Here is a 56,019-nt window from a genome sequence, read left to right as displayed (position 1 = left end):
CACAGGGGTGTATTGCCGTTGCGTGTGCCCCGTGCGCCTACCCTATCGCTGCAACGTCGAATTCCTGCCAAGTGCAACGGCGGCTGAACTGGCGGGCTATAGGCCCTGTTTGCGCTGTCGGCCGGAAACAGCGCCATTTTGTCCTGCCTGGAAAGGAAGTGCGACGATTGTGGAAAGAGCCGCCAGACTTATAAGAGAGGAAGGAGCCCTTGATGCACGAGAAGCAACAGTAGAAATGCTTGCCGAGCACGTCGGAGTTGGCGCACGACATCTTACCCGCCTGTTCCAGAAACATCTTGGAGCAAGCCCTATTCAGGTGGCTAAAACAGCCCGCGTGCAACGCGCAAAACGCCTCATCACCGAAACGGACCTGCCGATCACTGACATCGCTCTACAATCCGGCTTCACAAGCCTCAGACGCTTTAATGCAGTTTTTCAGGAGGTCTATAAGCGCCCGCCAACAGCCATCAAACGAGCATCTCGGATGCAAAATTCATAGAAGTTTTGCGATCATTTAAACTTTCTTGGGGCGTTCATCACTATATCCTCATCGCATTCGATATTACAAAATGCACGTCATCCGGCACCCTTCCACCCCTCCTCAAACACCAAATCCTCCAACGCTAGCCGCTTACGCCACCCCTTCACCTGCAATTCCGGCTCATCATACAGCTCCGCAACGTGGCCAAGGCACAGCCACCCCACAATCTCAATCCGGTCTGGAATATTGAGAATGGCGCGCAAATCAGCATCGTGAAAAATGCTGACCCAGCCGACGCCAATGCCTTCTGCGCGGGCGGCGAGCCAGAGGTTCTGGATGGCGCAGACGGTGGAATAGCTGTCCATGCGGGGGTTATGGGTTCGCCCTAGCACCACGGGGCCTGCGCGGTCTGGATCGCAGGTGACGCAGATGCCGAGTGGGGCTTTGAGAATCCCTTCCAGCTTCAGATTGCGGTAAAGCGTGGCTTTTTCGCCTTCAAACAGCGCAGCCGCCTCGTCATTGGCCTTGGAAAAAGCCTGCCAGACGGCTTGGCGGCGGTCAGCGTCGCGCACCAGGATGAAATTCCATGGTTGCATGAAGCCGACAGAGGGGGCGTGGTGGGCGGCGGTGAGGATGCGCCAGAGCGTGTCATCGTCGATTGGGTCGGCTAAAAATTCATCGCGCACGTCGCGGCGGGTCATGATGGCCCGGTAGACGGCGGCGCGTTCTTCGTCAGAAAAGGCTCCGGCGGACACCAGAGCATCGTTCACTAAGTCCTGCATCGTTTGGTCCCCAACAATGCGCCCCACGCGATCCCTTGCGAATCGCGATCAAGCAAAACGCACCTGCCGTCCGCGCAGATGCGTCTATCATGTCAGGCCGGTCTTCTGACTGGGTTTCATCTGGCTAACGCACCCTTCCCGGTCTCACCAGTGGGTCGGGAATTTCTTCCCTTTGCGTCAGCCATCCACCTCACAGCGTTGGGCACGTTGCGGAATTTCACCGCATTCCCGATTCTCCCGCAAACATGCAGGCACCTGACAAAGGGCTGGTACTGTCAGACTGCGGCAATGCTTAGGCGATCGCCGGAAAATACCGCACATAGGCGAATTCCTGGCCGTCCGGCGACCAGCTAGGCACATTGATCGTCCCCTGCCCACCAAACAGCTCAAACAGGGTTTCGACATTGCCGCCGTCCATGTCCATCAGACGCATGCGGACATGGAGATCGCGCGGGTGATCGAAGACATCGGCGTCATAGGAAATGAACACCACCTTGCGGTTATCAGGACAGGGATGGGGAAACCAGTCGCCCTGCCCGTCATACGTCAGACGCTGTACGTCCGTACCATCCGGGCGAATGCGCCAGATCTGCATCGTGCCGCTGCGGCTGGAGTTGAAATAGATCCACGCGCCATCCGCCGACCAGTCCGGCCCATCATTGCGGCCTTCGCCATGGGTCAGGCGGCGCTCGTCGCTGCCGTCAACCGAAATCGTATAGATGTCGAAGACCTGGTCGCGGATACCGCAATAACACACCCTTCCGCCATCCGGCGACCAGCCATGCCAGTAGGAGGGCAGGTTTTCGGTGATCTGGATCGGCTTGCCACCTTCGGCTGGCAGGATGTAGAGGCAGGTTTTGCCGTGCTGCACCTTGTCGCAGATCGCCAGCCATTGACCATCCGGCGAAAGGCCGTGGTCATTGTTGCAGCGGGTGGCAAAGCCGGTGTCGATCTTTTCCGGCACCGGCTGCCCGACCAGAGGCAGGCGATACATCAACCCGTCATCATTCAGGATCAGGGAGGCGCCATCCCGCGACCAGTTCGGCGCTTCCACCAAACGTTCCGTCTGCCAGACAATGCGGCTCTGGCGGGTCTCAATATTGTAAATCTCGACAGAGCTGCGCATTGCCGCTAGCGATCCCGGAACCGATTGGTAATCGGATAACGGCGATCCCGGCCAAAGTTTTTCTTGGTGATCTTCACGCCCGGAGCCGACTGGCGGCGCTTGTATTCGGCCAGATAAAGCAGGTGTTCGATGCGATGCACGGTGGCGATGTCATGGCCGCGCGCCAAAATCTCGTCCACCGACATTTCCTTTTCCACCAGGCATTCCAAGATGTCATCCAGCACCGGATAGGGCGGCAGGCTGTCCTGGTCCTTCTGGTCGGGGCGCAGTTCGGCAGATGGGGCCTTGGAGATGATGTTGGCCGGAATGACCTCACCCGCCGGGCCAAGCGCACCCACTGGCACATGGCCATTGCGCCAAGCCGACAGCGCATAGACCTGCATCTTGTAGAGGTCCTTGATCGGATTGAAGCCGCCGTTCATGTCGCCGTAGAGCGTCGCATAGCCCACCGACATTTCCGATTTATTGCCCGTGGTTACCACCATCGAGCCGAACTTGTTGGACACCGCCATCAGGATAGTGCCACGGGTGCGGCTTTGCAGGTTTTCCTCGGTAATGCCGCTTTCCGTTCCCTCGAACATATCGGCAAGGCTGGAGAGAAAGCCCTCTACCGGCTCTGAAATCGGCACGATGTCATAATGGCAGCCAAGCGCCTTGGCGCAATCGGCGGCATCCTTGAAGCTTTCCTCGGATGTGTAGCGATAGGGCAGCATGATGGTGCGCACCCGCTCATGCCCCAGCGCATCGACGGCCATTGCCGCACAAATCGCCGAATCAATGCCACCGGACAGGCCGAGCACCACACTCTTGAAGCCGTTCTTGTTCACATAATCGCGGAAACCCAACATGCAGGCGCGGTAATCCGCCTCCTCACCCTCGGGGATATCAGAGACTTTGCCTGCCGCGCAACTCCAGCCATCGGCGTCCCGCGTCCAGGTGGTCAGCACAATGCTTTCCTCGAACTGCGGCATCTGAAAAGCCAGCGTCTTATCCGCATTGAAGCAGAAGCTGGCACCATCGAACACCAGTTCGTCTTGCCCGCCCACCTGATTGGCGAAAACCAGCGGCAAGCCGCTTTCGATCACCTGGCGCAGCACGACCTGATAGCGCACCTGAAGCTTGCCATGGTAATAGGGCGATCCATTGGGAACCAGCAGAATTTCCGCACCGCTTTCGGCCAGTGTCTCGCAAACGCCGAGATCGTTCCAGATTTCCTCGCAGATCGGCACGCCCAGCCGCACGCCACGGAAGCTCACCGGTCCCGGCATGTCGCCTTCGACAAACACCCGCTTCTCATCGAATTCGCCGTAATTGGGCAGATCGATCTTGTCGCGCAGACCGAGGATTTTGCCGCCATCGATGATCGCCACCGAATTGTGCCGGCCTTTATCGCCCTGACGCGGAAAGCCGATGATAACTCCCGGTCCGCCATCGGCGGTATCGGCGGCCAGTTCATCCACCGCTGCCTTACAGGCTTGAAGGAAGGCGGGTTTCAGCACCAGATCTTCCGGCGGATAGCCGGAAATGAACAGCTCGGATAGCAACAGAAGATCGGCCCCCAGCGCGGCGGCCTTGGCGCGGGCGGCCCGGGCAAGGCTGAGATTGCCCACCACATCGCCCACGGTCGGGTTGAACTGAGCCACGGCAATGCGCAGCGTTTCGGGTCTTTGGACTGTGTCGCTCATGGCTCAAGGTTTACCCCGGCCATCGGTGGACTGCAACGGCCCAAAACGACCTGCTGAGATGAAAAATAGTGCGTTCCGGTTTCCTCAAAAGAGCATGGAGGGCGCGGCTCTATTGCAGGCAACAAACCGAGAAGATGGATTTTGGCCCACGTCCTACCTGATATAATTGACGGCGAGCGTCATCTTGCTCCCGTGAATGCCAGTCAAATATGCTTGAAACTATTTTGAAATATTCAAGTTCTCGAGGGGCCGCACCGTCCCTGATATCAGCAGGAGAATACCAAAGACAGTTTGTTAAACAGGAATTTTTATTCCCATATATTTTATGGGACAAAGCACGTATGTTTTGAGCATGATCGTTGCATCGGCATCGCAATGAAAATACAAGGTAGCACGATGATCTTGGATGAAGATTAACCGGAAGTTGCCTGGCTTACCGCTATTCTTGTTGCCATAGAGCGTTCACTAAGACAGCCGTCAAAAAACACCTATTGCTCTTTCGTCATTGTCGGGTTCAACACAGATGTTGTCATCTCCGCGTTCACAAATCTCATCTCCATCCCTTCTGAGCCGTGAGGCGATAGCAGCGCATCCGCTGTTTCCGGAAATCGAGCGGGAAATTGCCCGGCACCTGATTGGGATACATCTTAAAACACCGCGCCTCTCACGCCTCAAGGCCTGTCACCGCAAATGGTTGATGTCGCATTCCATGTATGCGCTTGCCTTGCAGCGAACCCCGGAAGATCCGCTTTCGGGTCTGACGGCCTCCCGCTTCATGGATGCGGCCATGCAATTGGGCGCGGCAAGCCGCAATACCGCAGCGTCATTTTTGGCCGAACTTTCCGCCTATAAATTTATAGAGGAAATAGAAAACCCGGCCGACCGGCGAATGCGTATCCTGGTGCCGACGGCAGCAACCGAGACGGCGATGGTCTCCTGGTTTTTGGGGCATCTGGATTGCCTTGACCGGCTGGATGACGGAGGCCGCCGTGCGCTGGCCGATGCCAATCCGCTTATTTTCAGGATTGCCCAGCCGATGATCGCCCAGGCTCTGGTGGTGGACCCTGATTGGCGCATACCGCGTGAGACGATTGCTCCGTTTCTCAATTCGGACATGGGTGGCATGGTGTTGCACGGCATGATCAGCCAGATCCCGGATTTGCCCGATGCTGATAGGCTCTATCGGCTTGGACCAATCAGCCTTGCCGCGCTTGGAGAGACCTATCTGATCTCGATCACCAATCTGAAGCGGATGTTCAAGAAGGCACAGGAAGAGGAGCTGCTTGGCTGGGAACTGCCCCGCCGCCGTGGCAATGTCTGGCTGTCACAGCGTTTTGTCGATGATTATTTCCATTGGCAATCGACAAAGTTCGAAGCCATCAACACTGCCTTCTGGAAAGCGGTTGCCCAGGTCAACGCTTTGACGCCGCATCAGACTGAACAAACGAGAGCTGAGTTGTCCCAAGCTGAGAAAACCAGAGCGGACTTCAAAGTGTTTTCTTGATGTTCCAGCGGTCGTGATACCAAAGCCACTGCTCGGGATATTCGCGCACCCAGCTCTCGACCTTGTCATTCAGCATTTGCGCGGTCGCCTGGACATCGACCCGGCCTTGACCATCCTTCGGGATGTCGACCTTCGGTTCGATTTCCAGCCGGTAGCGATTACCGGGCAGACGGATACAGCGGGCCGGATAGATATCGCAGCCGAACTGTCGCACCAGCTTGGCCAGTAGCGGATTGGTGCGCACTTCGCTCCCAAAGAACGTCGTGGGCTGGCCCTTCTTGAACTTCTGGTCGACCAGCACGCCGACCCCCTTGCCTGCTTCCAGCTGGCGGGCCAGATGAAAGGACGAACCCGCATGGGAGGGCACGAGATTGCCCATCCGCGCCCGGCGGAAATCGAACACCATGTCGGCGATATAGGGATTATTGGGCGGGCGAAACAGCACCGTCACATAAAGGCCGAAGGCAGCGCCCGCCACCGGCAACATTTCAAAATTGCCGGTATGGCCGGTAAAAACGATGAACGGGCGCGGATTTTCCAACAGGTCCATAAAGATCGGAATGCCGGAAACCTCAACGCGACCCTCTCCCAGCTTTTCCGGGTCGAAATCGAACAACTCATCCAGAAACACATATTCGGCGATCTGTCGGCCCATATGGCCCCAGGCGGCCAGCGCGATGATCTCGATTTCCGCCTCGGATTTTTCCGGAAAGGCATTGCGCAGATTGGTCAGCATCAACCGGTGGCGCTTCAGCTTCGGCCCGATAAACCGTACCAGCCGATCCGCACCGTTCAAGGCTGTATCGGCAGGAAACAATTTCAGCAGCGTCAGCAAGACCAGGATGAACTTGGCCACCAGCCATTGCGGAAATCTCCGCAGGCCCAGCACGACCTTTGTCAGAACCCGACGGAGCATGATCAATCCATTTTCAGGATGATTTTGCCAAAGATCTGGCGGCTTTCCATCCGGGTCAGCGCCACATCAATATCCTCGAACGTCACCTGCGTATCTATAACAGGATGAACGAGGCCACGGGCCATTTTCTGCATGGCATTGGCCATGTTTTCCATCCGGCAGCCAAACGAGCCAAGCAGTTTCAATTGCTGTTGGAACAGCATCATCAAGTTCAGATCGGTCGAAACGCCTGAGGTCGAACCACAGGTCACAAGGCGCCCGCCGCGCTTCATGCACAGCATGGAGCCTGCCCAGGTATCCTTGCCGACATGTTCGAACACAACGTCGACGCCCTTTTTCTTGGTCAGCTTGCGCACCACGCCTTCAAACCGGTCGGTGCGGTAGTTGATGACGTGATCGGCACCCAGCGCCCGCGCCCGCTCGATCTTGTCGTCCGAGCCGACGGTGGTGATCACTGTGCAACCGATCTTCTTGGCCAGCTGTATAGCCGCCGTACCGATGCCGGAGCCGCCAGCATGGACGAGAATGGTTTCGCCCGGCTCCAGCTTGGCATTGTCGAACAGCATATGCTCGACCGTGCCGAAAGTGACTGGCGCAAGCGCTGCGGCAATTGCATCGACGCCTGGAGGGGCCGGAACCAGCAGGCGGGCCGGAATATTGATCTTTTCCTGGGCAAAGCCGTCCAGATGGAAGCCATGCACACCGCCGACATGTTCGCAGAGATTGTCACGGCCATCACGGCAGGGCTTACACAGGCCGCAGGTGCGCGCGCCATAGACCGCCGCCAGCTGGCCGGGCAGAATATTGCCGACGCCGGGGCCGATAGCCTCGACCACGCCGGAGGCTTCCGCGCCGATCACCAGCGGCATCTTGCGCTTGGCAAAGGCCATGCCGCGCCAACCCCAGACATCGATATGGTTCAGCGCCACCGCCTTGACCCGCAGCGTCACTTCACCGGGACCGGGCGCATCCGGCTCCGGCAGGTCGGTGATTTCAAGCTTACGGTCTTCGATCAATTGCAATGCGCGCATGGCTATCTTCCTTCGCCCGAGGGCTTATTTTATTGTCTTTCCTGTCCCGGTCGTGGCCGGGCCGGGTGAAGCCTTATCAGGCAGGTTCAAGGGTCATGACAAGGCTGGCATTCTGCCCGCCGAAACCGAAACTGTTGGATAGCACAGCCGAAACCTGTGCGTCGCGCTTGACGTTCGGCACCACGTCCAGCTCCACGGTCGGATCGGGATTGGTATAGTTGATGGTCGGCGGCAGCGTTCCGGTCAGCATGGTCTGGATCGAAAACACCGCTTCGACCGCACCGGCCGCCGTCAGCGTGTGACCGATCATCGACTTGTTGGACGAGACCGGGATCTGGTCCTTCAACCGCTCACCAAACACCGACAGCATGGCACCATATTCCATCTTGTCGTTTTCTGGCGTCGAGGTGCCATGCGCATTGATATAGCCGATGCCGTCATCGGAAAGACCGGCATCTTCAAGGGCTGCGCGGATGGTGGCAATGGCCGGGCCGCCGTCCGGTGAGGAACGGGTGCGGTGGAAATGATCGGCCTTTTCGCCACAGCCCTTCATGATGCCCAGCACCTTGGCGCCACGGGCAATGGCCGCTTCGAGCGATTCCAGCACCAGTGTTGCTGCACCTTCGGCGATCACAAAACCGTCGCGATCCTTGCTGAAGGGTTTCGATGCCTTTTCCGGCGGATCGTTCTGGGTAGACAGCGCCGAAAGCAGTGCAAAGCGGATCAGCGCCTCGGCACCGACGGAACCATCGGTTGCCACCGTCAGCGCCCGGTCCGTGCGGCCCTGACGAATGGCCTCGACGCCAAGCTGGATGGCTGTCGCGCCCGAAGCACAGGCCGTGGACAAGGTCACTGGCAGGCCGCGTGTGCCGAACCGGTCGGCGAGACGCTCGGAAATCGAGCCGAACTGTACGGCTTCCAGAAACACCGGATCGGCCTCGGCGCGCATGGCAGCCAGCAGCCGCTGATAGGCGTGGCCCTCGGCGCTTTCGGCAGGCGCACGTTCGGCAAGCGCAAAACGATCGTCCCATTCCGGCTCGACCGGCGGGGCGGCGAGAAACAGCGGACCTTCGAAATCGCCGGACAGGCCAGCCTGGGCGAGCGCCTCGATGGTGGTTTCCCGCGCCATGGCATAGGAACGTTCAACGGCATTGATGGCCGGAATATCGATGAAGTCCACAGTGCCGCTGATGCGGGTATTCAGCCCTTCGGTCGGAAACCGGGTGATCTTGTGGATGCCGGACACGCCACCGGTCAGCTTTGCCCAATTGTCGGCAAGCCCCTGACCGAGCGAGGTGATGACGCCCATGCCGGTGACGGCGATGATCGGGCGACCGAGATGATCCTTGAAACGGGATTCGAAACCGGATTGTGTCATATCTCTCTCCTCACGCCTCAGCCGACAGATGGGCCATGCCTTCGCCGCGCACGTAACCGACCGTGGTGACAACGGCCTGGCGGGCCGGTTTGGTCATCGCCGCTTCGCCGGTGGGATCGAAAGCCGGGACAATGGTTTCTCCATCGAGCGCCAGCGCCGCCAGCGCCAGGCCCAGAGGAAACTGCGCTTCGAGCCCGTGGCCGGTTATGCCACCGAAGCCGCGAATGGCCGCACCCGGAAAGGCTTTTTCCAGCGCTATTTTTTCCCGGGCGGAAATCTCATGCATGCCGCTCGCACCCGACAGGACCAGCGCATCTGCGCCAATATCCTTGCCGACCGAACCTGCCATGCGGTTCAAACGCTTTTCCAACCCGCCATTGGCACGCTGGCCACGGTCGCCCTCGATGGCGTCGAGCACTGCATAGATATGGGCACCTCGCGCCTCGGCATAAGCGCGCTGTTCCAGAACCAGAAACGCGCCGACGGTGCCGAGAATCATGCCGCCGCCCTCGCCTGACTGGCGCTGCCAAAGCGGCATCCAGGGGCCGGTCGTATGGGCCTGAATGCCCTCCACCAGCAGAAAGATATCATCGCGGTCAGCCACGAACGCGCCACCCACCAGCGAATGGGTGGATTGACCGGCACGAATGCGCGCGAATGCCGTCTCGATTGCGGAAATCCCCGCGGCCTCTTCGCCCATAAAGGTGCGCGATGACCCGGTGACTTTATGGACGATGGAAATATTCCCGGCCATCAGATTGGAAAGCTGAGCCAGAAACAGGGTCGGGCGCAGCTCGGTCGTCAGCTTTTCATTGACCAGTTGAGCGCGATCGTTGCGCTTCAAGCCTTCATTGACGATCAGCGTATCAACATTGATGTCACGCTCGCCGCCACCGGCTGCCACGATCATGTCCATCGTGGCGCAGGCCTGCACGTCGTCCTTCAGCCCGGCATCGTCGAGCGCCAGACCGGCGGCATAGACGCCAAGCCTCTGCCAGTTTTCCATCTGCCGCTGGTCGCCACGCTTGGCGATCTGGGTCGACCAATCGATCTGCGGCATCGGATGAATGGGGTAAGGCGCAAATTTTTCCACCTCGACCGGCGGCACGGCTGCCGTTCCCGCGGACAGAAGCGCAAGATGCGGCTCCTTGCCGGTTCCGTGGCAGCTTACAATGCCAATGCCGGTGATCACCACATCGTTGGGCGTCTTATGCATGTCTATAACCTCTTCAGCAATGCCGGGCGATCCGCGCCAGCACTGCGACATACCGTCCATTCCCAGGCCCGAGCCGGAAAGCTCCAAGGCCTGCAAGGGCCGCCATGCCCTACTCCGACAGACGACTTTACGCAATAAGGCCGCACACAAAAGCGGCGGCCTTATTGACGAAACTTTAAAGATCTCACTTAGAATCCGCCAGGTTCATATTGAAACGGACAGATTCTCACTCTCTTTGTTTAAGTTTGTCTTTTCAGGAAAACCGGTTTCCAAGTTTCCCTGATAAACTCTATTGCGCAGCAGCAATCGCCGCCATCAGGCCGATCTGCTCGGCGCGGCTGCGGACGATATCGCCCAGCGGCACTTCGTCAAAAGACATAGTGCGCAGCTTCAGCTGGCAATCCGCCACTTTCTTGCCCGCCGAGGTGATCTTCGCCTTGGTCACCGCAAAGCCGGACCCTTCGTGCTCCAGATGCGCCTCGATATCCAGAACCGCGTTCGGCTCGACAAAGCTGCGCATCTTGGCACCATCCACCGACATCAGGAACGGCATAGAGGCAAACTTCGTCACAGCCAGAACCAGCAGACCGGACGCCTGCGCCATGGTTTCGATCAACAGAACGCCAGGTACCAGCGGCATCCCCGGAAAATGCCCCTCGAACACGGGGCTGTTTTCCGGCACCACCGATTGGGCCTTCAAGGTCAGGGCAGACAGATCCACCGTCTCGACCTTGTCGATCATCTGGAAATATTCCAGCAGCATTCAAAGATCCCCCGGCAATGGCGGTGACAATCCTAAGCAGATCAAGCCTTGGCGGCCCTGAGTTCGTCGATCTTGGAGCAGAGGTTCTTCAGCACGAAATATTCTTCCGTGGAAACCTTGCCTTCGTTGACATCCTGGGTCCACTGTTCGAGCGGAATCTTGATGCCGAATTCCTTGTCGATCGCAAAAACGATGTCGAGGAAATCGAGGCTGTCGATTCCCAGATCATCGATCGTGTGGCTCTCAGGAGTGATGGTTTCCCGATCGATCTCGCTGGTCTCAGCAATAATGTCGGCAACTTTGTCAAATGTAGCGGTCACGCCAATTATCCTTCAGAATTTCAAATTCAGCGTCCCACATAGGCAAAACTCGGACAAAAGCCAATGGCCTGTTTTGTGCGCTCGCAGCAAAAATGCAGACCTATTCGTCAAACCGCAATGGAATGACGGGCCTTACCGCTGGAAAAGTAGCAATCGAACGTGGCCGCAACACTGCGGGCAAAGAGCCGTCCGGTTGGCGTCAGAGTAAAATATTCCCGGTCGATCCGGCAGAGATCGTCACCGTTGGAGGCCGTGAATATCTTGGCTTCTGCGATCACACCCTCGGCGACATCTGGGAAAGCCTGCCGGATCTCTGCAAAGGAAAAGCCGAACTCGCACATGATCTTTTCGATGACGGCGGCACGCACCCGATCATCGCTGCTCAGGGCAATACCTCTTGTCGCGGCAAGCCCGTTTTCGCTGACAAGACGCTGATATTCTCCAGTCGCGGGCATGTTCTGTACATAGCCTTGCGGCAGTTGGCTGATCGAAGACGCGCCAAGTCCGATCAAGGCATCGGCGCCGTCAGTCGTATAACCCTGGAAATTACGCCGCAGCCGTTTTTGCCGTGCCGCGACAGCCAGGCTATCCTCTGGCAATGCGAAATGGTCGATGCCAATCGCATCATAACCAGCCGCAACCAGCATGGCAGAGGCCCGCACCATCTGTTCATAACGCATGACAATATCGGGCAAGGCATTCTCGGGAATCAGCGTCTGATGCTTTTTCATCCAGGGCACATGGGCATAGCCGAATAACGCGATCCGATCCGGCTTCAACGACACGATGTCGAGGACAGTTTTCTCCAGACTTTTAAGGGTCTGATAGGGAAGACCATAGAGAATATCGCAATTGACTGAGGTGGCACCGCGCTTACGCACTTGTTCAACCACTGATTTAGTCTGTTCGAAGGTCTGGAGACGGTTGATCGCCTTCTGAACCACGGGATCGAAATCCTGAACACCGAGACTTGCCCGCGTCAAACCAATGGACGCAAGCGCGTCGTAGCGGGCCTCGTCGAGATCGTTCGGGTCCATTTCAACGCTGATTTCCGCATGATCGGCAAAGGTAAAATTTGCCCGGAGCCGGCTCATCAGCGCCACCATATCCTGTGGACGCAGCATGGTGGGAGAGCCGCCGCCAAGATGCACAGCCGTCACCACTGCTTCGCGGCCAACGAGCCTGCCGGTATTTTCGATCTCACTGAAAAGCGCGGTGAGATAAGCGCTTATCGGCTCATACTTTAATGTATGCTTGGTGTGGCATGCACAAAACCAGCAGAGCCTGTCGCAGTAGGGGATATGAATATAAAGTGAGATCGTCTGCCCCTGCCCCAGCAGCGATAGCCACTGCGCATAATTGCCGCAGTCAACACCGGTATGAAAATGCGGCGCCGTCGGATAACTCGTGTAGCGCGGAACGGCGGCGGCATATTTCGGAAGAAGCGCTTTGGCGGGCATGAACTGAGGCCTTGTCGAGTGGCGGTTGAACTGAACAAATAATCGGTTTCAATGGAACGGACTTTGACTTCGATCAATTTCTTGATAGTCTCGTTCAGGTAGAAACTCCTCATGGGAGCGCGGCGGAAAATTCGGCGGCTTTAGATGCGTGTCTGCTGCATCACCGTTTCTGCGTGGCCTGTGTCGTTTTTGAACTTTTGTCGACGCCCTACGGCGCGCAATTGCACAATGACGAACTGTTCGACCGAACCTGGGCGTCACAAGCACGCGCGACGCTACGTGTACGCGCGACTTCACATGTATGGGGCAGACAATGGACATGCATAGTCTTAAAAGCAGCACCAGCGGCGCGGAGACGCCTGCTGTTTGCAGTGAATGCGAAGCCAGGCATGGCGGAGTATGCGCCTCCCTTTCGATTCTTCAATTGATCGAGCTCAACCGTATCTCGACAAAGCGCCATATCGACGCGGGCGGCGAAGTGATCGGCCAGGGAGAGCAGATCTCCAGCTATAGCAATATCGTCAAGGGCGTGGTCAAGCTGTCGAAAATGATGGCGGATGGCCGCCAACAGATCGTTGGTCTGCAATTTGCCCCGGATTTCATGGGGCGCCCTTTCCTGAAGGAAAGCAGTTTGACGGCTGAGGCTGCAACCGATGCGGAAATCTGCGCCTTTCCCCGTGCCGTCATCGACCGGCTGGTGGCCGATGCTCCTGATTTCGAGCGAAAGCTGCACGAACAGTCCCTGAAGGAGCTGGATGAAGCGCGCGAATGGATGCTGACGTTGGGCCGCAAAACGGCGCAGGAAAAAGTGGCAAGCTTTCTTCACCTGATCGCCACCCATATCGACCCGATGCAGCCGTTCAGCAAGAGCTTCGACCTGCCGCTGTCGCGCGCCGACATTGCCGATTTCCTTGGCCTGACTATTGAAACCGTCAGCCGGCAGATGACCAAACTGCGCAAGGAGGGCATCATCATCATCGAGAACAACCGCCATGTTATCGTGCCCGACCGTCGCAAGCTGCGCGAGGCGGCTGGCTCCGATTGAGCCGCCTATCGTTCTGTCATGACCCTGAAAATCCTGCGCTACCCTCATCCGCTTCTGGCGAAACCTTGCCAGACCGTGACGGCGTTTGACGACAGGCTGACCAGTTTTGCCGATGCATTATACGATGCAATGCGCGCCGCACCCGGCGTCGGCATTACCGCTGCGCATGTGGGCGAGCTGATGCGTCTGGTCATCCTCGATCTGCCCGAATTGGGTGGACGGCGTGATTACGTCAATCCTGAAATCCTTTCCTTGTCTCAAAACACTCTGGAACATGATGAAGGGAGTGTCTGCATGCCGGGCATGACCGAGACCGTGACACGGCCGCGCCAGATCACTCTTCGTTACCAGTCGCTGGATGGCACGGTTCACGAGGAGGAGCTTCAGGACTTTGCCGCCATCTGCATGCAGCATGAAATAGACCAGCTCGACGGCCTGTTCTGGATCCAGCGGCTCTCCCGCCTGAAACGCGATCGGTTGCTGAAGAAATGGCAGAAGGCAATATCGTCGCAAACATGATCGTCACATGCGGTGTCTGACACCCGGATGGCCTGGAATCCCCAGCCAACCGGGCATATGAACCAAATCAATCCTGAAACGTTTATCCAAAAGAAAAAACCAGGAGAACGTGTGATGATTTATGCCAAGCATGGAAACGCTGCATCCACCGAAGACGAATTGCGGGACCTGGAAGAGCGCGATATCAACGACGGATGGCCTTATTCCGACACACCGGCAGCGGCCTCGGACGCGCCTGAAAATCGTGCTTACGGAGAGACCGCCGGTAATTTCGACCGTGATACCAATGGCGGCTACCGTATTGAGGAAGTCGATGCTTCTGGAAAAGAAGAGGCGTTAAAGGATAGTTTGAGCCCCGCCACCATCGGTCGTGAAGACAGCGATGACATTGAGAGCCGCATTGCCGAACGGTTCGAGTCAGTCGACGACATGGAGCTCGATAACATCGAAATCAGCGTCGATGGCCATACGGCGACCTTAAGTGGCATGGTCGACACCAATGAAGAAATGCGGATGGCGGCGCGTTTGGCGCTCAGTGTTCCCGGCGTTCGTCATGTCATCAACGAGATCGAAGCCATGGGGGTCGATGCCCATCAGCCCGATGAGGACTGATGGTGCTTGTCATGTCGTGGGTTGAAAGCGCTCTTACACAATTGTGAGGGCGCTTTAAGGGCCTATGCGGGGCGAAAGGCCCAGGCTGCCGCCGAGGTCGAACGCCAGCGCGACATAAAAGAAGAAGCCATCCTTCTGCTGTTTTGACGAAAAGTCGGTCGGAACGATTGTGTTTGGATTGACGATATACGCTGCACCAGCGTTGAGAACGCCCCTGTTGAACAGTCCCGTTCTTGCATGCACATCAAACATGAACGTATCCTTCGACTGGCGCTGATCCAGTCCTGCCATGACCCGCCGGGCGTTTGTTTCATATTGCGCACGTTCCTCGCTGAGGGCGATATAATGGATCGACGCACCTATCGTGGTGAGCGGATTTTCTGGCAGAAAACCCGAATATTCAAGGCCGGCATAGGCTTCCCACGGATAGGCCTGGCCGTCCCCCAACGTGTGAAAAACACCACCATAGAACGCCAGATTCTTCGGAACCGGACCACCGTTAGGATCGCTCCACAGGACTTTTCGGACCTGTCCATAAAGACCGTTCGTGCCATTCTTATGGGTGATGACCGTCGGCGAAGCGGAGCTGAATGTCGGGTTTCCAGGCCCGTCATCATAGAGAGCATCATTATAGGCGGCCGAGCGACGATAGGCACCAATCTCGAATTTTAGAGGACGAGGGGTATCTATGAAACTCTCTGCATGAATAATGTTGGCAACCGCAATATACCCATCGGTACTGCCCTTTTCCCAATCCCAACCATCACCGTCCAGCCAATTGTCGGTATTGTTTTCAACGATACCGAAGCCCGCCGTTGTGTTGGGCGTCATTTTATATGCCGCCCGTGCGCCCCAAACGGCAAGCCCCGCCTCAGGCAGATGGAGGGTTGCCCCTTGTGTGGAGTTGACACAGGCGGGACCGTCGCAGAAGCCCCTGGTCATGAAATTTTCGACCAGTCCCATACGACCAGCCTCGATCAGGAGCCGATCATCGAAAAAATCCGCCTGGAATGTTAAGCGGGTGAGATCCGTGTCTGACTTGTCACGAACAGGCCCAACGAAGACATTCGCGTAGCCACCGACATTGTGAGCCGGAAAATTAAACGTTTCCGTGAGCCTTAATCGAAAATCAGGCGACAGATGACCAGTCGCATCAAAGATTAACCCGCCATAGGCCGTCGAGCTGAATCCATATGTCGGAGAACTCTGGTAAATGTTGAAATAGTCCAACCGGAGGTCGATTCCGTTATCATGCAGAGATTTTCCAACGGACGCCAAAGGGCCTTCGTAAACCGGATCGGGAAGGTTTCCCAGGGCAGATGAAGGCACATCGGCAACCAACGCAGGCTGGGCCGCCACTGGGACAGCAATTCCAAACAGCACGATGAACCACAATGCACAGAACAGTTTTGCTGCATGGATACTGTATTCGAGCCCTCTCGGCGTCGCCAGACTGGCGACGGCACACGTCCTCTTTCCCTGCTTCAAGGCATCCTCCTCCTCTGGTAGATATAGCGCGCGGCCTCCTACCGCGCGCTTCGGCTTAGTCAATTGACCGAGCCGTTCGATCAGGCCTGTCTTCCTCCAAACACGGGCCCTACAAACACTGATCCCCAAAACATTGGGGAAAGGCACAAGCTCATCAAATGCCGCCCAAATCTCGATTGCAGACTCGACCCCTGTCGTTCCACGCGATCCCCCCCTCGGGGCAGCCCAAGCCTGTAACGAGGCCAGATCAGCGTCGCGACAGGAGACAGATTGAAGGGATGTCGTTTGGCCATATCGCTACAGGCCTTCAGCGCACAACGGAGCCATGCCGAAAAACATGTGACATAAACCCGATCTTTCTCAGCAAAAGAGTGCTCTTTGCCCAAGATAAGGTTGATAAGGGAGATCGTCGTCATCCCCACGACATGCCAGTCATTGATGATTTCCACCTGATCAAATTGCAACGCCATCATGGCTCAATGTTGCTTGTTGAATACCGATCGGTACGCTTTTGCTGTGGCCTGCAAAAGTCACGGAATGATACACATGCGTTGTAACCATCAACTGCCGACCACAAACGCGATTTACCCTGAAATTATTGGGAACGTGTGGTGAGGATCTGCCTTTCACAACAGCGTGGAGATATGCCCATAAAAAAGCGCTCCCGGTTTCCCGGAAGCGCTAAAAATTTAGAGAATAGAGAGTGTTAAAGCAAACCGGTACAATTGGAACCGGGCTGACCCTAGCGCCATTGCTTCGGGTCGGTGGGGTTTTGGCAGCCATAGGGCGGCAGCATGGTGCTGAAATTGGCTTGCAGCTTGGCGCAACCCCATTTGTTGAAGGGGTCCGGCAGGCGGCTGTTGATGTCGATGCCGACTTCCTGATACGGGCTTTCCGTATTGGTGACATAGGTATACCAGCGCGAGCCGAAGAGCACGATAGCGGCGATTGCCATGATCAGTATCAGGCGCAGCAGGCGTTTCATTCATTCATCCTTGTTTCAGTAGAGTGGCTCAGCCAGCGAAAAACATCACCCAGCCGATATAGAGTCCGTTGGCGACCAACAGGCAGAACACCGCAAATGATCCTAAGTCCTTCGCATTGCGAGCGACGATCGAAAATTCCGGTGAAATCCGGTCAATCACGTCTTCGATGGCGGTATTTAGAGCCTCGACGGAAAAAAGCATCAGCATCAACAGCAAAAAGCCGAGGTAATAGACGGGTGCTGCACCCCGCAGCGCGAGGAGCAGCAGGCCGGCTGCGAACGCCAGCACTTCATGGCGAAAGGCAGCCTCGCGCCATAAGCGTCGCGCACCCTGCATGGAATAGCGGGTGGCGGCAAAAAGATGGGCAAACCCGGTCTTTTTCTCAAAGGGGGCGGGTTTATCGTCTTCAAAACTCATGTCTGAGGCCGTCCCAATACCAGGCTTTTCAACAGAAGATGCCTCAATGGGTGCCGGCATTGGTCACGCCGGCCTGTTCGAAGGTCGCCATCCCCGTATGGCAGGCCGCAGCCGCCTTGACGATGCCAGCTGCAAGGGCTGCACCCGTCCCCTCGCCCAGCCGCATGCCAAGCGCCAGAAGCGGCGTCTTGCCCAGCTTGTCGATGGCCTTCAAATGCCCCGGCTCCGCCGAGACATGACCGATCAGGCAATGGTCGAGCGCCGAGGGATTGGCCGCTTTCAGCAGGGCAGCGGCAGCCGTCGCCACATAGCCGTCGATCAGCACCGGAATACGCTCCATTCGCGCTGCGAGAATGGCGCCTGCCATGGCGGCGATTTCGCGTCCTCCCAGACGGCGCATCACTTCCAGCGGATCGGAAAGGTGATCGCGATGAAATTCCACCGCCTGTTTGACCACAGCGATCTTGCGCTCCAGCATCTCACCTTGCGAGCCGGTGCCAGGCCCGACCCAGTCCTCGGCAGAGCCGCCGTAAAGCGCCAGGTTGATTGCTGCGGCAATGGTCGTATTGCCAATCCCCATTTCGCCGAGGCACAGCAGATCCGTGCCACCGGCAATCGCTTCCATGCCGAAGGCCATAGTGGCCGCACAATCACGCTCCGACAGAGCCGGCTCGACGGTAATATCGCCAGTCGGATAATCCAGCGCCAGATCGAAGATCTTCAGGCCGAGATCGTGGGCAACGCAAATCTGGTTGATCGCCGCTCCACCGGCTGCGAAATTCTCCACCATCTGCTGGGTGACGGAGGACGGAAACGGGGTAATACCATGCCGGGCCACGCCGTGATTGCCGGCAAAGATCGCCACCAGTGGACGGTTCACCGCCGGCGCACGGCCACTCCAGGCGGCAAGCCACATGGCGATTTCCTCCAGCCGTCCAAGCGAGCCCGGCGGCTTGGTCAATTGACGGTCGCGGTCGCGGGCCGCCACAAGCGCATGGCTGTCAGGCCCTGGCAAATCGCGCAGCAGCACTCGGAAATCGTCAAACGGCAGGCCGGTTACACTCATCAGGCAGGCTTTCTTGTCTTTTATTCAGGCGGATTTGGCGCCTTTCTTAATGCATAAATTCCCAAATCGGAATCGATTCGCACAAAATTTTATCAATGGACGAAAAAACCCTGACCTACCGGTTTTCGCAAACATTTAAGAGAAAACGATTTTGCGGAAAACGCTAACAACGGAACCAATCGTCCAGCCTTCGCGGCGACTGGCAAATAGCAATAGGCAAACTATATATTAAACCATGAAAAGAGCCGGATTCGGCACAGTTTCCCTCCAGGAAACTCGCACAAATCCTCAGATATAAAGAGTGGACGACGTTGATGACCCTGACTGCATTTGTCGACGATCTCGCCCGTTCGCTCGGCTTCCTCAGCCGCCTGCCGATCGCTTCGCATTTTTTCCAAAACCATTCCGGCGAAATGGGCCGCACGCCCCGCGCCTTTCCTCTGGCCGGTGCGATCATTGCTGCCCCCGCTGGCCTGTTGCTGGCCCTAATGCTGGGCCTCGGCGCCAGCAGTCTGATCGCCGCTTTTGCCGCAATTGGTTTGCAAGTCCTGCTGACCGGCGCCCTGCATGAGGACGGTTTTGCCGACACAGCCGATGGCCTCGGGGGTGCCAGCCGCGAAAAAGCGCTGGATATCATGAAGGACAGCCGGGTCGGCACTTTTGGGGTCTTGTCCCTGGTTTTTGGCGTTGGTCTGCGGGTCGCGGCGCTGGCCTCGCTGGTTAATAGCCTCTCTCCCATCCATGTTGCGCTGGTAATGATCGGCATTGCCGCCGTCAGCCGGGCGCTGATGGTTTGGCATTGGCACGCCCTGCCCCCGGCAAAACCCGATGGTGTCGCGGCATCGCTTGGAAAACCGGAGGATAATACCCTATATGCGGCCCTGTTCCTCGGCTTGGCCGTCGCGGTTGTCACCATCGCGCCGGTTACCTCTTTTCATCCGCTGGTGGTCATGCTTGTCGCAAGTGGCGCGGCGGCCTTCGCGGCCAATCGGCTGGTCTCGCACAGGCTAGGCGGCCAGACTGGTGATACCATAGGCGCTACCCAACAGATTTGTGAAATCGCCGCGCTGGCCAGCATCGCCATGGCCTTGTAGGACATCAGCATGACAAACGCTCAAGCCTCTTCGCCCTGCGCCACCTCGCCTTGCATTGGCGTCTGCACTCTGGACGAGACCAGTGCCTTCTGCCTGGGTTGCGGGCGCAGCCTGGACGATATCGCCAATTGGTCGCGCTATAGCGAGCGGCAACGGACAGAAATCATGCTGAGCTTGCGAGGGTCTCTGCCGGTAGAACAGGATTAGACCATGAAGCTCGGTGGGTTTGGCATTGTCATCGGCATCCTGCTCGCAGGGACTGCGGTTTTGATCATCAACCGCGATAGCGGCCAGAGCTTTGGCATGGATAATGACGACTTCGCCCGTGTCGTTACCCTCTTGCCCTTTGCGCTCATGCTTTCGGCAGGCATTGTTGCCAGCCGCCAGAACCTGGGCCAGAACCTGCGATTTGCCGCCGCCTGGGTGCTCATCGCCCTCATCCTCGTCACCGGCTATATCTACCGTAACGATGCGGCTTCCGTCGCAGACCGGGTGCTGGCCGGGCTGGTGCCGGGGCGTGCCGTCGTCACCACGACCGGCGATGGCCAGAGCCAACTCGTCCTGCAAAGAGGCTCCTCCGGACATTTTTCGGCAAATGTCAGTATTAACGGCGTCGATATCCCGATGATGATCGATACCGGTGCCAGCGCCGTGGTGCTGCGGGCCGAGGATGCCACCAGGATCGGCATCAATGTTGAGGACTTGTCCTATAGCGTCACCGTCAGCACCGCCAATGGCGAAGCGCTAGCCTCGCCCTTGCGCCTGCGGCAGGTGGCCATCGGCCCCGTGATCCGGGAAAATGTCCGCGCCCTGATCACCCAGCCGGGCCGAATGGACGGCAGCCTGCTTGGTATGAGTTTTCTCTCGACGCTAGACAGCATCCAGATCCGCGGCGACGAACTGCGCCTAACGGACTAATACGAAGAGCCATTGAAGCTGACAGCTCGCCTTCCGTTTTCGAATACCTCATGCCTTTGATGAGGAGAGCTTGTCCGAGGAAAGTGGAAAACGGTTTTCCCCGAAGGACGAACGAAACACGAGAAACGAGTGCCTGCTTGGCTCAATCTGAACTTGGATAATTCTCGCATGAAGTAGGATGCCCCCGCTGCGAAATCACGGCCATTAAGGCAATTCATAAGCCAAAAACAGCACAGTCTAAAACCGTCCATCGAATGCCGAAAGCTGGCCCTCTGCCACGAGGCACGATTTAAAAAGCAAACTATTGACGTAAAAAAGAAAAACCCGGCCTAAAGCCGGGTTCTTGGTGCGGTCGAGACGAATGCAAACTGCTGCGACATCGCGCCGCTGTAGGAATGAAGTGTCCCAAGACCTGCGCATCTATATATTGAAAAAACAATAACTTCCAAAGCCTATGTCCCACGTTTCTCACGACAAATGGCGAGCGATTATCATCCTCCATCACAAATCACTTACTTTTCGTCGCTCAGAGTGATCGCTCAAAGCAGACTACATCGACGATCCGTTTTCAATCGAACTTGTTCGCTTAGGGGAGAAATCGAATTGTTGTTCAAAAACTGCCCAGATAGTCACGACTTCGCCAAAAAAAAATTTACTCATACTCTCAACACGATTAGATGCTAAAAGAGCAATATGTCCTTACATTAGACATACCTAACATTTCTATTCGGCTAAAAGGATCACTCCCAATTGACGTTTGAAAACGTTTCGATGTGATACAACATTCCATCTACGATGGTTTAATCTAGATCTCTCATTTGCACTCACTGCAAGACAAAAAGAAAACCGGACTCGACATGAAAAAAGAAGACAAAATAGAAACGATTCTTGCGGAGCTTGAGAAAAATAGAAATGAATTAGACAATCTCAATTCAAACATTCGAGAACTCGACAATCAGTTACGCATCTTAAATTCTCGACTAAATAGAAATATATTCAGCCACATAATCAAAAAAATTTCATTTCGTATCGACGCAATGAGGTTTGGTCGATCGCCAGAGCTTTTTGACGAAAAATGGTATAATATTACTTATCCAGATGCAGCTAACGCAGGTTTCGATCCTTGGGTCCACTTTAAAAAATATGGTGAAAAAGAGGGACGCGATCCAAACCCACTTTTTTCAACGAAATATTATCTTGATGCCTATGAGGACGTCAGAAAAAAAGGCACGTCTCCCCTTACTCATTATATTATGTATGGAGCAAAGGAGAACCGTAACCCTCATTCATTTTTTGATGCGAGCTGGTATCTCGACACTTATACTGACGTCAAAAAGACAGGAATGAACCCTCTTCTCCACTTCTTACGGTATGGAATTGAAGAAGGTCGAATGCCGAACAGCGTGTTCGACTCGGAATGGTATCTCAAGCTTCGGCCAGACATTAAAGCGGCGAACATCAGCCCTATACAGCATTATGTATATTACGGCATGAAAGAAGGCCAAGCCTGGCGACCGACTGCAAGTGAACGGGCTGATACGTATATAAGCTTTAATGCAGACAAAAATACTTTCTCGATTTCACTTAATCGAACACCCTATACTTATATTCCATTAAGACCAGCGAAATCGACTCAAGAGTTCATCCGAACAAATTCCAGACATATCAAGTTCAGCGTGATCGTGCCTGTTTATAACACGCCGGAGGGACTTTTAGACAAGGCTTACGAAAGCGTTAGGCGTCAGTGGTACGGCAACTGGGAATTGCTGTTTATAGATGATTACAGCACTGACGACCGTGTATCATCGGACCTTACACGGATTAGCGGTACCGACTCGCGCGTGAGCGTAATCAAGACTACGTCAAACCAGGGCATCGCCGGAGCCACCAACGTTGGGATATCAGCGTCCAGCGGAGATTACATTGTCTTCCTAGATCACGACGATGAGTTGACCAGCGACTGCTTATATGAATTAGCCAAGCGAATTCACGAAACAAAGGCAGAGTTTCTTTACTCGGATGAGGACAAAATTGACGAGCGTGGAAATTTCGTCCAGCCATTTTTTAAACCAGACTGGTCACCCGACACATTGATGGCAACGATGTATACCTGTCACGTCTCCTGCGTGAAACGTTCTCTTGCAATTAGTGCAGGCCCACTGGATCGTAATTTGGATGGAGCCCAAGATTGGGATTTCATCCTAAAAGTAAGCGAGAAAGCATCAAAAATTGAGCATATCGCGAAAGTTCTCTACCATTGGAGGATAATCCCGAATTCAATAGCAGCAGATCTCAATGCGAAGCCCAAGGCCGTTGAGCACGGAAAAATAGCACGGACTAACGCACTTAGCCGCAGGCATCAACGTGGCTCAATGCAGCATGTGGATGAGTTACCAAATCACTACACCCCGGTTTATATCCCTATGCCGGGCACCCTTGTCTCTATCATCATCCCGACTAAAAATAATTTTGTTTATCTCTCGAAATGTATATCGAGCATACTCGATGTTACAAACTATAAAAGTTTTGAGATAATTGTAGTAAACAACGGATCTTCAGATGAAAAAACACTGAAATACCTCGAAGAGATCAATCAAAATTCGTCGATAACCGTTCTGACGCATGACATTCCGTTTAATTTCTCAGAACTCTGCAATTTCGGGGCATCTAAGTCCTCTGGTGAAGTCTATGTCTTCTTGAACGATGATACAGAGATTTTGAAGAGCAACTGGCTAGATCAGATAACAGGTCAAGCACAGCTCAAACATACCGGAGCGGTAGGGGCAAAACTTATATATGGTGAAGAAAGCTCCATACAGCATAATGGTATATTGAATCTCCAGCCAGGTCCTTGTCACGCGTTTTCAAGGCAGGCCCCTGATTTTCCAGGCTACTTCGGCCGGTCAGTACTGCCCTACAACTGGATTGCCGTTACCGGCGCCTTGATGGCAATTGAAAAGTCTAAATTTTGGAAGGTGGACGGCTTCGATGAGGGGTTCCCAGTCGCATATAATGATATTGACCTTTGCTTTAGGCTGAAAAAGGCCGGATTTTACAATGTCAATCTGCCCTTTATCCAACTCATCCATCATGAATCCGTATCCCGTGGAATAGATCACCAAAATCTGGAGAAATTCGAAAGGTTAAAGCGAGAAAAACACAAACTCTACAACAAACATCCTGATTTATTTCAGCATGATCCTTACTATAATGTGAACATGCACCCATTCGATGTGCAATTTGACTTAACGACGAAATGGAGACAATTTTAAAACATCCAACAAGGCTTCACTGACAATCCGAGAATCGCTAAAAGTAGGAGAACATAATTTTGGACGAGCAGCTCGACATTTTCTCACAATATAAAAAAATACAACATACCATCGACGCTGTCACGTTCGACTTCTTTGATACTTTATTTGTGCGGCCTCTTCGGGATCCAGAGGACCTATTTGACGGAATCGGGCAGAAGTTTAAAATTGCAAACTTCCGGACGCTACGTCAGGAGGCCCAGCGCTTGGGTTTCGAAAAAATGCACTCTGAAAACAGAAAAGAAATTCTGTTTGATGACATATATGCGTGTTTCGACTTACCTGCTTTCACTAAGCAGAAAGTGAGAGCATTTGAAGTCGAGATGGAGGAAATGCTTTTATACCCAAACAAAGAAATGATAGAATTTTATAATTTTTGTCGAAAAACAAAAAAAATTGCGATAATTTCGGATATGTACCTTCCAAGGGCGTTTTTTGAAAAACTTCTAACCCGCCACAACTTGGAATTCGATAAAATATTTGTTTCTGCTGAACTAAATGCAACCAAACGCGATCATGGAGAAATTTTCTCTTTGGCAGCCCGCGCTCTCGAAATTGAGCCTACTCGTATCCTGCACGTAGGCGACAGCTTGAGATCCGACGTTGAACGGGCAAAAGAGAAATCGTTAAAGACGTATCATTATGTCGAGTTGCGGGACGAGCCCAAATCACCTGCGAAATTTTCTGAATCGCTTGCTTTTTCCCTTTATAGAACGGAAAGATCCGAATTTTCGAACAAGTTTGAGGAGATCGGCTTCAGGTATGGCGGCCCAGCCTTATCGGCTTTCATTGAATTTTTAGTGGAAGAAACAAAACGAGATAAAATTGAACACCTTCTGTTTATATCTCGTGACGGTTATATTTTGGAGGAAGTTGCTGGTGATTTATTTGAAAGCAATTCAATAAGGACGAACTACTTCAGAGGATCCCGAACTTCGTTCAACATGAGCGCTATAACTGCCGATAATTTTTTTAAATTTTTGCCTTTCCTCGTCTCCGGATGCTTCGGACTAAGCACGCATGAGGTATTAGAACGTATAGATGTTGAATGCCCGTCTCCAGAATTTCTTAATGATATAGGTCTCGGTGATGATGTAGTGATAACCGAAGAAAATATAGATAGGATTTTGGATTTTTTGGTTTCCTATAAGTGGGCTATAATAAACCGCGCGGCTGAAAATAGAAAAGCTTTATTCATTTACCTTATGAGTTTGGGCATTAAGCCGGGTACGAAGCTTGGCCTAGTGGACGTTGGTTGGTCTGGAACAACGGTTGAAGCGTTTTCGCGGGCCCTTTCCGAGATGCTCGATGTTGAGTTGTCTGGATACTTTCTGTGCCTTGTGGATACGCCTGAACGGATAGAACGCAGTAAGACGTTGCGTATGAGAAGCTTGCTTAACAGCGATACAATTACACAAGGTGAAATACAATCGATCTACGAGAACCGTGTGATTGCAGAATTAATGTTTACGGCGCCCCATGCGTCTGTAATAGGCTATTCTTATAATCGTTCAGAGCAGGAAATTGGTTTTGTATTAGATAAGGGAAGATCGTTAACTGAGGTCGAAAACACCGCGAGCCCTTCCTTGATGCAAGGAATGGCGAGGTTTGATAAGAAATATCGGGATTTGCATCTCAAACTAGAGCTGGAGATTGCACCTATGGAAGCTGTTCAGCCTTTTATTGCCTATTTGTCGAGCGCGTCGAGAGAAGAATTATCTCGATTCCGGAGTGTAAAGAATTTTGACGCGTGGGGAAGCTCTAAGAACTTTGACTTACTTGCAACAAACGATGGTTAACTGGTGGGCTTGTTTCCTGTTCACGACGGCGCCCATGATGTCATGAGAAGTCTCGCTATTCTGCCTCGATCAGCACTTTCTGAGCGAAAATCAGCGTCGTTTCCATGATGTCAAGCCGAGTTTGGTCGGCGGCGTTAACATCAAAAGTGTTCGATGAAGACATCTCCAGCCGAAGCATAAGTCACTTCGGTTGGAATTCTTAGACGCGCTATTCGTCTTGATCGATACACTAGGCGATTTCCATGTTCCAAAACTTCCGCAATACATATTGATAGAGCTTAAGATCCAGACCGACATGTTTGCGGATAGCATCATTGACCTCGATAGGGTCAATATATTCTCGCTCTACAAGAAGCGGGGTTATATTTTCACTCATGTATGAAAGTGGTAATCCGAAAATTCGGCTGAACGTCTTTAAGCTTTCCCGAGGACGCTCCGCCAGTCCAATGAAAGAAAAATGAGAATCAATGTGGTAAATAGCTTCTTCGAGGTGTTCTTCTGTAACAGGAAGAGCAGCATCCAATCCTGAAATAGATCTTGTATAATAATTGTCAAATTCTGGACGCTTTAGACTCTTCAAAGCCTCAATTATATTAGACTTTTCTATCATATCTGCATCCTGCTGAACGTATTTCGAATAGAAATATAGGGACGACACAAAATCATACGGGTTACGAAGAACAGTCATGTACGTAGCCGGGCGCGCAATATGATGATGAACACCATAACTTGTATGGCCATAGGCCACATCGACCTTATCAACAGAGGATGTCGATAGACCATTTATCCTGGTAAAATCACCATTATAAATGGGCAAAATGAAGAGATCATGCCGGTACTCTTCAAGTGCCATACGAAGACTTGTACCGCCTGTTTTTGGCATATGGAGAACGATCTTAAGTGGCGAAGTTCCAGCTTCAAAACGGTCTCTGTAGCGAAAATATTTACGTGCAATCGTCTGCCTTATAACACGTATCTCAAGCTCCAGGGCATGCCCGTTATCACGTGCGGTCGGACCTACATCACAGACAGCGCTCCAACCAATCGCATCCCATCCGGCTCCCATCGCCTCTTCGACATCCTGCCTACTGCCAAAACTCTGAATTTCGAGTTTCACACCATTCAGGTAGATGTCAAATTCCTTTCTTGACCCACGAAATGCAACCCATCCATGAAATTCGACGATCGGCCATACCAAAGATTCTTGCGTTGTATCGACGCAGCCTTGAACAGCCCAACTCCCAACTCTGTAGCCCTCGGCATTGCTCACTCAGAACGTCCCCTTCTTACAAAAATATAGTCCGAATGCTTTGTAAAGCAGCGAGCACTACCCAGCCGATTAGTGTTATAATGCAAGCGCCCCGTTCCCCCGAAGTTAATCCATGATCGCTTAGAAAAATCCATGCTCATTGATGATTTCCGCAACAGCGGCACCATTAATAAGCTTGGTCCGGATACCAGACTCGTTAGAAACAGCTTGTAATGAACGTTCCAACACGTCGGGCCAAATGTGCTGCGGAATAATCAAAACTCCTTCAGAATCTGCAAAAATCACATCATCATTTGAAGCTGAAACTCCTCCGACAGTGATTGGGAGATTGTATGAAAGAGTGGTGCCCTCGTACTTGATGTCATTACTCCATGCGCCACGGGCGTAAACTGGCATTCCCATAGCTTTCACGTGGCTTACGTCCCTGGTAAAACCATCTACCAAAACGCCGACAGCGCCAGCACGTATGGCTAAATGGCAATTTAAGTCACCGAAATAAGCTCGGCTTGGAACTTCATTTTCAACTACGATTACATCCCCTGTTCGTACAAAACTATAAGACTGAAGTGCCTTGTAGATTCCCTTCCACGCATCACTTTCGTTGATATTCCGTTCATTTTCGTGCAAACCACCTAAGCGTAATGTTTTAACACGGCCGAGAATTTTGCCTGCAGATATCTCCCGCAACGCGGAGTCAAGCATGAACGAATATCCCATCTCTTTCGAGACATCTGAAATAATCGACGAAGAAAGGTGATGTTTAATCAAGCGAAAATAGTTAAATTCTTTCATACGTCGTCCCAGACAAATCGTCTCGGCCAGCTCCAAATCTGCCTCATAGTTTATATCGAGATCTTCAATTTCAGCGAGTTCAAAAAGGAGCGGCGATGTCCCGAAACGACGCTTTTCGAAGGACTCACTCGTCCTTTTCACCATGTAGAGACTCATGCATTCCAAAGTAGTTTGTTTCAAATCACTGCTGTTTGGTATGCGTCCAGTTCCATAATTGGGTTTTCCATCTTCCCAAGCATATTGGCGAACCTTACGCGTCGCCACCAAGCTGTCGCATTCCGAGTGAGCCAACAGCTCATCGATGGCCCGGGATATACCGACTTCATCAAGGAAAGGTGCGGTGCAAAGCGCTTGTATCACGATATCTGCATCCGGCGACGCGGAGCATTCGTTAGCAAACATCTCGTGTCCATCCGTCGCATTGGTCGCTAAATTAGGATCCCTCTTTAGTATTTTGACCGGGAGGCCTTCCGCAAGAGAAATTATCTCTTCGGACTCAGTATCGAGCCACACCTCGTCAATCATTGAGCATCGCAGGAGTTGCCTTAATTTACGCCGGAACAATAAATCGCCGTCCAAAATCCTAGTGTTCTTTGACGGTACGCGGGAGCTCTCACCTTTTGCAGGTACAAAGGCAACAATTTTCAGCTTCTTGTCCGTTAGTGTCATTTTGGTATTCTACCTTTTATATATATGTGGAGGCAAACTAAGTCGCCTGGGGATGATAGCTGAATGGGTCAGCCCTGACCTCCCGTGCTTCGTCCCTCGCGCTTTCCGTAGCGCAGCCAATGATCGATCGGATCCATGCCCGCTTTTGCGACATCTGGATTCGCTATCAGGTATTGTACAGGATTTATCTCACAGACAACGTCCGATCTTCTTTTCAGTTTCCAAACCCCGTTGTAGCGGGAGGCGTGCCTTTTGCGGGTCGAGCTAATCACCCATGTGGAAATTACTTCAACCGCCACTTTCGTCTTCGTGTGAGCCTCGTCAATTTCTAGGTAGCCTTCCTTAGATTCTCGAAGCTCATCTTCAAGAATGCCTAAATTCCTACGAAGGCCGGAAATCTCATTATACATTATTTGTTGTTTATTGTTTGAATCCGCAGAAATATCAAAAATTTCACTGTGTAGTTTTTCAATTAATTTGCAATATTCTTCTTCTCTTGTTTGGAAATTTTTATTTTCGGCATCAAGATATTCAATTTGAATTTGGGACGCGTTTATTATATCATTATATTTTTTGTTTACATCTTCGATCATTTCATGGAAGGTGCCTTCTATATTCGCCGCCAGGTCGCCCCCGAAGTGCTTCAGGCCGATCCTGCTCTGAAGTTCAGCTTCCAACGCGCGATTAGAACCGCCGACGAACTCTTTGAATGCCTCTTCTATATTCGCCGCCAGGTCGCCCCCGAAGCGCTTCAGGCCGATCCTGCTCTGAAGTTCAGCTTCCAACGCGCGATTAGAACCGCCGACGAACTCTTTGAATGCCTCTTCTATATTCGCCGCCAGGTCGCCCCCGAAGCGCTTCAGGCCGATCCTGCTCTGAAGTTCAGCTTCCAACGCGCGATTAGAACTGCCGACGAACTCTTTGAATGCCTCTTCTATATTCGCCGCCAGGTCGCCCCCGAAGCGCTTCAGGCCGATCCTGCTCTGAAGTTCAGCTTCCAACGCGCGATTAGAACTGCCGACGAACTCTTTGAATGCCTCTTCTATATTCGCCGCCAGGTCGCCCCCGAAGCGCTTCAGGCCGATCCTGCTCTGAAGTTCAGCTTCCAACGCGCGATTAGAACTGCCGACGAACTCTTTGAATGCCTCTTCTATATTCGCCGCCAGGTCGCCCCCGAAGTGCTTCAGGCCGATCCTGCTCTGAAGTTCAGCTTCCAACGCGCGATTAGAACCGCCTATAATTTCTGATGCAATAAGGTTCCAGTGCTCAACACCGATGAATGATTTAATTTGTTCGGTCGACCATTGAATTGGCCGGCTTTTTGCAAAGGACTCGAGTAGGTAGTAGTTCTCAAGACGTGCCTTTGCGTCCTCAAAATTATAGGGTTTGTAGCTTTTGAATAGCGTAAAATGGCGTACCAGGTCAGCAATCTGCAAGCGACAAGGCACGTCGTCGGTCAAGCCAATAAATTCATCCCTAAAAAGATCTACTATTAACGATTTAGCTCTTTCAAATTTATTCTGCCAATCAACATGCTCTATTGCGTCATTTATCGCATTTTCCAAGCTATACTCATCTGTCACATCGTACGTTATGTCTCTTCCAGAAAAAAAACTGTTTGAAAGTGTTATAACCGGCTTATTATAAATAAATCCGTAAATCTGCGTTGTAGAAATAGGCGTCACAATGATGTCGCTTAATTCAATTAGTTCTCTAAAATCTGCGTCATGGACATTTATTACATATATATCCGACGAAGTAGAAATCACTTCGTAGGGTGATGCTGGGTGCGACTTGTTGATAAGCGTAGCGCCCGGATGACTGATACTCAACGCATCCGCAACCGCCTGGGCCGCTTCTTGAGATGATTTGTGAGCGCGCGCGAAACGGCCGCCCAGTGATTTGTTACTGAAGGCTAAACCACTACCCAGATCAAACGCCCCAAGAAAAAGTACGACCGGACCACGTCTTGATATTTTATTTAATATATTTCTTACATTTACATTACTCGAATTCTTATATTGTCTTTCTGCTATATTTTTGTAATAGTCCCTTATAATAATCCATTCTTTTTTTACGTCGCTAATTGTAACTTTGCTTTTTATATATGATATTTTTGTCCCTATATTACTAACTATACATTGCCCAAGCAAATTAAACATCAGGGTGTTTTCTGTTAAGCCTCTCTCAGCCACATAACTAGGTGTCTGCGTTAGATTTGAGATGCGCAACAGTAACCTTGAAAAAGGCGCAGAAGAACCCCATGCAATGATCAACGAGGGCTGCATTATCTCGAACGATTTCTCCCAGAACCTTGCTGCCTTGAGTATGCATAGTTCGGTTTGAAATGTTGGCTTTGCACCAGACCAAAAACTTTCTGTTTCGAGCAGCTCCGGGAGACTAGTTAGCGTCATCGGCAATGATGAAGTCCCCGGAATGTCATTAAGTTCTAAGCCTTGCGCAACCAGGCTGACCGATACAGCAATGTGTTCAAAGCCTATATATTTTGTATAGTCACCAGGCTGACCTAATACTATAAGTTGTTGCCCGGATTTTTTTAGTAAAATACCAATTTCAGAAATTGATTCATAGATTCTATCGCCACTTTCCAGAAAGCAGCACCACCATATTACATTACCGATTGTATTTTTTTCTTCCATATTATTGACTTATCTTTTCAAACGCTCGAAACATGTTTTCAAAATACACTAACATAGATGTATTTTTAGCCTTTTAAAGCGCTGGTTTCAGAGCATTTATCTCGAGGTTAGGACTTGCAGCGAACGTGTTTATTAGCGCTATCCTACTTCGATTGGGTTAAATTTAGATAGTTCAAAATGAGGATCTGTTTGTGAATATTTCACAGCATGGATCGGTGGAACTCGTGTCCGACTCACACCTAGGGTGAACGGGGAGCCTGCCAGGCTAACTTCTTTGTTAATGCGGTTTTCTGCCCATCCACCATTTCATAAACAATACCTCGGCCCCGCGTGGTCCGAGATAGGCCAGCGCCGCAATGAGCCCCGTTGCAACCGGCTGGCCGAGATCCAGCCATCCAGCTAGCCCCTCGCCAATCAGCGCCATACTGATCGCGATCGGCAGTTCCCACAACAGTTCTGGGCCGAGGGGGCGGCGGTGGGTGCGGCGGACTTCCTGCCCATGCCACATGGCACGCCCCATTATGGCGCCGATGATGGTGGTGCCAGCGCCGCCAAACCAGGCAGTCAGTACCTCTGCCACTGTTGAAAACTTCTCAGACATCCCCTGCCCCTCTGTGGTTATCCGGGTGCCAGATCGGCGGCGTTAAGTGCACAGCCCTTGACCCGATTGGCGCTCTTGCAGTCGAGCAGATCCAACTGCTCGGCAGCCCATTGTTGATATTGTATTTCAGCGGCTTTGCCGCTTTGTCTTCGGTCACGTTCCGTCCCCTTGAAGCGCATTGATGGTGTTCGCCTTTGCAGCATTGAGAGCGCGGCAATCGACCAGCGCCTTTCGGTCCTTTCCCCAGAGCCGGTATTCCTTTTCCCAATCCGCGCCAGCAGGGATGAAGGTCGGCCCGGTACAATCGGCCATGATGCTGGCTGAAACGCTGGCCTTGCGTTCAGCGATCGGTTGCGCCGAGGGCGTTGAGAGCGTTTCGCACCCCTTCAGGGATAACAGTGCAAGCAGCAACGGCAGCAACGCCAGCAGCATTCGGTTTCGCATTCCTTTTCCTTTCATCTTCCAGCGCCGCCTCAAGTCCTGCGGCCTGCTCCACATGGGCGGCCATCGTGGCGACCAAGGCCGCATCGGCGGCATTGATCTGTTTCTGTTGGGCTTCGATCTTGGCGAGCTGAAGCAAGTCGGCCTTACGTTGGGCTTCGGCCCATTGCTGGCGGATCTCAGTCCGGCCAGCTTCTTTCAGCGACGACGCCCAGCGATGCAGGCCTAGCCCGGCGATGAGGACAGCAGCAATCAAGGCGATGCCGCGCCAGTCGAGCTTTTCGCGGAGCGCCTTGAAAGCACTCCAGGCAGTCAGGGCGATAGAGATCATCGGCAATCACCCTTGCCGTCGCGGTCATCAGCCGGTTGCCAACCAACCGGAGGCTGGGGCTTCATCATCCCCGCAGGCCCATCGCGCCAGGTGTTGATCAGGATCTTGGCAAGGCCGAGCAGCCCAACGATCTTCAAGGAAACCGCTTCGCTGAAGAACGGCGTCCAGTCGAACAGCGCCAGCGCCGGGATCGCCGCGATCAGCGTGTTGATGATGTTGTGGAGGAGGTTGGTGTTCATGCCGCCCCCATCAGCGCCGCATGGAACGCCTTGCCGTAACCGGCCACATCCGCCGCCCGTTCCTTGCCGTTGATGATACGGCGGGCATTCAGCCAATCGGCCTTAGCGCCGACGAAGAAATGTCCAAGCTTGGCCCCGGTAAACAGCCCCTCGCCCATGCCCACAAACATCACCTTCAGGGCAACGTCTTCACGCATCGCCAGCGACGGATTGGTGACGAGGTCAACGCCGATTGCACCGCCGAGTTTGATATAGTTGCCCTTGTGAGTGAGCTGCACATAGCCACGCCCCAGCCAGCTCTTGCCGTCCGAGCCGATCCGCCAATAGGCCGATTTCACCCAAGGCATTTCACCCTTTGCCCAAGAGCGATCCAGAATGGCGATAGCCTGTTTATCCGAAGCCGCTCGCGTTTCGCGCACCGGCTGCATCGTTTGCGCAGTCTCGTGGAAGGCCGTGCCAAGCATATAAGCCAGCCACCGCAGATCGGTCATATCGCTGGCCCGCCAAGCGTCGAGAATGGCCGTGATGCCATTGACCTGATTTTGCGTGAGCGCACCGCCAAACAGCGACGAGCGCACCGCCGCGAAGAATTTCGCGCGATCCATTACAAACTCCTATTGTAGGGTAATTTATGCACCACTTTATTGACGTGGTGCATTTCATGCCCTATGTTTTCCGCATCGAAATGAGGAGCGCATGGGCAAGCTGGTTCAAATCGGAAACATCATCATCCGGGTTTATGCGAATGACCATTTGCCACCGCACTTCCACATCATCACCCCGGATGCCGATGCTCTGGTGGAAATCGCAACACTCGACATTATCCGTGGAAAACTACCTCGAAAGGCCGAACAGATTGCCTTGGAATGGGCCACTGAACACCGTGCAGTCATTGCCGTAGAATGGAACCGGACCAATCCGCGTTTCCCGATTGCGTGAAGGAGAACGACATGGATATGCCCCGCATCAAATCGCTGAAGACAGCGCCGAACATGGTGCTGAAGATTGAATGGCAGGATGGTCGCAAATCCACTGCTCAGCTCACCGGCTGGGTGGCGACAGGCGGCCCGCTCTTGACCGCCCTCAAGTCTGTTGACCTATGGGCAACAGCCACCGTTGCCGATTACGGCGCGACGGTGGAATGGGCAGGCGATGATTTGGCCATCGATGCCTATCACCTGTTTCAGATTGCCGAAGACCAGCGCGATTTCAACGCGGAGGATCTTCACAAGTGGCAGGAGGAAATGGGCCTCTCAAACAACGAAGCGGCGGATTTTCTCGGCGTTTCGCTGCGCAGTTGGAAAAACTACCGGGCGGGGACGCCGGTCAGCAATGCGATCAAAATGCTCATGCGCGCCAGCCAGCGTGATCCGCTTATCATGCACGCACATTATCGGCCCAGGCAGGCAGGTAGACCGAGAACAGTGGCATGACTACCAACAACCCAATCGACCGCAGCGACATCGCAGCAGCGGACAAGGTCAAGGCGGATATTGCCGCAGGTGACGACGTGCTCGTGCCCGCCGAAGTCGTCAACCAGCTTCTTGCCGGTGACAATCCGGTCAAGGTCTGGCGCACGTTTCGCAAGATGACGGCGCGGGAATTGGCCGAACAGGCCGGTATCAGCGCGCGCTATGTTTCCGAGATCGAGAGCGGCAAGAAGGACGGAAGCTTTGCGACGATGAAGAAGATCGCAGAAGCTCTTGGCGTCGATCTGGATGATCTGGCGTAGCTCTCTATTCTTCGTGAACCGTAAGAGGCATCACAGATCCGCCATGGTCCTCGACAGGCAGAGTTGGCGCGTCCGGCACCAAGTCCGGCGCTTCACCCCTGACATAATCAGGATCATGCGGAGCGAGCCGCCGCAGCGCCTCCGCCAACCTGTTCGACAGACTGTCCACCGCACCCGCATATTGATCGGCCTGCTGTTCCAGCATCTTGTTGCGCTCACGCAGCGCCGTTTCGAGAATGCTCATGGCTCAGGCCTCCGCACTTTGGGTTTCGGGCCAAGTAAAGGCCGGCAGCTCATTGAGGAATTCGGCAACCGTCGGGATCGGCCGCTGTTTGGCGATCACCTTCTCCAGCTCGGCCAGGGAATAAACCCACACATCGGACCGCCAGTCCTTGAGTGCTGCGGCCTCGGCCGCGAAGGTCGGGTGCTTGTCACCAACATAGGTGACGGCGGTGGTCAGGCTGTCATAGCCGCGCTCGCGCGCCTTGGCGTTCATGAACTGCTGGATCGCCAGCTGATAGCGCGCCTTCAACGTCTCGTCGGAGATCGGCACGTTGACCCAGCCGTCCACGGTGCTGGCAACGAAGTCGGGAATGGCCGGCAGTTCGGTGACGGCAGAGAGATAGACCCGCTCGTCGCTCAACAGCTGATCTTGGATGGCCTCTTGTTCTTCCGAGGTCAGGCCGTTGGTCATGTGGGCCGCGACGCCGTACCAGAAGGTGCGGGCATTGAGGATCTGCTGGCGACCAAGCCACCAGGCGGCCATGGCTGCCCATCGGCTGGAGCGTCCGGCCGTGACCTCGACGATGACGCCATCAACCATGGCCTCATACATGCTGCTGATATTGTACATGTCGGTTTTCCTTTCGTTACCAGTCGAGTTCTCGAAACACGCAGTATTTGATCACCATGCTGGCGCTGTAATTGTTCTTGAACGTGAGGGATTTGCTGGAGAGCGTCAGGCGCGCGTAATACCAATTGCCCGGCACTTGGTTGAGGTTGTTGCGCAGCACGATGAACGGGTAATAGGTATAGGTGCCGGTCAAGGTGACACTCACCGTCGCGCCTGATGCGACCGTGACCAGCCCCTGTTCAAACGGCACGAGGCCGGAAAGCGTCTCATAGAACGCGAGCTGCGTGGGGTCGGTGACAGTAGTCACGTCATAGCCCGCTTTCGACACCCGGATCTGATAGCTGTTGCCGTTCTGGCCAATGAAGATCCTGTTGGTCATCCCACGGCCCTATTCTTGAAAATCATGTAGCAGAACTGAAACCTGTTGGTGTCGGTCGAGGTATCGAGAATGACCACCTTGGCCCGCAGCGTGGTGTTGTTGGCAAGCCAGGCCCCGGTATAGCGGAGAATATTGCTCTGCCCGTCGCTGGCGCTCAGCGCGTTCGCCATGTTGCTGCGCCGGTCGTTCTGCCCCCAGGTGGTCGGGTAAAAGCAACTGCCGACTGGCAGGTCGGAAAGCCCGCTCAAGCGATTGTAAAATGAGGCATGAAAGATCGGCGTATAGCCCAGATCCGGGAAAGTGATCTCGCTGTAATAGATCGTCGCTGTCAGCGTCGAGGTGTTGTAATAGGTGTTTTGCATGTTGACGCTGCCCTTGACGTGCAGGTCCAGCGTCTCAAATCGCGTATCGAGCAAGCGGCTCTTGGTGGGTGCATAGACATCATCGCCGGGCTGGCTGATGAAAATCCCGACTTCGCCGTTCAGGCTGCCAATGTGAATTCTGTTGGTCATTGGGAAATCGCAAACACGATGTAGCGGATGACGCCGGTGAAGCGCTCGTAGTAACTAGGGTTTGGCATTTGTCGTCGCGGAATGGTGATTGACCCGTCAGCAATCGTCGGCGGTGTGCTGGCGAATTTGTTGCCGACCGGTTCGGTGCACATCATCCCAACGCCGCCTTGGGACTGAAAACTGTTGGCGTTGGGTGTGTAGTCGTTGAAGACATAAGCCGCAGGGGCATAGCCCACGGTCGGGAACGTGATGACAAGCGGCGTGCTCGTTGTTGTCGCATAGGCCTCTGACCCGGAACCGCTTGCAGGCGCGGGATCAGTCATCTGACCCCGCGCGATGATCAGGCCGGTAAAGCCCCAATTACTGTCAAAGACCTTGTTTTGATCGGCGACGGAAAGATCGGCCGCATCGTATCCCGCCTTGGTGACGATCATCCGGCCCGGTGTGATGGACAGTCTGTTGCTCATAGAAATCTCCAGTCCATTTAGTCGGTGATCAGGATCGTGCCGGCGTTGAGGGAAATGATCATCTTGCCGTTCGAGCTGCGGATCTCGCCGGCTGTTACGGTGCCAAGGTTTGCGGTGATGGCGCTGAGGCTGTTGACCGAGAGCTGGTTGGCGGTGATCGCGCCGTCGACGATCAGCTCGGCGGCGTTGCGCTTGTTGACGACGAAGCCGCCGACATAGACGTCCCCGGTTGTTGTTGTCCGCATGACATAAGCCGTCATCCGGGCCTGCCGGGCATTTGCGGGCGATGTTACATTGACGGTTGCCGTGCGAAACCCTGGCCCCACATCCCCGGCGAGGTAGTCGATAAAGGAGATGAGGTTTCCGGCTGCGTCGTACCAAATGATCCGCAACAGCGGAGACTGATTGGCGATGCCAAGAGCTGTTCCCGTCACCCGGTACTGCGTGCTGCCTTGCACGGGGAAAAGCTTCCCCGCCAGTTCAGCGCTATAGCCGGTCGCGCCCGCAACATAGGGGTATCGAGCCTGGGAACGCGATGCCATGCCGCCGACATAAGGGTCGGTCCATGATTGCCAATTGACCCCGGTCCAGGAGGTTCCAAAATCCTGCATCTGGTTGTCAGGCACCATGTTGGTGAAGTCGGTCAACACAAGCTGTTTGGCTGTCACGGAATTGGCAGCCAGCTTGTCTGTGCCGATGGTGTCGGCCGCGATGTTCGTGCCGGTGATCGTCAATGCAGCAATGCTGGTGCCAACGACAGCACCGGCCGCAATGGCAGGCGTGGTGATCGCACCGGCCGAGATTTTGGAGGCAATGACCGAATTGACAGCCAGGCTATCGGCCTGCACCGATCCCGCAACGATATTGCCGTTCTGGATCAGCGTGACGCCGGCCGCAGACCACGGCGTCGGTTCGCTCTGATTGGCGGTCGCCTCCCCGAAGAACGGCTTGTGGATCCAGAGATAGCTATCGTTCTGCCCGTTGATCGTTCCCTTGTGACGGAAGAAAATCCAGGCATAGACCGAGCCAGCCGGTGCCTGGGCTTTGAACCAGGCGCGCTGATAATTGGACAGCTGTTTGCCCGGATCGATGTTCTGGTTTGCGGGAAACACGCCAGCATTGGCAAAGGACAGGACATTGCCTGCCGCATTGGCAAAGGCGATGTAAGGCTGGATGCCGTTGCAGCGATGCCCGAGGTAATAGGTCGACAGCTCATACCATTTGCCGCCCTCCACAGAGATATAGTCGTAGTTGGAGCCGTCCTTCTTATAGGTGGCGCCGATCTCAAGCCCTTGCGTCCCATTGACCTGCCGGATTTCCAGCGCGCCGGGTACGGGAGCGAAGGTGTCGGTCCGAAGGGTCATGGTCCAATTGCCGAGATCGGCATTGGCATATTCCACACCCCAGCCGGTGATCCCGGCCGAGAAGTCCGAGTTCTTGATGAAGTTCGCGCCCTGACCGACCGCCAGCAGAGTGGTGGTGATGGCACCGGCGGCGACCTTTGCCGTCGTCACTGCACCGGCAACCAGTTGGTCGGTATTGACAGCGCCCGCCGCAATCTTGCCCGCTATGACGGAATTGGCAGCGAGCTTGTCCGTGGTCACGGAGCCTGCCGACAGCATGTTGGCAAGGATCGTGCCGTCAATGATCAGCTCGGCCGCATTGCGCTTCTGGACAACAAAACCGCCGACATAGACATCACTGTTGGTCGTCGTGCGCCAGACATAGGCGGCCATCACCGCCTGCGTGGCACCTGTCGGGGCCGTCAGATTGACGGTCGCCGTCGCAATCCCGGCCCCGCGATCACCCGCAAGGAAATCGACGTAGTTGATCAGCGCACCGGTACGATCCAGCCATTTTATCCGCAAGAGCGGCGATTGATTGCCGTTCGAATAGGCCGATCCCGTCACCCGGTACTGCGCACCGGCTTGGACCGGAAATGCCTTGCCGAGCAGCTCGCCACCATAGCCGGTCGCGCCCGCCACATAGGCGAACTTCATCTGCGACCGGGACGCCATGCCGCCAAGATAGGGGTCCGTCCAGGACGACCAGCCGGACCCAACCCAAGAGCTGCCGGGATTCTGCATCTGGTTGTCAGGCACCAGATTGGTAAAGTCTGTCAGCACCAACTGTTTGGCCGTGACCGAGTTCGCCGCCAGGTTATTGGCACCGAGGGTGTCGGCGGCGACCTTGGTCCCGGTGATAATCCCGTCAGCAATCTTGGAGGCGACAATGGCAAGGTCAGCGATTTGCGAACCGATCAATTGCCCGGTCAGTTCAGCCGTCGCCACCGTCTTCACATAGGACGCACCGTTCCAGCGATAGGCCTCACCATTGAAGGTGACATAGGCAGACACGCGGCTGGTCGGCAGTGCGGTAACAACGTGCACCGGCTCAATGCTGGCGGCAAACTTGGTCTCATCGACCGCCTCAGCAGCAAGCTTTGCCCCGGTGACCGCTGCTTCGGCCAACTTATCGGCAATGACCGAACCGGAGGCCAAAATCTCTTCCGTCACCGCCGCGACCTGAAGCTTGGACGTGCCAACAGCCGCATCCGCCAGCTTCAGATTGGTGACCGCCTCGTCCATGATCTTGGACGCCGTCACCGCCGCATCGGCAAGCTTGGCCGTGGTAATGGAGTTGTCGAGAACGTCAGTTGATTCCGACAGGTTCAGCGTGGTGACGGAAAGCCAGTCAGACGCGACGGTTTCGCGGCTGGACACCGGCACCAACTTGCCTTGCACCTCATATTCTGTCAGCGCCAGGCACCAGGAACCAGACAGCGTCCAGGTCGCAGCGCCAGCATAAGGATGAGCATCGCTGTCATAAACGACAATGCCCGTGGCTTTAACGCGCACCTTGACCCACACACGGGCAACGTCATCGAGATCGGCGGTGCAGGACACAACAATAGCGGGCCTGCGATCCTGACTGTCGCTGTCGGTGACAGATCCGGCGACAACGCTCCATCCCGTCGTGGACTGCGCAGCAGGCACCCCGCTGGACAGACTGCCGGTGACCGGCGGCTTATAATCCGTGCCCTGGTTCCAGCTGTAATCGGTCGGATCAACTTCCGTGATATCCAAGACAACATCAAGGTTTGGCTGATCGAGAACACCATCGACCCGAAACCGCTTCTCGACATAGCCATTGCGATTGCTGGACGTGGAGACAATGTCACCCGGCTCCAATGCCCCAAACTTTGGCGGCATGGAAATGGTGTGACGACGGGCGCGGCGCGCCTCCTTCAAGGCCGATTGCATCAGCCGCTGCACCTGCGCAGCGTAAGGCACGAAGTCCAAGCTGACATCCGACAGCAGACGGCGGTTGCCGTCTTCCACCTCGTAATCGCCGTTATAGAGCGGCGGGGCTTCCGTCATATTCCAAGCGTCATCTTGCGATGGATAGGACGCGGAGATCCCGTTGACCGTATCGGACAGACCGAAGAACGGCGCAAAGCTCTGCTCTTCGGTGGACAGAATATCGGCGTCGGTAAAGGTCATGACCGGTTCATCCGACACGCCGATGAATGGCTTATAGGTGCCGCCGATCTCGGCAAGCCGCCCATTGCAAGCGGTCAGCATCGCTTGCGCCGCGTCTTGGATGGCGGCACTGACCTGCACCTCCGCGCCAGAGCGATAGGTGGCCTCCATGCCATCCGCACCTTCGATCAGGGTGCGGCATTTGCCAATCTGGGTAATCCAGTGACTGGCAGGCAAGCGCCGTTCGGTGACGGTCTGGAGGCCATAGAGCCATTGACCGTTCCAGCGAATGCCGCGCATCAGGGCATAGAGCTGGACAACAGGCAGCCGGTCGCCGTCGCCGCCCCAGGTCGAGGCGTCGCTCCAGCGCTGCGCACCATTGCCACCGACAGAACTATCCTTGCTGGGATCATAAAGCCGCATACCATCCAGCACGAACTTGAAGGATGGGAAACCAGAAAATAGCTCCTGGTTCACACGCGAGGTGGCGATCACATAGGCAACGCCATGGCCGACACGGGTTGCCTCATAGGGCCGGTCTGGGGACGAGACGCGACCAACCAGAAAGCTATCCGCCTCGGTCTGCGTGCCATCGTAAAACTTGAGCCAGAGGTAATCGGTACTGCCCTTGCGGTACTCCAGGACCGGCCAGCCATATTCAGCATGCGGATGATCAAAATCGATCTCACAGGCCACGCCATTGACCACCGCAACCAGCACCGACTTGATCGGTGCATCGGCGAGCGCAATGACCTGGGTGACATAGGCATTCGGTGTCTTGCCCGCATTGCCCCATGTATTGGCATAAACCAGAGAACCAGCCGTGGCCGTCATCCCGAAGATGATCGAGCGCGACACGGTGCCACCGGACTGCAATTGCCCATTGACGGCAAAGCTTGCGGTCGAGGCCTTGTTCTTGCCCGCGACAGCCGAGGCCAGATAGTTCAAACCAACGCCGACCGCCGCCTTCAGCAGCGTCGAGCCGATGATGCCCATACCGCCGATAAAGGTCGAGACCGCGCCAAGTGCCGACGCCACGCCGCTGACAATGGCGGCGATGCCAGAAAAAATTGCCATGGATGGGATGCCCTTAGAGGGGTTTTATAAAATGGGTCTCGGCAGGTGCATAGCCGCGCCGGACATAGAGGCTCGACACATCGTTGGTGGTCAGCGCCGCCATGCCGATCGAGGTGCAGCCGATGGATTTGGCCCATGCCTCATAGGCATCGAGCATGATAAGGCCGGAGCGACCCCGCGCCTGCGGTGCGATGAACCACACCGTTTCCTTGGCCATCAGCCCAGCCCCGAAGGGATGATCGAAAGCTGAGGCCATCAAGAGGCCACAGACAATGCCGTCACGCTCCAGCAGCAGCGCACACGCCATCGGATTATCGAGGTGCAGGCGATACAGCGCATCGGCCCGCGCCGCCTCGAACCGAAAGGCATAGCCCGCCGCCGCATGGCTTTGCCGTAAGAGATCGATGACGGCAAAGCGGTCAGCCGAGGTGCCAGGCCTAACCATTTTTCGCCAGAGCGTTATTGAGGAAATCGGCCATGCTGCTGGTCTTGCTGGTCGAGATTTTGCCGTTGGTCTGTCCCCAGAACAGCTCCCAATCGCCAACCACCGCCGTATCCTGATAGAAATTATCGGTGGAGCTGCGCAGCTTCTGGCTGGCATCCGACCGAGTGTCGGGGTTGGACCGGGTGATTTCCTGCATATGGGAGGCGCAGGTCAGCGTCACCGCGCCGGTGTCGCCTTCGGCGGGGTTCTTGATCTCTATCGTGTCGATAAAGCCCAGGAACCGAAGTTCTGCCGGAGACACCAGCTTGCGGGTTTGCGGCGAAAACAGGCCGCGATAGATTTCCACGCGGGCCTGTTTGCAATCGTAGAGCCGGACAGCCTGCGCCACCATATCGTCAATCTGGGACATGGTGATGGTAACGCTTTGCGCCTCCAGCGTCGAAACCAGCGGGATTTCCGTGACGCTGATCAATGTGCCGGAGCCGTAAAAGCTCCTGATATCAGCGTTGCCCGTGTCGGGGTGGACCACCTCGGCAGAAACATTGCCGACATCCGACCAGAATCCGACAGCAGCCGGGTTTCCAGTGGTTCGGTCGCGCGCGATGATCCAGAGAAAATCACGCGCCACCAATTGCCGCGCCGAAAGCGCGTTGGTAATTGCAGCAGGATATAAGCGCATCAGCGCACCTCGATACCTTGGAAAGACACAGAGCCGCGCCCGGTGGACGCATCGGCTTCAGAAGAAATCGACCCCGGCACGATCATCATCGTGCAGGAGGGCCGCAGCAGTGTGACAGCAGACCCCGCAGCCGTTCCCGGCCATAAATGCGGGCGCACCTCAAAGGCACCAGCAGCACCGGACCCATTGGCAACCGCGCCTTCGACAACACGGTAAAGCCCACTGCCCGCGATCTCGATCATGTCGCCAACCGAGACCACATAACCGGCACCCAGCCCGGAGATCGTCACGCTCTTATTGTCACCGCCGATGGCCGACAGCACCACGCCATTGTCCGGCACGGGCTTGCCAGTCGGATAGGCAATGGGCCGGGACCGCGACAGTGAATACCCCCGGAAATATTGCAGCCCGCCTTCCAGCACCTCGATCCGCGCCCGCCAGGCGTCCAGCTCATTCGGCTTCAACTGTTTTGTCTGATAGGCCGCCGACCACAGCGGCGACCCCAGATCCTTGGTGTAAGTCACTCCGCCAGCGGTGCGCGATTGCTCCTGGCGAAACAGCGGTTCGAACTTGGTTGTCCAGCCCGGAAAGTCCACCAACAGGTCAATAGGATAAACAACGGTCACAAGAGACTCGACTTTGGATTGTAGCCATGCTTCTTTCCCTCACCAATTAGATGGAGGGAAAAAGTGAAAGCCAGCTATGACAAGGAAAACGCGGAACGATATCTGGGAGCGGCTGTAATCGCGTACCACGGCGCTCTACGGGAAGTCGTGAAGGCGTTGGCGACAGCAAAAGGAACAGCCGACCTATCATGGTTCGACGAGTTGCATCAAAATGCCATCAGGTCCGCGAAGGGGACGATTACCGAGCAAATCCCTGTAGAAGTCGAAGCGGGCGCTATCCGGTTTGGCTTTGAGACTATCGACGCAGAGTTTAAGAGCATCCGCGTCAGCCTCATCAAAAATCAGGACGGATGACTTTCCATCCAAGCTGATCGTCGCCATTCGGAAGTCCGCAGCATAGATCGCCCACATGTCATAGGCTTTTATAATGGCTGTCATATTTTAACACCTCTCGCTCTGGCATCGCGCACCGCATTGATGATTTGTGTCGGCAAGGTCTTTTGCAGCTTGTTCATCGCCTGCTCTTGTCGTGCCACAGCCTCAACAGAAGCCCCGCGATTGTCGATCACCGGATTAATGCTGATCTGGACAGCACTGGCTTTGCTGGACGCCGCCCGGGACAGATCGGGCATGCGCGGCGCACTTGGTCCGACATAGCCACCGCTGGAATAGCCCTTGAGCCGCTTTCGCATGGCGTCCAGGCCAGCAGGCCCGCCAGCCTTTCGAACGGCATCGGCATCAAAGACATACTCGCCTTTATGCACGACACCGGCAGGTTCATATTTACCCCCCGCCCCGGTATAGCCGCCATCAGCAAAGCCAATCGCCTTGAAAGCGTTGGCCACCCAACCGCCGCTACTGGTGGCGGACGATCCGCCGAACAGGCCGTCAAACGCACTGTTCAAGGCCAACTCGCCCAGCTTTTTGAGAACGCCGGACAGGGCATCGCTAAAGCTTTCGGCCCCCATGATCACATCGGAAAAGGCTGACTTGGCGGTATCGTAGAACTCTTGTGCTGCCTGTTGCGACCGTTGCTGGGCGTCCTCGACCTTGCGCAGGATATCGGCCTGCTCGGCATAAGCGTCTGACGCAGCTTTGATCTTGGCGATCTGTTCAGGCGTCAGTTGGACCGTGCGCCAATTCTCATCATTGTTGCGCCGGGCCTCTTCACGAACATCCTGGAGCGCCTGCTGTTCGAGATCGAGCGACATCCGACGAGCTTCCTGCTGACGGTAGGATTGCCCGACGACCGCCTGTTCCTCGACCAGAGCTGCCGTGCGATCCCGGATCGACTGAATGTCCATATCCAGCCGATCGTCTGCCGTCGCTCTCGGCACCCTGGTCTTTTTGTCGGACAAACTGGACCGCTGATTGTCGGCCGTCACATTCGACTGTGCCAGCTTGCGGATCTGATCGTCGGGCAGAGTGCCGCCGTTCTTTTGCAGATCGGCCTTGATCTTGGCGATCTCTTTCTCGACCGCGAGCTGATCCTTCGACAGCGTGTTCTGCCGCTGGGCTTCATCGGCATAGGCCTTGCCCAGCCGCAGCATCTCCTCGCCCTGTTGGCGCGACTTCGAATACTGACCATAGCCCGATGCGACCTTCGGATCGATGGTCGAGACATTGCCAAGCTGCTTTTGCAAAAGAGCGGTCGCGGCAACCGCCTCTTTCAGCCTGTCGAGCAGTGGTGCGAGCTGATCGGCCAGTTTCTGGAATTTGGGGTTGGAATTGGCGAGCGCATAGAGTGCATCGCTTGCACCGGCTGCACTGACCTTGCCATCCTTCAAACCGTCGCGCAGATCCGAAAGTGACTTCAGCTGGTCCTCAGTGATAAGGCGGCGTGGCGCATTGTTGATGATCTGGGTGAAGAGATCGAGCACGGCTGTCTTTGCCGCCTCGATCTGGGTTTTCCCCTCTTCGACACCGCCCGACAGCGCGTTGCGGGTCCGCTCGCTGATCGAGTTGGCCGCCCCTTCGACGCTGGTTGCCGCCTCCTTGGCGCGCTCCTGCACCTGGGCAAGGGCCTGCGCATAGGTCTTTGCCGCCTGACTGGCTTCTGCCGACGACGAGGAAAACAGCGCAAGCGCACCAACGACCGTTCCGCCGATGATCAGACCGAGCGGACCCGCCGCAGCACCGATGCCGCTGATGGCGGTCGCAATACCAGCCATGGACGATGCAGCCCGCAGCGCCGCGATCAGCCGGAAAACAGCCGCTGTGGCGAGGCCAAGATTGGCAATCATCAGAGCAATCGACCGGCCAACCAGGGCAGCCGCAATCACAGAAGCGAGCTTCAGGACGACATCGGCCGTATGCTCGAAATTATCCGCCAAGGCATTCAATCCAGCCACCAGGCGCTGGGATGCGCCAAGGCTTTCATCCGTCTGGCCGATATAGCGGGTGAAAGCGTTGTTCACCTTGGTCACGCCCTGTTCTATCGTCTGGGTGGCATTGGCGGCCATGCCCTGGATGGTCGGCAATCCCTTCAGGAACGACTGGAAGAAGTCCCGATTGGACACGGTCCCATCGTTGACCAGTTGTTTGAGCTTGCTGACAGAACCGCCCGCAGCGCTGAGGCCGTTGGCAACGGCGATCAGGATCGGTCGCGCCCCTTCATTGACCGAATTGAATTCTTCGGCCTGGACGCGGGTCGAGCCGAGCAGCTGGCCGAGCTGCGTCAGCGCACCCTGCGCTTCGGTGGCAGACTTGCCCTCGATCTTCAGAGCCGTGCCGACGCCATCCGTGAATTTGAGCAAATCGGCCTGAGACGCTCCAAGCGCATCGCCGGATTGCGCAGCCTTACCGAACAGATCGGCCATGGCACCAATCGGCGCTGCATTGCGTTGGGCCGAGTTGTAAATCTGGTCGAGGACCGCGACTTGATTAACGCCCACGACGCCGGCCACCGCCAGGCTGTTCTTGGCGCTGGTCCAGGCGTCGGCATAATGGATGACGGAATCCACCGTCAGCGCCGCCGAGATCCCGGCGATCGGAGCAATGAGGCCCCTCGCCATGGACGTACCAAGCGCCGAGAACCGGCCATCCATTTTCTTCAGGCGGTTCTCGATGGCGCGGGCCTGTGAACTGGTCACATTCGCGGCCTTCTGCATCTCGCGCTGATAGCCTTTGATGTCGGCCGAAAGCTGCACGACGAGCTTTTCCAGGTCGGTTGCCATGGGTGCCTCGAAATTGGAAAGATGGGGGTGGCTCAGTCAGCTAGCCAAGAACGCTGCCAGAAAGCGCCGATTTTGCGATCCCGGCAATAATGTTAAATTTTTACATTAAACCGTAGAAATATTAGAAAATTTTGATGACAAAATTACTGAATATGAATATTAATTAATAATGGAAAATTCACTTATTTTTAAATAAGAAGGACAACTCCAATGAATGAAGATGTAGATCGCGAAATAAGACTTCAAATACAGAAATTAGAACGAGACACAGAAACAACCTCTGCATCCAATTTTGCCGTTGCTCAAAGATGGGAGCTTTATAATATCTGCCTTGGCGTCACAATCGTTATTTTATCTGCTTGCGCCACCGCTCTGGGGGCAATCTCTGCTTCGGAGGGCATCTCTTCTGACCCTACCGTGCAATCGTTTCTAATCGTCTTTTCAACTGTGATTTCATCTGCAGCAGCCGTTCTCGGTTCCATTCTAACGTTCTTAAAGCCTTCCGAACGTGCGGCCCGTTATCGTGAATTTGGGAACAAACAAAAGTCTCTACGCAATCGACTTCGCGTATATCACTCAGTGACTATCAACTTCGCGGATGATCCTAAGGAAAGACACGCTGCGTTGAGAAAGTTTCTTACTGAAAAGGATGCTCTAAATTCAGATAATCCTCCAATTCCTCGGTGGGCTTTCAAACAGGCTTCGAAAGATATTGCGGATAAATTACGACGCCAAGGGCAAGCCGTCCGTAGCGGCGGGATCCAGAGCGCCAATTGAAGGGCTATTTTTAGCTTTGCGCGTAAATTGCCATCAATCGGACTGCACCAACATCAACGACTAACAAACTCCCAAAGCTCATCCCGCTCTCTATCAGATAGCGCATTTTCCTCTTCCGGGACATTGGCCTTCATCCAGCCATCGACCGCCGCGAAGAACTGGAACATGGACATGGCGCGGACGGATTGTGGGGTAAATCCCATGGCCGCGCCATTGCCGTAAATCGCGGCAAATCTCAACTTTCCTTTGGGAAGGTCGTCGAGGGCATCGCCCCCTTTTGATTTGCCGCGTCGGCCTCCCCCGGCTTTTCATCCGGCGCGCCGACGATGCCAGCTGTCAGGATCGCCTGGGCAAACAACAGATTTTCAGCGGGCGGGCGAGCCTCAACCCATTTGCGCACCAGGGTGAGCGCCTCGACCGGGGTCTTGCCGCCGCCGATCAGCCCGAAACGGATCACATGGGAGATGTCCCCCACGCGCCAGGTGCTGGTCTGGAGCCGGTCGAGGATCATATACGGCCCGGCATCGCAGGCCTCCTGCAATCCTTCCAACTCACCCCAGCCGAGGCGGAAGGAGTAATCACCATCCGCCCAAGGCATTGTCAGTTCCGCGTTCCTCATTTCTGGGCAACCACGCGGGTCATCTTGCCGTCGCTCTGCATCGAGATGCTGGCCGTGGCGCGTTTGCCGTTGTCGCCAGCACCTTCGAACTTCTCGACATGCATGCGGCCCGTCCAGGTGATGGTCTTGGCCGGGAATTCCCATTCGACCTTGACCGGAATGCTGTCAATGTCTTCCCAGGCATCGAGCCATGTCTCGACGCTTTCCTGCGCCAACACCCCCTCGCCTGAGATCGACATGGAAAGCGACGAGGCATCACGGCCAATCCAATCGACGGTATCGGGATCATCGCAGTCAGGGATAGAGCTTTCTTCCAGGCCCTTGTCGAGCGAAACTGACCGCTGGGTAAAGCCGCAAGGCGCGGAATAGACTGTTGGGGTGGCGGAATTTCCGAGCAGAACACGGATCTTCCCGCCACGCATGGTGGTTGCTTGTGCCATGATGGCCTCCTGATTTTAGAAAAGTTTCAGTGATTTTCGATGCCGGCCCGGAAGGTCAAAGCGATATGCGTGGTCAATCCATCCGGGTCGCGCAGATCGCGCCGGCCATCCAGTTCGAGATAGGCAAGCGCATTGTCATTGAGGGACAGCGTATCGCCGGACAGCGCCGCAACGACCGCCTTGGCAATCCGCCGCCCCTCGGCATAGCCGGGATCGTCCGACCAGACACTCAACTGGATGAACAGGTCGGACAGGTCCAGCCCATCAGCATCTTCGGGCAGTTCCTGGGTGGGACCGAAGGAGACATAAGGCAGGCTCACACCCTGCGGCACCCGGTCATAGACGCGGCCGGCAATCAAGGCAGTCACATCAGCATCGGCTTTCAGGCAGGTAACAATCGCCACCTGCAATTCATGGGCCGCATCTTCGCTCATGACGCCGCCACCTTTCGCGCTGCGGTTCGGACGGCTTTGCGCACCGCCCGCTTGGCTGACTTTTTGCTGGCCCGCCAGGACACATAGAAGAACGGCCGCGCCCTGGTGCCGGAGTTTTCTGATCCGGCATACATGCCGCCGTTCTTGTGGGGTGCCGTGCCATATTCCACCCAGCGGGCATAATAGGCCTCGGTGCTGCCGGCATAGATGGTGATCGAGAGATCATTGCCCATCTGCGATTTGACCGCTGCCACAATGCCCGACCCTTTCGGCACCTTGCCCCAGGTCCAGCCGATGCTATCGCGCAAGACACCGTCATCGATTGCAACAAGATTTTTCATCATGGCGACGACGCTGTCGGCCGCCGCTTCCATACCGGCTTTGATTTCGGCTTTGGCCATGTCGGGCAGACGCTTTAGTTTTCTGTCCAGTTTTGCCAAATTGAGGATTTTGCTCACCCGGCCACCCCACCACTCTGGCAGAGGAAATCGATCCAGCGCCGGTCCTTGTCGGTCCATTCGCCCGGAGTGATGTCCCGGACATTGAAGGTGAGCTGCGTATCCAGATCCCGGATGCGCCAGTCGGTCTCGACCTCCCTCGCCTCGCTGCAATCGCGCACAAAAATCACCTGCGAATGCTCGCCTTGCAGCCGATCCGCCATCACGGTCTCGCCACCACGAAGATGGACAAAACCCGCACGGCAACGATAGCGCTCAGCCCATGATGCGACGGTGACACCATCGCCCCGGTCGATCTCTTCACGCTGCTCGAAGATGACAAAGTGTTTCAGGTCACCCGTCGTTCTCTTGCTCGCCATCCGCCCCTCCTGCAATTGTTCGCGGTGGCTTGGGCAGTTCCACCGCCTTTCCAGCCGCCACGGCCCGTTCTCCGCAGCGTTTCAGCACAGTCACTTCCATGCCGGCGCGGTAAGCAATCGTGGTGGCGCGGGTGGGTTTGAAGTCAAAGTCTTCCAGGAACTGGACCCGCATCACGCACCCCGCCGCCAATTGACCAGCAGCCGGTCGAAGTCGGTCACCACATCCGCCGCGCTGCTTTCCGGCTTGCCGTAAATCTCAGCCACGCGCATGATGATGCCGAGGCGAAGATCAAAGGGCAGCTCGACAAACCCGACCTCATAGGTGACGGTCACAGGCGCTCCGCGATGTGCCTGCGGCCAGGATAGGATAGGAACCAGGCCGAGCGTCAGCCCATCGGATTTGAGCCGATACAGCGAGGGATCGAGGACAACTTCCCCACCATCCGGCGATGTGTAGGTGATGATGAGCTTACTTCCCGGCTTCACCGGTCCATCCGGCAGGCGCTCCAGATCGGCCCAGCTGTCGCATTGTGCCACCAGGGTTTTCGGGGAGACCGACAGATTGCAGGTCTGCTCGACAACCGCGACGACTTCTTCGATCATCATTTGTAGGATCGCGTCATCATGGGCGGTATCGATGCCGCAGCGCTCTTTGATGGTCGCGACCGTGACCGGCAGATCGTCCGCTTTCGCCGTGACTGTCGCGGCATACCAGCTCATGCGCCATCGCCTTGCGCCGGCTTGGTCGCCGCTGCAAGAGCAGCCACCGTCGCGGCATGACGGTTGCGCAGCATCATCAGTTCGGCGCGCAATTTGCCAAGCTCATCGCCCTCGGGGTCAACGACAAACTCAGCAAGGCCGGCTTCGACCAGCCGGCGCGCTTCCGGGATCTCGTAACGGTCGGTCACTTCACCCCTGTTAAGAACAAAGTCGGCCCCGACAGCACCGGTCAGCATTTTGATTTTCATGGCTGTTCTCCAATCAGGAAACCGGCCGGCGCTCTTTGCGCCGACCGTGACCAGGCGCCGATCAGGCGGCGGTCTTCATGGCCTTGATGGCGTTTGCGTCACCCAGCTCACCGTCGAAGCGGATTAGGCCGGCAATGCCGACCTTCGGCCAGAAGCGTTCGCGCAGCACACCGATCACGGGCGAGCCGACCTTACGGACATAATATTTGGAGAAGTCACCAAACAGCGCGATCCGCTTGTCGGCCGCCACTTCATCCATATGCTGGTTGATGGAATAGGGTCGGCCGTTGAAGCTGGCCGGAGCGCCCTTCTGCACGTCGCCCTGCTGCCAGAGATAATTGCCGTTGCCGTCCTTCAGCCGGCGGGTGGCCAGCAGGAACTTGTCATGGAACATGTACCGGCATTTGGGCGAGCCACGATACGCCGGGTCAATGGAATGCTCCAGTTCAAGGATATCGTCGAAGGTGAAGGCATCCTTGGCAGTTGTGGTAACGCCAAGGCCCGCCGCGTTGACCACGCCGTTCGGCTGGTTCTGGCCGGTTCCAGTGGTGAGCTTGCGATTGCCGATCCGGCCAAGCCGCTCACCGATCATCCCGCCGAGCAAGGATTCCATGTTGAACAGCGAATCCGCATCCAGCTCGAAGGACCATTTGATGAACGGCGTGGCATAGACATAGGCGTTCAGCACCTTCTGTCCGAACTCGACATCGCCGCTGCCGTCTTCCAGAAGATCCGCCGCCTCGGCCAGAGGATCGGCCTCATTGTCGGTATCGTCAACGGTCGGCACCAGCATTTCGTTGCCCTTCGACGTGGTGATCACCGTGCAGATGTTTTCGTCATAGAGCGGGCCCCAGGCTTTCATCGCCTGGATGATCGTGGCTTCCAGCTCGACCGGTACGGTATAGCCACCCGCAACTGCACTGGTTGTCACCTGATCGCGGGTCTCAAACGAGGCAACGCCGCGCTGAAGAACTGCGCGCTCTTCCTTGGTCAGATCGGACGGATTGACACCGCAGACCACCTTGGCAAACACGCTGCGATATTCGACCTTGCCACCCTGGGGCAGATCGTCGCCGCGCATTTCCGGGGTATCGCGCAGCGGACGCTGTTTTGCGCGGCGCTCTTCATCGCGCTTTTCCAGCTCGATCAGCTTTTCCTCGCGGTCGAGAAGCCCTTGCAGCCGATCATATTCGGCCATCGCCGTATCATGGGCGCTTTCCAGTTCCTTGGACCGAACCTCATCGGTGTCAGGCGTAATCGCCTCCAGACGTTCGCGGGCCTCAGTGACAAGGCGCGCCTGCTTTTCGCGCAATTCTTTCAGTCTTTGCGACATAGTCATACTCCTGAGTGTGGGGGGAGAGTGGGATGGTGGGGACGCGGGTCTTACGAGCGCCGCGTCAGGTCGAGGCCGATTTTCAGGCGCAGGCGCGTGGCCAGCCCATGAGACCGGGTGTGATGAGAACGGGTGTCGCCACGGGCGTGTTCAAGCGACCGCAGCGCAATCGAGGTGCCGGCATAGGCCGGGATAGAGACGATGGAGACTTCGAACAGATTGAGATCGGTCAGCGTCCGGCGCGGCATGGATCTGGAAAAATCCCATTCCTCGCCAACCGCCTCAAAGCCGAACGACATGCCTGACACGTCGCCCCGGGCAATCAGCGTGCGGACATCGCGTCCGACCGTGGTGTCGGGAAGATCGATCTCGACAGCCAGGCCCTTGGCATCCTCCGACAGCCGCAGCGTTCCCGCACGGTTGCGACCCAGCACATGGGCCGTGTCATGGTCATAGAAGGCGCGGATGTCGTCAGATCGCAGCGACCGGGCAAAGGCGCCCGGTGCGATGCTTTCCTCGAACACCCCGGCGATGGTGGTGACGTCACCAAAATTGGCGGCATAACCGGCCACCGTCATTCGCTCACCATCGCCCCGCGCTTCCACCGGCAGCACCAACGAGCGGCGCTCACGCTCACCCGGCTTCGGTTTCGGTGTCATCGGTCACCTGCCTTTCTGTGTCTGCTGCGGGATGATTGAGCGGCGGGTCGCCATTCTCGCCCATCGCGTTTGTGCCGTTGGCACTGGTGCCGATGGCAACGGTTGCGCCCTGGATGTAGAGTTGGTCGGCAGCCGGGTTCGGATCGCGCGGACGGCCTTCAATCTCCCGGCCCTCGTTCGGGGTCAGCAGCGCCGAGTTGACGCCGGTTGCCAAGGCTTCCAGGCGGCTCTTGAAGTCACCGCGCATCAGGCCGTCGAGGTTGTGACGGACATAACGGCGGGTGTTCATTCGGCCAAAAATCTTCAGGTTCATTTCCCCTTCGAGCGCCGTCGCCCATTGGCTAACCAGATGCTTGACCAGATAGAGGTCGTTCTGCTCGACATTGGAGAAGGTTGCCCGGCTCAAGTCCTGAAGGAAGTTCGGCGGGATCTGATAGGCGCGGGCAATCTCCTGCACCTGGTAGAGCCGGGCCTCGGTCATCTGCCCCTTGGCCGGGTCGTAACCCACTTGGGTCAGCTTATAGCCGACCGGCAACTGGATCAGCGGAAGCTGATCGTCCCGCGCCGCTTTCACCGCCCGCTTGATGTCTTCTCGCGCCCGCTGCATGGCCTTGTCATTGGCGGGCATCGGCCCTTCCAGCGCCAAGGGCGGAACGCCGCCGCCGGCAAAGAAGTTCGAGGCATAGTCGTTCATGGCCAAGGCCAGTTGGATGGCCTTTTCCGCCATGGCAATCGGGCCGCGATGCTGGACCAGATTACGCTTCAGCATATAGGGGATGTCGATCACGTCGGTGGCTGGGTATTCCCTGCCCTCGAAACTGTAGAATAGCCGCCCGCCGCGCCGCCTGATCGAACAACTGCCCGGATCAATCGGCCAGAGAGCCTCGACACCCGCGCCCTTGCGTTCGATCCAAGCCAGCCCCCGCCCGCCGGTAAACACCTGTTCCCAGAAGAAGCGCCGGAACTTCGAGGTGTCCATTTCGTCGTTCGGGTTTTCCTCCAGAACGACAGCGAGCTTGCCGCCGAGCCGCACCGGTCCCCGCTCGCCCGTCCGGTAGACATAGAGCGGAAGCGTTGCGAGGGTCCGTGACAGAAACGACACCGCCGCCTGCACAGCCGGGACTTTCAGCGCCGTCTCAATATTGACCGTGGGCAGCGCGCCGCCGCCAAGCCCGAAGAATTCCATAAAATTGGTGGCGCTGACCGGCACGGTTTCGCTTTCGAGCGACGTCGAACGCCGCTCGGCCTTGCCCTTCTTGGATGCCATCAGGCCACCCCTTTATTGATTTATAGAATAATCCGGGTCATCCCATGGGGATGCCTGGGAGGCACGGACACGGCACATCGCCATGCCCATCGACATGGCCAAAGACACCATGCCGTCGATGCGGCCAAAGGCGTGTTCCTTGTCGAACATCCGATGGCCGGTGCGGTTTTCTGCAAAGACGGTGCTGGCCGCACAACTGTCCAGCATCGGGTTCGGGTCGATCTCGATGCGCGCCTCATAGAGCGCGTTCTCAAGCTTGTTGATGCTGTGCGGCATCCAGAGATAGATATCCTGCTCACCATCCGGTGCGTCAGGATCGCGCTCCAGCACCCGGCGCTGGAAGCCCTGTGGGTGGATGGTCAGCGGTAGGGAAACACCCTGATCCTCCAAATGCTCGGACAATTGCTCCAGACCGTACTGGTCGGCGCCGATCTCTGTCGGTTCGAACTTTGCGCAGATCTCGGCCAAGGCTTCTGCCAGCCAGGGATATTTGAGCCGCTGGCCGGGCACCGCCTCGATAAAACCCTGGTCACGCCAGAGGTCATAGGGGGCCTGGTCGGTATTGGCCCGATCCTCCAGCGTATCGGCAGGTGTCCAGAACCAGGTCTTTGACGCAAACCGCTCGGCATCCTTGGTACTGTCAAGCACCCAGATCAGGGTCAGCGCGGTAAAGTCACGGGTGCGTGACAGATCGAGACCGCCATAGCAGGGAAAACCTTGCTCTATCAGCCAGTCGAGATCGAGATCCTTCTGGCAGGCCATCCAGGCCTCGCGCTTGATTGCCGCATTGACCGATTGTGTCCATTCGCAAAAGTGCAGGCGGGCAATGCCGTTTCGTTTGCCGGGCATCATCCGCGCCTGGTCAACGACCCCATGCAGATAGTCCGTGGTGATCGTCACATCGAGCAGCGGGTTTGCCTTCACCCAGCAGGACGGATCATTCTCCCAATCATCGCCCTCATCGAGCGAGCAGACAAAAGCAAATGTCGTGTCGTCCTGGACAATGCCCGCCGCGACGTTGACCGCGTGCTGATGCTCTTCCCAGCAGATCGATTTGCGATCCGACCCGGAATTGGTTGCCATCACCAACAACGGCTGTTTGCGGAATTTAAAACCGCGCTCCAGCATTTCGATGACATCGCGGTTGGGATGTTCATGCACCTCATCACACAGAGCACAAGACGGACGCGGACCCGATTGCGCCTTGTCGGCTGAGATCGGTTTGAAGAACCGCTTGTCGCCGCCCTTGCTAATATAAGTGAGCTGCCAAACCGGGTTTTCGCCTGATGTTGTAATCCGGCTGCTCAGTTCCGGTGACTGATCGCGCATAGCAACCGCATCCCGAAACAGCACCTGCGCCTGGTCTTTCTTGGCCGCCGCCGCATAGATCTCGGCACGGGGTTCGCCATCGGCCACCATCATGCAGATGCCGATCCCGGCCAGAAGCGGCGATTTGCCGTTGCCCTTGCCCTCTTCGTCATAGAAGCGCCGGAACCGCCGCAAGCCGGTATCGGCCCATTTCCAGCCGAACAGCGAGCCGACCCGGAAGGCCTGGCTCGGATGCAGCCGAAACCGCCGCCCCTCGAATTGCCCGCCATTCAGCCGCAGCTTGGACCCGAACCACTTGATCCGCGTGTTCGAAGTCTCCAGATCCCAGACCAGGCCACGGGCCGGGCCGTCGATGAGATCGCGCAGGTGACGGCGGCAGGCATTGCGAACATGGGGACCGGCAACGATATCGCCGCGCGCCACATCCGCCGCCCAGGCGGTCACCGGATCGTCGTCATAGCTGACATCCGGGATCTCGACATCAATCGAATCCATCATCGGTCGGGAACTCAAATCCTAACTGGCCGGTTGCCTGCAAGCCGCGTTCGGCAGACGGCGTCATGCCAAAATCACTCGCCAGCGCCCGGATCTGCCGCCATGTCTCATTCAACTGGCTGACTTCCGGGCGGCTCTTCAACTGGGTGCCGTTGCGGGTTTGGCTCTCATAGGTTTCCCCGCCTTCGCGAACATCGAGCCGCAACCGCTCATGGCGGGCTATCGTCCAGCAGAGCTGTTCGAACATGTAGACGTTGATTTCATTCAGCCGGTTCTTGCGCGGATCACACAGCGGTGGCGCGATCCGATCCCAGATGGCGCGCACATCGAACGGCAGATCATCAGGCCGAAGCTCCCGCGCCTTGGCCGCCGCCCGCGCCTCGAAGTTCGCGCCCGGGCCGTCCTCGGTTTTGAGGGGCACGACGTTTTCGGAGGTGGGCTTGCGGCCTTTCATATGGAGTTCCTAACTAGGATGCACGACAATTCCATAAGCGGACTTGCGGCTGCTATTTGTCCTTAGCCAAAGTCACCCC

The 56,019-nt window shown here is 55.7% G+C and carries 61 protein-coding genes and 1 riboswitch (1 of these 62 running past the window's edge); of the genes, 15 read left to right on the top strand and 46 right to left on the bottom strand.

The genetic code is table 11. The features are described from left to right. A protein-coding gene (locus tag FS819_RS06400; protein WP_156547855.1) for a bifunctional transcriptional activator/DNA repair enzyme AdaA crosses the window boundary here: on the top strand, window positions 1-499 show its 3' portion. The gene continues 86 nt to the left of window position 1, outside the view; the window shows 499 of its 585 coding nt (coding positions 87-585); the start codon falls outside the window, past its left edge; the stop codon is at window positions 497-499. Between the two features lie 77 nt (window positions 500-576). Here the strand turns inward: FS819_RS06400 and bluB are convergent, their stop codons facing one another. The 3 genes from bluB to FS819_RS06385 all read right to left on the bottom strand — a co-directional run bounded on the left by bluB (window position 577) and on the right by FS819_RS06385 (window position 4,074). Continuing rightward, entirely contained in the window at window positions 577-1,263 is a 687-nt protein-coding gene (gene bluB / locus FS819_RS06395; RefSeq protein WP_156547856.1) for a 5,6-dimethylbenzimidazole synthase, read from the bottom strand. Between the two features lie 78 nt (window positions 1,264-1,341). Continuing rightward, window positions 1,342-1,537: riboswitch (cobalamin riboswitch) on the bottom strand. A gap of 18 nt (window positions 1,538-1,555) precedes the next feature. After that, window positions 1,556-2,389: a TolB family protein gene (locus FS819_RS06390; protein ID WP_156547857.1), complete on the bottom strand. Its 834-nt coding sequence runs from the start codon at window positions 2,387-2,389 to the stop codon at window positions 1,556-1,558. A 5-nt stretch (window positions 2,390-2,394) separates the two neighbouring features. Continuing rightward, a complete protein-coding gene (locus FS819_RS06385; RefSeq protein WP_156547858.1) occupies window positions 2,395-4,074 on the bottom strand; it encodes an NAD+ synthase in 1,680 nt (559 codons plus the stop codon). A 697-nt stretch (window positions 4,075-4,771) separates the two neighbouring features. On the opposite strand from FS819_RS06385, the gene FS819_RS06380 reads away from it, so the two are divergent. Next, window positions 4,772-5,578, top strand: a complete 807-nt coding sequence (locus FS819_RS06380; RefSeq protein WP_234624406.1) for a hypothetical protein — start codon at window positions 4,772-4,774, stop codon at window positions 5,576-5,578. On the opposite strand, the gene FS819_RS06375 is transcribed toward FS819_RS06380, so the two are convergent. The 7 genes from FS819_RS06375 to hemN all read right to left on the bottom strand — a co-directional run bounded on the left by FS819_RS06375 (window position 5,562) and on the right by hemN (window position 12,662). After that, on the bottom strand, window positions 5,562-6,494 hold the full coding sequence (locus FS819_RS06375) for a lipid A biosynthesis lauroyl acyltransferase (RefSeq protein WP_156547860.1): 933 nt from the start codon (window positions 6,492-6,494) through the stop codon (window positions 5,562-5,564). The genes FS819_RS06380 and FS819_RS06375 overlap by 17 nt on opposite strands. 2 nt (window positions 6,495-6,496) lie before the next feature. After that, a complete protein-coding gene (locus tag FS819_RS06370) occupies window positions 6,497-7,525 on the bottom strand; it encodes a zinc-binding dehydrogenase (RefSeq protein WP_015915871.1) in 1,029 nt (342 codons plus the stop codon). Window positions 7,526-7,601: 76 nt separating this feature from the next. Then, window positions 7,602-8,903, bottom strand: coding sequence for a beta-ketoacyl-ACP synthase (locus FS819_RS06365; RefSeq protein ID WP_156547861.1), 1,302 nt, complete (start codon window positions 8,901-8,903; stop codon window positions 7,602-7,604). Window positions 8,904-8,913: 10 nt separating this feature from the next. Continuing rightward, window positions 8,914-10,119, bottom strand: a complete 1,206-nt coding sequence (locus tag FS819_RS06360) for a beta-ketoacyl-ACP synthase (RefSeq protein WP_156629731.1) — start codon at window positions 10,117-10,119, stop codon at window positions 8,914-8,916. 289 nt (window positions 10,120-10,408) lie between these two features. Then, window positions 10,409-10,882: a 3-hydroxyacyl-ACP dehydratase FabZ family protein gene (locus tag FS819_RS06355; RefSeq protein ID WP_060715640.1), complete on the bottom strand. Its 474-nt coding sequence runs from the start codon at window positions 10,880-10,882 to the stop codon at window positions 10,409-10,411. Between the two features lie 41 nt (window positions 10,883-10,923). After that, entirely contained in the window at window positions 10,924-11,202 is a 279-nt protein-coding gene (locus FS819_RS06350; RefSeq protein ID WP_015915867.1) for an acyl carrier protein, read from the bottom strand. Between the two features lie 107 nt (window positions 11,203-11,309). Then, window positions 11,310-12,662: an oxygen-independent coproporphyrinogen III oxidase gene (hemN, locus tag FS819_RS06345; RefSeq protein ID WP_156547863.1), complete on the bottom strand. Its 1,353-nt coding sequence runs from the start codon at window positions 12,660-12,662 to the stop codon at window positions 11,310-11,312. Between the two features lie 319 nt (window positions 12,663-12,981). Between hemN and FS819_RS06340 the strand changes: the two genes are divergently transcribed. The 3 genes from FS819_RS06340 (at window position 12,982) to FS819_RS06330 (ending at window position 14,838) form a co-directional block, all read left to right on the top strand. Beyond that, window positions 12,982-13,707, top strand: a complete 726-nt coding sequence (locus FS819_RS06340; RefSeq protein ID WP_156547925.1) for a Crp/Fnr family transcriptional regulator — start codon at window positions 12,982-12,984, stop codon at window positions 13,705-13,707. A gap of 18 nt (window positions 13,708-13,725) precedes the next feature. Continuing rightward, complete coding sequence (locus FS819_RS06335) at window positions 13,726-14,226, top strand: peptide deformylase (RefSeq protein WP_156547864.1); 501 nt, start codon at window positions 13,726-13,728, stop codon at window positions 14,224-14,226. A gap of 114 nt (window positions 14,227-14,340) precedes the next feature. Further along, complete coding sequence (locus FS819_RS06330; RefSeq protein ID WP_234624405.1) at window positions 14,341-14,838, top strand: BON domain-containing protein; 498 nt, start codon at window positions 14,341-14,343, stop codon at window positions 14,836-14,838. Window positions 14,839-14,892: 54 nt separating this feature from the next. On the opposite strand, the gene FS819_RS06325 is transcribed toward FS819_RS06330, so the two are convergent. The 4 genes from FS819_RS06325 to cobT form a co-directional block, all read right to left on the bottom strand. Continuing rightward, window positions 14,893-16,389 carry a carbohydrate porin gene (locus FS819_RS06325; protein ID WP_234890362.1) on the bottom strand — a complete coding sequence of 499 codons (1,497 nt, stop codon included), beginning with the start codon at window positions 16,387-16,389 and terminating at the stop codon, window positions 14,893-14,895. A gap of 679 nt (window positions 16,390-17,068) precedes the next feature. Continuing rightward, window positions 17,069-17,311, bottom strand: coding sequence for a hypothetical protein (locus FS819_RS06320; protein WP_156547866.1), 243 nt, complete (start codon window positions 17,309-17,311; stop codon window positions 17,069-17,071). 28 nt (window positions 17,312-17,339) lie between these two features. After that, complete coding sequence (locus FS819_RS06315; protein ID WP_197434063.1) at window positions 17,340-17,729, bottom strand: diacylglycerol kinase; 390 nt, start codon at window positions 17,727-17,729, stop codon at window positions 17,340-17,342. Window positions 17,730-17,772: 43 nt separating this feature from the next. Next, window positions 17,773-18,795 (bottom strand): nicotinate-nucleotide--dimethylbenzimidazole phosphoribosyltransferase, encoded by a 1,023-nt coding sequence (gene cobT, locus FS819_RS06310; RefSeq protein WP_070164572.1) that lies wholly within the window; start codon window positions 18,793-18,795, stop codon window positions 17,773-17,775. A gap of 314 nt (window positions 18,796-19,109) precedes the next feature. Between cobT and FS819_RS06305 the strand changes: the two genes are divergently transcribed. The 5 genes from FS819_RS06305 (at window position 19,110) to FS819_RS06285 (ending at window position 25,917) form a co-directional block, all read left to right on the top strand. Beyond that, a complete protein-coding gene (locus tag FS819_RS06305; protein WP_156547868.1) occupies window positions 19,110-19,889 on the top strand; it encodes an adenosylcobinamide-GDP ribazoletransferase in 780 nt (259 codons plus the stop codon). Between the two features lie 9 nt (window positions 19,890-19,898). Continuing rightward, window positions 19,899-20,096, top strand: a complete 198-nt coding sequence (locus FS819_RS06300; protein ID WP_156547869.1) for a DUF1289 domain-containing protein — start codon at window positions 19,899-19,901, stop codon at window positions 20,094-20,096. Window positions 20,097-20,099: 3 nt separating this feature from the next. After that, window positions 20,100-20,807: a retropepsin-like aspartic protease family protein gene (locus FS819_RS06295; protein WP_156547870.1), complete on the top strand. Its 708-nt coding sequence runs from the start codon at window positions 20,100-20,102 to the stop codon at window positions 20,805-20,807. An 857-nt stretch (window positions 20,808-21,664) separates the two neighbouring features. After that, window positions 21,665-24,079 carry a glycosyltransferase family 2 protein gene (locus tag FS819_RS06290; RefSeq protein WP_156547871.1) on the top strand — a complete coding sequence of 805 codons (2,415 nt, stop codon included), beginning with the start codon at window positions 21,665-21,667 and terminating at the stop codon, window positions 24,077-24,079. A gap of 59 nt (window positions 24,080-24,138) precedes the next feature. After that, window positions 24,139-25,917 carry an HAD-IA family hydrolase gene (locus FS819_RS06285; RefSeq protein ID WP_156547872.1) on the top strand — a complete coding sequence of 593 codons (1,779 nt, stop codon included), beginning with the start codon at window positions 24,139-24,141 and terminating at the stop codon, window positions 25,915-25,917. 229 nt (window positions 25,918-26,146) lie between these two features. On the opposite strand, the gene FS819_RS06280 is transcribed toward FS819_RS06285, so the two are convergent. From FS819_RS06280 to FS819_RS06245, 8 genes are all read right to left on the bottom strand, one after another. After that, a complete protein-coding gene (locus tag FS819_RS06280; protein ID WP_156547873.1) occupies window positions 26,147-27,187 on the bottom strand; it encodes a hypothetical protein in 1,041 nt (346 codons plus the stop codon). Between the two features lie 120 nt (window positions 27,188-27,307). After that, the gene (locus FS819_RS06275; protein ID WP_156547874.1) at window positions 27,308-28,648 is read right to left on the bottom strand and encodes an RraA family protein; all 1,341 of its coding nucleotides are present in this window, start codon (window positions 28,646-28,648) and stop codon (window positions 27,308-27,310) included. Between the two features lie 68 nt (window positions 28,649-28,716). Next, entirely contained in the window at window positions 28,717-31,308 is a 2,592-nt protein-coding gene (locus FS819_RS06270) for a hypothetical protein (RefSeq protein ID WP_498724360.1), read from the bottom strand. A gap of 277 nt (window positions 31,309-31,585) precedes the next feature. Then, entirely contained in the window at window positions 31,586-31,909 is a 324-nt protein-coding gene (locus tag FS819_RS06265; protein WP_156547876.1) for a phage holin family protein, read from the bottom strand. 153 nt (window positions 31,910-32,062) lie between these two features. Beyond that, window positions 32,063-32,221 (bottom strand): hypothetical protein, encoded by a 159-nt coding sequence (locus FS819_RS06260; protein ID WP_156547877.1) that lies wholly within the window; start codon window positions 32,219-32,221, stop codon window positions 32,063-32,065. A gap of 28 nt (window positions 32,222-32,249) precedes the next feature. Beyond that, complete coding sequence (locus tag FS819_RS06255; protein WP_156547878.1) at window positions 32,250-32,681, bottom strand: secretion protein HylD; 432 nt, start codon at window positions 32,679-32,681, stop codon at window positions 32,250-32,252. After that, on the bottom strand, window positions 32,678-32,920 hold the full coding sequence (locus FS819_RS06250) for a hypothetical protein (protein WP_156547879.1): 243 nt from the start codon (window positions 32,918-32,920) through the stop codon (window positions 32,678-32,680). Before FS819_RS06250 ends, FS819_RS06255 begins: the two co-directional genes overlap by 4 nt. After that, window positions 32,917-33,525, bottom strand: coding sequence for a glycoside hydrolase family 19 protein (locus tag FS819_RS06245; RefSeq protein ID WP_156547880.1), 609 nt, complete (start codon window positions 33,523-33,525; stop codon window positions 32,917-32,919). Before FS819_RS06245 ends, FS819_RS06250 begins: the two co-directional genes overlap by 4 nt. A 91-nt stretch (window positions 33,526-33,616) precedes the next feature. Between FS819_RS06245 and FS819_RS06240 the strand changes: the two genes are divergently transcribed. From FS819_RS06240 to FS819_RS06230, 3 genes are read left to right on the top strand one after another with little or no spacing between them, the layout of a single operon-like run. Beyond that, window positions 33,617-33,859, top strand: coding sequence for a DUF4160 domain-containing protein (locus FS819_RS06240; RefSeq protein ID WP_156547881.1), 243 nt, complete (start codon window positions 33,617-33,619; stop codon window positions 33,857-33,859). An 11-nt stretch (window positions 33,860-33,870) separates the two neighbouring features. Beyond that, window positions 33,871-34,353, top strand: a complete 483-nt coding sequence (locus FS819_RS06235; protein ID WP_156547882.1) for a hypothetical protein — start codon at window positions 33,871-33,873, stop codon at window positions 34,351-34,353. Beyond that, window positions 34,350-34,652, top strand: coding sequence for a helix-turn-helix domain-containing protein (locus FS819_RS06230; protein WP_156547883.1), 303 nt, complete (start codon window positions 34,350-34,352; stop codon window positions 34,650-34,652). Before FS819_RS06235 ends, FS819_RS06230 begins: the two co-directional genes overlap by 4 nt. 4 nt (window positions 34,653-34,656) lie before the next feature. On the opposite strand, the gene FS819_RS06225 is transcribed toward FS819_RS06230, so the two are convergent. From FS819_RS06225 to FS819_RS06185, 9 genes are read right to left on the bottom strand one after another with little or no spacing between them, the layout of a single operon-like run. Beyond that, complete coding sequence (locus tag FS819_RS06225) at window positions 34,657-34,896, bottom strand: hypothetical protein (protein ID WP_156547884.1); 240 nt, start codon at window positions 34,894-34,896, stop codon at window positions 34,657-34,659. A gap of 3 nt (window positions 34,897-34,899) precedes the next feature. Then, window positions 34,900-35,505 (bottom strand): hypothetical protein, encoded by a 606-nt coding sequence (locus FS819_RS06220; protein ID WP_156547885.1) that lies wholly within the window; start codon window positions 35,503-35,505, stop codon window positions 34,900-34,902. A gap of 16 nt (window positions 35,506-35,521) precedes the next feature. Beyond that, window positions 35,522-35,884, bottom strand: coding sequence for a hypothetical protein (locus tag FS819_RS06215; protein WP_156547886.1), 363 nt, complete (start codon window positions 35,882-35,884; stop codon window positions 35,522-35,524). Then, window positions 35,881-36,396 carry a hypothetical protein gene (locus FS819_RS06210; protein ID WP_156547887.1) on the bottom strand — a complete coding sequence of 172 codons (516 nt, stop codon included), beginning with the start codon at window positions 36,394-36,396 and terminating at the stop codon, window positions 35,881-35,883. Before FS819_RS06210 ends, FS819_RS06215 begins: the two co-directional genes overlap by 4 nt. Then, window positions 36,393-36,863 carry a hypothetical protein gene (locus tag FS819_RS06205; RefSeq protein WP_156547888.1) on the bottom strand — a complete coding sequence of 157 codons (471 nt, stop codon included), beginning with the start codon at window positions 36,861-36,863 and terminating at the stop codon, window positions 36,393-36,395. The genes FS819_RS06210 and FS819_RS06205 overlap by 4 nt, the downstream gene beginning before the upstream one ends. 17 nt (window positions 36,864-36,880) lie before the next feature. Continuing rightward, window positions 36,881-41,422, bottom strand: coding sequence for a phage tail protein (locus FS819_RS06200; RefSeq protein WP_156547889.1), 4,542 nt, complete (start codon window positions 41,420-41,422; stop codon window positions 36,881-36,883). A gap of 13 nt (window positions 41,423-41,435) precedes the next feature. After that, a complete protein-coding gene (locus FS819_RS06195) occupies window positions 41,436-41,867 on the bottom strand; it encodes a GNAT family N-acetyltransferase (RefSeq protein WP_156547890.1) in 432 nt (143 codons plus the stop codon). Then, window positions 41,860-42,546 (bottom strand): hypothetical protein, encoded by a 687-nt coding sequence (locus tag FS819_RS06190; protein WP_156547891.1) that lies wholly within the window; start codon window positions 42,544-42,546, stop codon window positions 41,860-41,862. Before FS819_RS06190 ends, FS819_RS06195 begins: the two co-directional genes overlap by 8 nt. Next, window positions 42,546-43,172, bottom strand: coding sequence for a hypothetical protein (locus FS819_RS06185; RefSeq protein WP_234625159.1), 627 nt, complete (start codon window positions 43,170-43,172; stop codon window positions 42,546-42,548). The genes FS819_RS06190 and FS819_RS06185 overlap by 1 nt, the downstream gene beginning before the upstream one ends. A 63-nt stretch (window positions 43,173-43,235) precedes the next feature. Here FS819_RS06185 and FS819_RS06180 point away from each other — a divergent pair, with 63 nt between their 5' ends. Next, window positions 43,236-43,526: a hypothetical protein gene (locus FS819_RS06180; RefSeq protein ID WP_156547892.1), complete on the top strand. Its 291-nt coding sequence runs from the start codon at window positions 43,236-43,238 to the stop codon at window positions 43,524-43,526. Between the two features lie 80 nt (window positions 43,527-43,606). Here the strand turns inward: FS819_RS06180 and FS819_RS06175 are convergent, their stop codons facing one another. Beyond that, window positions 43,607-46,348, bottom strand: a complete 2,742-nt coding sequence (locus FS819_RS06175) for a tape measure protein (RefSeq protein ID WP_156547893.1) — start codon at window positions 46,346-46,348, stop codon at window positions 43,607-43,609. 210 nt (window positions 46,349-46,558) lie between these two features. Here FS819_RS06175 and FS819_RS06170 point away from each other — a divergent pair, with 210 nt between their 5' ends. Continuing rightward, window positions 46,559-47,125: an SLATT domain-containing protein gene (locus FS819_RS06170; protein ID WP_156547894.1), complete on the top strand. Its 567-nt coding sequence runs from the start codon at window positions 46,559-46,561 to the stop codon at window positions 47,123-47,125. Between the two features lie 53 nt (window positions 47,126-47,178). On the opposite strand, the gene FS819_RS06165 is transcribed toward FS819_RS06170, so the two are convergent. From FS819_RS06165 to FS819_RS06100, 14 genes are all read right to left on the bottom strand, one after another. Beyond that, a complete protein-coding gene (locus FS819_RS06165; RefSeq protein WP_156547895.1) occupies window positions 47,179-47,364 on the bottom strand; it encodes a hypothetical protein in 186 nt (61 codons plus the stop codon). After that, window positions 47,361-47,723, bottom strand: a complete 363-nt coding sequence (locus FS819_RS06160) for a gene transfer agent family protein (protein ID WP_234625160.1) — start codon at window positions 47,721-47,723, stop codon at window positions 47,361-47,363. Before FS819_RS06160 ends, FS819_RS06165 begins: the two co-directional genes overlap by 4 nt. 17 nt (window positions 47,724-47,740) lie before the next feature. After that, window positions 47,741-48,184 (bottom strand): phage tail tube protein, encoded by a 444-nt coding sequence (locus tag FS819_RS06155; RefSeq protein WP_156551603.1) that lies wholly within the window; start codon window positions 48,182-48,184, stop codon window positions 47,741-47,743. 26 nt (window positions 48,185-48,210) lie between these two features. Further along, the gene (locus FS819_RS06150) at window positions 48,211-48,618 is read right to left on the bottom strand and encodes a DUF3168 domain-containing protein (RefSeq protein ID WP_156551604.1); all 408 of its coding nucleotides are present in this window, start codon (window positions 48,616-48,618) and stop codon (window positions 48,211-48,213) included. Continuing rightward, entirely contained in the window at window positions 48,615-49,076 is a 462-nt protein-coding gene (locus FS819_RS06145; protein WP_234625157.1) for an HK97 gp10 family phage protein, read from the bottom strand. Before FS819_RS06145 ends, FS819_RS06150 begins: the two co-directional genes overlap by 4 nt. Beyond that, a complete protein-coding gene (locus tag FS819_RS06140) occupies window positions 49,073-49,435 on the bottom strand; it encodes a head-tail adaptor protein (RefSeq protein WP_156551606.1) in 363 nt (120 codons plus the stop codon). The genes FS819_RS06145 and FS819_RS06140 overlap by 4 nt, the downstream gene beginning before the upstream one ends. Then, complete coding sequence (locus tag FS819_RS06135; protein WP_156551607.1) at window positions 49,410-49,607, bottom strand: hypothetical protein; 198 nt, start codon at window positions 49,605-49,607, stop codon at window positions 49,410-49,412. The genes FS819_RS06140 and FS819_RS06135 overlap by 26 nt, the downstream gene beginning before the upstream one ends. Further along, on the bottom strand, window positions 49,607-50,155 hold the full coding sequence (locus FS819_RS06130) for a head-tail connector protein (RefSeq protein ID WP_156551608.1): 549 nt from the start codon (window positions 50,153-50,155) through the stop codon (window positions 49,607-49,609). Before FS819_RS06130 ends, FS819_RS06135 begins: the two co-directional genes overlap by 1 nt. Next, window positions 50,152-50,403, bottom strand: coding sequence for a hypothetical protein (locus FS819_RS06125; protein ID WP_070165027.1), 252 nt, complete (start codon window positions 50,401-50,403; stop codon window positions 50,152-50,154). The genes FS819_RS06130 and FS819_RS06125 overlap by 4 nt, the downstream gene beginning before the upstream one ends. Window positions 50,404-50,464: 61 nt before the next feature. Next, window positions 50,465-51,736, bottom strand: a complete 1,272-nt coding sequence (locus FS819_RS06120) for a phage major capsid protein (protein ID WP_234625158.1) — start codon at window positions 51,734-51,736, stop codon at window positions 50,465-50,467. A 50-nt stretch (window positions 51,737-51,786) separates the two neighbouring features. After that, window positions 51,787-52,395 (bottom strand): HK97 family phage prohead protease, encoded by a 609-nt coding sequence (locus FS819_RS06115; RefSeq protein WP_156538146.1) that lies wholly within the window; start codon window positions 52,393-52,395, stop codon window positions 51,787-51,789. Beyond that, window positions 52,370-53,662, bottom strand: a complete 1,293-nt coding sequence (locus FS819_RS06110; RefSeq protein ID WP_156551610.1) for a phage portal protein — start codon at window positions 53,660-53,662, stop codon at window positions 52,370-52,372. Before FS819_RS06110 ends, FS819_RS06115 begins: the two co-directional genes overlap by 26 nt. A 12-nt stretch (window positions 53,663-53,674) precedes the next feature. Beyond that, window positions 53,675-55,489 (bottom strand): terminase large subunit, encoded by a 1,815-nt coding sequence (locus tag FS819_RS06105; protein WP_156551611.1) that lies wholly within the window; start codon window positions 55,487-55,489, stop codon window positions 53,675-53,677. Beyond that, window positions 55,473-55,940: a P27 family phage terminase small subunit gene (locus tag FS819_RS06100; RefSeq protein ID WP_498724355.1), complete on the bottom strand. Its 468-nt coding sequence runs from the start codon at window positions 55,938-55,940 to the stop codon at window positions 55,473-55,475. The genes FS819_RS06105 and FS819_RS06100 overlap by 17 nt, the downstream gene beginning before the upstream one ends. Window positions 55,941-56,019 lie beyond the last annotated feature (79 nt).

The sequence above is a fragment of the Allorhizobium sp. Av2 genome, assembly GCF_021462805.2.
In the GTDB taxonomy this organism is placed as follows: domain Bacteria; phylum Pseudomonadota; class Alphaproteobacteria; order Rhizobiales; family Rhizobiaceae; genus Allorhizobium; species Allorhizobium vitis_G.
This window is presented reverse-complemented; position numbering and strand designations above follow the sequence as displayed.

Excerpts from the sequence above, each read along its gene's own strand:
- bluB (WP_156547856.1), bottom strand. The coding sequence starts at position 1,263 with ATGCAGGACTTAGTGAACGATGCTCTGGTGTCCGCCGGAGCCTTTTCT.
- FS819_RS06390 (WP_156547857.1), bottom strand. The coding sequence starts at position 2,389 with ATGCGCAGCTCTGTCGAGATTTACAATATTGAGACCCGCCAGAGCCGC.
- FS819_RS06385 (WP_156547858.1), bottom strand. The coding sequence starts at position 4,074 with ATGAGCGACACAGTCCAAAGACCCGAAACGCTGCGCATTGCCGTGGCT.
- FS819_RS06380 (WP_234624406.1), top strand. The coding sequence starts at position 4,772 with ATGTCGCATTCCATGTATGCGCTTGCCTTGCAGCGAACCCCGGAAGAT.
- FS819_RS06375 (WP_156547860.1), bottom strand. The coding sequence starts at position 6,494 with ATGCTCCGTCGGGTTCTGACAAAGGTCGTGCTGGGCCTGCGGAGATTT.
- FS819_RS06370 (WP_015915871.1), bottom strand. The coding sequence starts at position 7,525 with ATGCGCGCATTGCAATTGATCGAAGACCGTAAGCTTGAAATCACCGAC.
- FS819_RS06365 (WP_156547861.1), bottom strand. The coding sequence starts at position 8,903 with ATGACACAATCCGGTTTCGAATCCCGTTTCAAGGATCATCTCGGTCGC.
- FS819_RS06360 (WP_156629731.1), bottom strand. The coding sequence starts at position 10,119 with ATGCATAAGACGCCCAACGATGTGGTGATCACCGGCATTGGCATTGTA.
- FS819_RS06355 (WP_060715640.1), bottom strand. The coding sequence starts at position 10,882 with ATGCTGCTGGAATATTTCCAGATGATCGACAAGGTCGAGACGGTGGAT.
- hemN (WP_156547863.1), bottom strand. The coding sequence starts at position 12,662 with ATGCCCGCCAAAGCGCTTCTTCCGAAATATGCCGCCGCCGTTCCGCGC.
- FS819_RS06340 (WP_156547925.1), top strand. The coding sequence starts at position 12,982 with ATGCATAGTCTTAAAAGCAGCACCAGCGGCGCGGAGACGCCTGCTGTT.
- FS819_RS06335 (WP_156547864.1), top strand. The coding sequence starts at position 13,726 with ATGACCCTGAAAATCCTGCGCTACCCTCATCCGCTTCTGGCGAAACCT.
- FS819_RS06330 (WP_234624405.1), top strand. The coding sequence starts at position 14,341 with ATGATTTATGCCAAGCATGGAAACGCTGCATCCACCGAAGACGAATTG.
- FS819_RS06320 (WP_156547866.1), bottom strand. The coding sequence starts at position 17,311 with ATGAAACGCCTGCTGCGCCTGATACTGATCATGGCAATCGCCGCTATC.
- FS819_RS06315 (WP_197434063.1), bottom strand. The coding sequence starts at position 17,729 with ATGAGTTTTGAAGACGATAAACCCGCCCCCTTTGAGAAAAAGACCGGG.
- cobT (WP_070164572.1), bottom strand. The coding sequence starts at position 18,795 with ATGAGTGTAACCGGCCTGCCGTTTGACGATTTCCGAGTGCTGCTGCGC.
- FS819_RS06305 (WP_156547868.1), top strand. The coding sequence starts at position 19,110 with ATGACCCTGACTGCATTTGTCGACGATCTCGCCCGTTCGCTCGGCTTC.
- FS819_RS06300 (WP_156547869.1), top strand. The coding sequence starts at position 19,899 with ATGACAAACGCTCAAGCCTCTTCGCCCTGCGCCACCTCGCCTTGCATT.
- FS819_RS06295 (WP_156547870.1), top strand. The coding sequence starts at position 20,100 with ATGAAGCTCGGTGGGTTTGGCATTGTCATCGGCATCCTGCTCGCAGGG.
- FS819_RS06290 (WP_156547871.1), top strand. The coding sequence starts at position 21,665 with ATGAAAAAAGAAGACAAAATAGAAACGATTCTTGCGGAGCTTGAGAAA.
- FS819_RS06275 (WP_156547874.1), bottom strand. The coding sequence starts at position 28,648 with ATGACACTAACGGACAAGAAGCTGAAAATTGTTGCCTTTGTACCTGCA.
- FS819_RS06270 (WP_498724360.1), bottom strand. The coding sequence starts at position 31,308 with ATGGAAGAAAAAAATACAATCGGTAATGTAATATGGTGGTGCTGCTTT.
- FS819_RS06265 (WP_156547876.1), bottom strand. The coding sequence starts at position 31,909 with ATGTCTGAGAAGTTTTCAACAGTGGCAGAGGTACTGACTGCCTGGTTT.
- FS819_RS06260 (WP_156547877.1), bottom strand. The coding sequence starts at position 32,221 with ATGGCCGATTGTACCGGGCCGACCTTCATCCCTGCTGGCGCGGATTGG.
- FS819_RS06255 (WP_156547878.1), bottom strand. The coding sequence starts at position 32,681 with ATGATCTCTATCGCCCTGACTGCCTGGAGTGCTTTCAAGGCGCTCCGC.
- FS819_RS06250 (WP_156547879.1), bottom strand. The coding sequence starts at position 32,920 with ATGAACACCAACCTCCTCCACAACATCATCAACACGCTGATCGCGGCG.
- FS819_RS06245 (WP_156547880.1), bottom strand. The coding sequence starts at position 33,525 with ATGGATCGCGCGAAATTCTTCGCGGCGGTGCGCTCGTCGCTGTTTGGC.
- FS819_RS06240 (WP_156547881.1), top strand. The coding sequence starts at position 33,617 with ATGGGCAAGCTGGTTCAAATCGGAAACATCATCATCCGGGTTTATGCG.
- FS819_RS06235 (WP_156547882.1), top strand. The coding sequence starts at position 33,871 with ATGGATATGCCCCGCATCAAATCGCTGAAGACAGCGCCGAACATGGTG.
- FS819_RS06230 (WP_156547883.1), top strand. The coding sequence starts at position 34,350 with ATGACTACCAACAACCCAATCGACCGCAGCGACATCGCAGCAGCGGAC.
- FS819_RS06225 (WP_156547884.1), bottom strand. The coding sequence starts at position 34,896 with ATGAGCATTCTCGAAACGGCGCTGCGTGAGCGCAACAAGATGCTGGAA.
- FS819_RS06220 (WP_156547885.1), bottom strand. The coding sequence starts at position 35,505 with ATGTACAATATCAGCAGCATGTATGAGGCCATGGTTGATGGCGTCATC.
- FS819_RS06215 (WP_156547886.1), bottom strand. The coding sequence starts at position 35,884 with ATGACCAACAGGATCTTCATTGGCCAGAACGGCAACAGCTATCAGATC.
- FS819_RS06210 (WP_156547887.1), bottom strand. The coding sequence starts at position 36,396 with ATGACCAACAGAATTCACATTGGCAGCCTGAACGGCGAAGTCGGGATT.
- FS819_RS06205 (WP_156547888.1), bottom strand. The coding sequence starts at position 36,863 with ATGAGCAACAGACTGTCCATCACACCGGGCCGGATGATCGTCACCAAG.
- FS819_RS06200 (WP_156547889.1), bottom strand. The coding sequence starts at position 41,422 with ATGGCAATTTTTTCTGGCATCGCCGCCATTGTCAGCGGCGTGGCGTCG.
- FS819_RS06195 (WP_156547890.1), bottom strand. The coding sequence starts at position 41,867 with ATGGTTAGGCCTGGCACCTCGGCTGACCGCTTTGCCGTCATCGATCTC.
- FS819_RS06190 (WP_156547891.1), bottom strand. The coding sequence starts at position 42,546 with ATGCGCTTATATCCTGCTGCAATTACCAACGCGCTTTCGGCGCGGCAA.
- FS819_RS06175 (WP_156547893.1), bottom strand. The coding sequence starts at position 46,348 with ATGGCAACCGACCTGGAAAAGCTCGTCGTGCAGCTTTCGGCCGACATC.
- FS819_RS06170 (WP_156547894.1), top strand. The coding sequence starts at position 46,559 with ATGAATGAAGATGTAGATCGCGAAATAAGACTTCAAATACAGAAATTA.
- FS819_RS06160 (WP_234625160.1), bottom strand. The coding sequence starts at position 47,723 with ATGCCTTGGGCGGATGGTGATTACTCCTTCCGCCTCGGCTGGGGTGAG.
- FS819_RS06155 (WP_156551603.1), bottom strand. The coding sequence starts at position 48,184 with ATGGCACAAGCAACCACCATGCGTGGCGGGAAGATCCGTGTTCTGCTC.
- FS819_RS06150 (WP_156551604.1), bottom strand. The coding sequence starts at position 48,618 with ATGAGCGAAGATGCGGCCCATGAATTGCAGGTGGCGATTGTTACCTGC.
- FS819_RS06140 (WP_156551606.1), bottom strand. The coding sequence starts at position 49,435 with ATGGCGAGCAAGAGAACGACGGGTGACCTGAAACACTTTGTCATCTTC.
- FS819_RS06135 (WP_156551607.1), bottom strand. The coding sequence starts at position 49,607 with ATGCGGGTCCAGTTCCTGGAAGACTTTGACTTCAAACCCACCCGCGCC.
- FS819_RS06130 (WP_156551608.1), bottom strand. The coding sequence starts at position 50,155 with ATGAGCTGGTATGCCGCGACAGTCACGGCGAAAGCGGACGATCTGCCG.
- FS819_RS06125 (WP_070165027.1), bottom strand. The coding sequence starts at position 50,403 with ATGAAAATCAAAATGCTGACCGGTGCTGTCGGGGCCGACTTTGTTCTT.
- FS819_RS06120 (WP_234625158.1), bottom strand. The coding sequence starts at position 51,736 with ATGTCGCAAAGACTGAAAGAATTGCGCGAAAAGCAGGCGCGCCTTGTC.
- FS819_RS06115 (WP_156538146.1), bottom strand. The coding sequence starts at position 52,395 with ATGACACCGAAACCGAAGCCGGGTGAGCGTGAGCGCCGCTCGTTGGTG.
- FS819_RS06110 (WP_156551610.1), bottom strand. The coding sequence starts at position 53,662 with ATGGCATCCAAGAAGGGCAAGGCCGAGCGGCGTTCGACGTCGCTCGAA.
- FS819_RS06105 (WP_156551611.1), bottom strand. The coding sequence starts at position 55,489 with ATGATGGATTCGATTGATGTCGAGATCCCGGATGTCAGCTATGACGAC.
- FS819_RS06100 (WP_498724355.1), bottom strand. The coding sequence starts at position 55,940 with ATGAAAGGCCGCAAGCCCACCTCCGAAAACGTCGTGCCCCTCAAAACC.